Origin of the sequence: Robertmurraya kyonggiensis, from assembly GCF_005116465.1 — a bacterium.
Taxonomy (GTDB): Bacteria; Bacillota; Bacilli; order Bacillales; family Cytobacillaceae; genus Robertmurraya; species Robertmurraya kyonggiensis.
In genome coordinates this window covers 1-57,671 of record NZ_SWBM01000005.1, presented here as the reverse complement: position 1 = coordinate 57,671, position 57,671 = coordinate 1, and the positions used below count along the sequence as shown (strand labels likewise).

Annotated in this window: 56 protein-coding genes, 1 tRNA gene, 1 other RNA gene and 1 pseudogene (1 of these 59 running past the window's edge); 15 read left to right on the top strand and 44 right to left on the bottom strand. The window is 37.9% G+C overall.

From position 1 onward, the window contains the following. The 5 genes from FA727_RS17910 to FA727_RS17890 form a co-directional block, all read right to left on the bottom strand. Positions 1-195 carry the 5' portion of a CBO0543 family protein gene (locus FA727_RS17910; RefSeq protein ID WP_136832914.1) on the bottom strand. 267 nt of this gene lie to the left of the window's left edge, so 195 of the gene's 462 nt are visible here — the first part of the coding sequence; its start codon is at positions 193-195; the stop codon falls past the left edge of the window. 120 nt (positions 196-315) lie between these two features. Beyond that, entirely contained in the window at positions 316-1,707 is a 1,392-nt protein-coding gene (bcaP, locus tag FA727_RS17905; RefSeq protein WP_136832913.1) for a branched-chain amino acid transporter BcaP, read from the bottom strand. A gap of 187 nt (positions 1,708-1,894) precedes the next feature. Continuing rightward, the gene (locus FA727_RS17900) at positions 1,895-2,623 is read right to left on the bottom strand and encodes an amino acid ABC transporter ATP-binding protein (RefSeq protein ID WP_136832912.1); all 729 of its coding nucleotides are present in this window, start codon (positions 2,621-2,623) and stop codon (positions 1,895-1,897) included. Then, positions 2,620-3,264, bottom strand: coding sequence for an amino acid ABC transporter permease (locus tag FA727_RS17895; protein ID WP_136832911.1), 645 nt, complete (start codon positions 3,262-3,264; stop codon positions 2,620-2,622). Before FA727_RS17895 ends, FA727_RS17900 begins: the two co-directional genes overlap by 4 nt. A gap of 64 nt (positions 3,265-3,328) precedes the next feature. After that, positions 3,329-4,093 carry a transporter substrate-binding domain-containing protein gene (locus FA727_RS17890; protein ID WP_136832910.1) on the bottom strand — a complete coding sequence of 255 codons (765 nt, stop codon included), beginning with the start codon at positions 4,091-4,093 and terminating at the stop codon, positions 3,329-3,331. A 279-nt stretch (positions 4,094-4,372) separates the two neighbouring features. Between FA727_RS17890 and FA727_RS17885 the strand changes: the two genes are divergently transcribed. Then, on the top strand, positions 4,373-5,710 hold the full coding sequence (locus FA727_RS17885) for an APC family permease (protein WP_136832909.1): 1,338 nt from the start codon (positions 4,373-4,375) through the stop codon (positions 5,708-5,710). 427 nt (positions 5,711-6,137) lie between these two features. Here the strand turns inward: FA727_RS17885 and FA727_RS17880 are convergent, their stop codons facing one another. Then, positions 6,138-7,316 carry a NupC/NupG family nucleoside CNT transporter gene (locus tag FA727_RS17880; RefSeq protein WP_136832908.1) on the bottom strand — a complete coding sequence of 393 codons (1,179 nt, stop codon included), beginning with the start codon at positions 7,314-7,316 and terminating at the stop codon, positions 6,138-6,140. Between the two features lie 337 nt (positions 7,317-7,653). Between FA727_RS17880 and FA727_RS17875 the strand changes: the two genes are divergently transcribed. Beyond that, on the top strand, positions 7,654-8,094 hold the full coding sequence (locus FA727_RS17875; RefSeq protein ID WP_126405420.1) for a DUF4279 domain-containing protein: 441 nt from the start codon (positions 7,654-7,656) through the stop codon (positions 8,092-8,094). 62 nt (positions 8,095-8,156) lie between these two features. Here the strand turns inward: FA727_RS17875 and FA727_RS17870 are convergent, their stop codons facing one another. Together FA727_RS17870 and FA727_RS17865 are read right to left on the bottom strand one after the other, a co-directional pair. After that, on the bottom strand, positions 8,157-8,576 hold the full coding sequence (locus FA727_RS17870) for a universal stress protein (protein ID WP_136832907.1): 420 nt from the start codon (positions 8,574-8,576) through the stop codon (positions 8,157-8,159). A gap of 18 nt (positions 8,577-8,594) precedes the next feature. After that, positions 8,595-10,058, bottom strand: a complete 1,464-nt coding sequence (locus FA727_RS17865) for a SulP family inorganic anion transporter (protein WP_136832906.1) — start codon at positions 10,056-10,058, stop codon at positions 8,595-8,597. A gap of 181 nt (positions 10,059-10,239) precedes the next feature. Here FA727_RS17865 and FA727_RS17860 point away from each other — a divergent pair, with 181 nt between their 5' ends. Then, complete coding sequence (locus FA727_RS17860) at positions 10,240-10,782, top strand: recombinase family protein (RefSeq protein WP_136832905.1); 543 nt, start codon at positions 10,240-10,242, stop codon at positions 10,780-10,782. Positions 10,783-10,852: 70 nt separating this feature from the next. On the opposite strand, the gene FA727_RS17855 is transcribed toward FA727_RS17860, so the two are convergent. The 3 genes from FA727_RS17855 to FA727_RS17845 all read right to left on the bottom strand — a co-directional run bounded on the left by FA727_RS17855 (position 10,853) and on the right by FA727_RS17845 (position 16,942). Further along, positions 10,853-13,963 (bottom strand): alpha-mannosidase, encoded by a 3,111-nt coding sequence (locus FA727_RS17855; protein WP_136832904.1) that lies wholly within the window; start codon positions 13,961-13,963, stop codon positions 10,853-10,855. A 629-nt stretch (positions 13,964-14,592) separates the two neighbouring features. Further along, positions 14,593-15,621 carry a DUF3231 family protein gene (locus FA727_RS17850; RefSeq protein ID WP_158318909.1) on the bottom strand — a complete coding sequence of 343 codons (1,029 nt, stop codon included), beginning with the start codon at positions 15,619-15,621 and terminating at the stop codon, positions 14,593-14,595. 196 nt (positions 15,622-15,817) lie between these two features. Then, a complete protein-coding gene (locus FA727_RS17845) occupies positions 15,818-16,942 on the bottom strand; it encodes a D-alanyl-D-alanine carboxypeptidase family protein (protein WP_246041950.1) in 1,125 nt (374 codons plus the stop codon). 320 nt (positions 16,943-17,262) lie between these two features. On the opposite strand from FA727_RS17845, the gene FA727_RS17840 reads away from it, so the two are divergent. Next, complete coding sequence (locus FA727_RS17840; RefSeq protein WP_136832902.1) at positions 17,263-17,808, top strand: sigma-70 family RNA polymerase sigma factor; 546 nt, start codon at positions 17,263-17,265, stop codon at positions 17,806-17,808. Then, entirely contained in the window at positions 17,783-19,186 is a 1,404-nt protein-coding gene (locus FA727_RS17835) for a DUF4179 domain-containing protein (RefSeq protein ID WP_136832901.1), read from the top strand. Before FA727_RS17840 ends, FA727_RS17835 begins: the two co-directional genes overlap by 26 nt. Before the next feature lie 68 nt (positions 19,187-19,254). Here the strand turns inward: FA727_RS17835 and FA727_RS17830 are convergent. The 7 genes and pseudogenes from FA727_RS17830 to FA727_RS24140 all read right to left on the bottom strand — a co-directional run. Further along, positions 19,255-19,425 (bottom strand): annotated as a pseudogene (locus tag FA727_RS17830) (DapH/DapD/GlmU-related protein); the annotation flags it as partial. A 47-nt stretch (positions 19,426-19,472) separates the two neighbouring features. After that, positions 19,473-19,937, bottom strand: a complete 465-nt coding sequence (locus tag FA727_RS17825) for a DUF2231 domain-containing protein (RefSeq protein WP_136832900.1) — start codon at positions 19,935-19,937, stop codon at positions 19,473-19,475. A 594-nt stretch (positions 19,938-20,531) separates the two neighbouring features. Further along, on the bottom strand, positions 20,532-20,960 hold the full coding sequence (locus FA727_RS17820) for a GNAT family N-acetyltransferase (RefSeq protein ID WP_136832899.1): 429 nt from the start codon (positions 20,958-20,960) through the stop codon (positions 20,532-20,534). Then, positions 20,932-21,393: a GNAT family N-acetyltransferase gene (locus tag FA727_RS17815; RefSeq protein ID WP_438646634.1), complete on the bottom strand. Its 462-nt coding sequence runs from the start codon at positions 21,391-21,393 to the stop codon at positions 20,932-20,934. The genes FA727_RS17820 and FA727_RS17815 overlap by 29 nt, the downstream gene beginning before the upstream one ends. Before the next feature lie 125 nt (positions 21,394-21,518). Continuing rightward, on the bottom strand, positions 21,519-22,433 hold the full coding sequence (locus tag FA727_RS17810) for a VOC family protein (protein WP_136832898.1): 915 nt from the start codon (positions 22,431-22,433) through the stop codon (positions 21,519-21,521). 306 nt (positions 22,434-22,739) lie between these two features. Then, the gene (locus FA727_RS17805; protein ID WP_136832897.1) at positions 22,740-23,195 is read right to left on the bottom strand and encodes a GNAT family N-acetyltransferase; all 456 of its coding nucleotides are present in this window, start codon (positions 23,193-23,195) and stop codon (positions 22,740-22,742) included. Positions 23,196-23,386: 191 nt separating this feature from the next. Then, positions 23,387-23,530 (bottom strand): hypothetical protein, encoded by a 144-nt coding sequence (locus FA727_RS24140; RefSeq protein ID WP_158318908.1) that lies wholly within the window; start codon positions 23,528-23,530, stop codon positions 23,387-23,389. Positions 23,531-23,799: 269 nt separating this feature from the next. On the opposite strand from FA727_RS24140, the gene FA727_RS17800 reads away from it, so the two are divergent. After that, complete coding sequence (locus FA727_RS17800) at positions 23,800-24,072, top strand: hypothetical protein (RefSeq protein ID WP_136832896.1); 273 nt, start codon at positions 23,800-23,802, stop codon at positions 24,070-24,072. A 161-nt stretch (positions 24,073-24,233) separates the two neighbouring features. On the opposite strand, the gene ltrA is transcribed toward FA727_RS17800, so the two are convergent. The 4 genes from ltrA to FA727_RS17780 form a co-directional block, all read right to left on the bottom strand. Further along, a complete protein-coding gene (gene ltrA, locus FA727_RS17795; protein ID WP_136832895.1) occupies positions 24,234-25,508 on the bottom strand; it encodes a group II intron reverse transcriptase/maturase in 1,275 nt (424 codons plus the stop codon). Between the two features lie 554 nt (positions 25,509-26,062). Continuing rightward, on the bottom strand, positions 26,063-26,950 hold the full coding sequence (locus tag FA727_RS17790) for an alpha/beta fold hydrolase (protein WP_136832894.1): 888 nt from the start codon (positions 26,948-26,950) through the stop codon (positions 26,063-26,065). Positions 26,951-27,740: 790 nt separating this feature from the next. Next, a complete protein-coding gene (locus FA727_RS17785) occupies positions 27,741-28,808 on the bottom strand; it encodes a DUF4179 domain-containing protein (protein WP_136832893.1) in 1,068 nt (355 codons plus the stop codon). Next, positions 28,774-29,319, bottom strand: coding sequence for a sigma-70 family RNA polymerase sigma factor (locus tag FA727_RS17780; protein ID WP_136832892.1), 546 nt, complete (start codon positions 29,317-29,319; stop codon positions 28,774-28,776). Before FA727_RS17780 ends, FA727_RS17785 begins: the two co-directional genes overlap by 35 nt. Before the next feature lie 418 nt (positions 29,320-29,737). On the opposite strand from FA727_RS17780, the gene FA727_RS17775 reads away from it, so the two are divergent. Then, complete coding sequence (locus tag FA727_RS17775; RefSeq protein WP_136832891.1) at positions 29,738-30,526, top strand: TraX family protein; 789 nt, start codon at positions 29,738-29,740, stop codon at positions 30,524-30,526. A gap of 112 nt (positions 30,527-30,638) precedes the next feature. Here the strand turns inward: FA727_RS17775 and ssrA are convergent. From ssrA to FA727_RS17755, 4 genes are all read right to left on the bottom strand, one after another. Next, positions 30,639-30,998, bottom strand: a transfer-messenger RNA (tmRNA) gene (ssrA, locus tag FA727_RS17770). 162 nt (positions 30,999-31,160) lie between these two features. Further along, a complete protein-coding gene (smpB, locus tag FA727_RS17765) occupies positions 31,161-31,628 on the bottom strand; it encodes an SsrA-binding protein SmpB (protein ID WP_126405439.1) in 468 nt (155 codons plus the stop codon). Between the two features lie 220 nt (positions 31,629-31,848). Further along, positions 31,849-34,125 (bottom strand): ribonuclease R, encoded by a 2,277-nt coding sequence (gene rnr, locus FA727_RS17760; RefSeq protein WP_438646636.1) that lies wholly within the window; start codon positions 34,123-34,125, stop codon positions 31,849-31,851. A 72-nt stretch (positions 34,126-34,197) separates the two neighbouring features. Next, complete coding sequence (locus FA727_RS17755) at positions 34,198-34,944, bottom strand: alpha/beta hydrolase (RefSeq protein ID WP_136832889.1); 747 nt, start codon at positions 34,942-34,944, stop codon at positions 34,198-34,200. A 217-nt stretch (positions 34,945-35,161) separates the two neighbouring features. On the opposite strand from FA727_RS17755, the gene sigY reads away from it, so the two are divergent. Genes sigY through FA727_RS17725 form a run of 6 tightly spaced genes read left to right on the top strand, consistent with a single transcriptional unit; the run spans position 35,162 to position 38,080 of the window. Continuing rightward, positions 35,162-35,695: an RNA polymerase sigma factor SigY gene (gene sigY, locus FA727_RS17750; protein WP_136832888.1), complete on the top strand. Its 534-nt coding sequence runs from the start codon at positions 35,162-35,164 to the stop codon at positions 35,693-35,695. Next, on the top strand, positions 35,692-36,006 hold the full coding sequence (locus tag FA727_RS17745; protein ID WP_136832887.1) for a YxlC family protein: 315 nt from the start codon (positions 35,692-35,694) through the stop codon (positions 36,004-36,006). Before sigY ends, FA727_RS17745 begins: the two co-directional genes overlap by 4 nt. Then, entirely contained in the window at positions 36,003-36,215 is a 213-nt protein-coding gene (locus tag FA727_RS24810) for a transcriptional regulator (RefSeq protein WP_136832886.1), read from the top strand. The genes FA727_RS17745 and FA727_RS24810 overlap by 4 nt, the downstream gene beginning before the upstream one ends. Beyond that, on the top strand, positions 36,212-36,403 hold the full coding sequence (locus tag FA727_RS17735) for a PLD nuclease N-terminal domain-containing protein (protein ID WP_136832885.1): 192 nt from the start codon (positions 36,212-36,214) through the stop codon (positions 36,401-36,403). The genes FA727_RS24810 and FA727_RS17735 overlap by 4 nt, the downstream gene beginning before the upstream one ends. Before the next feature lie 16 nt (positions 36,404-36,419). Continuing rightward, positions 36,420-37,307: an ABC transporter ATP-binding protein gene (locus tag FA727_RS17730; RefSeq protein WP_136832884.1), complete on the top strand. Its 888-nt coding sequence runs from the start codon at positions 36,420-36,422 to the stop codon at positions 37,305-37,307. Next, complete coding sequence (locus tag FA727_RS17725) at positions 37,304-38,080, top strand: ABC transporter permease (protein WP_136832883.1); 777 nt, start codon at positions 37,304-37,306, stop codon at positions 38,078-38,080. Before FA727_RS17730 ends, FA727_RS17725 begins: the two co-directional genes overlap by 4 nt. 47 nt (positions 38,081-38,127) lie before the next feature. On the opposite strand, the gene secG is transcribed toward FA727_RS17725, so the two are convergent. Continuing rightward, on the bottom strand, positions 38,128-38,361 hold the full coding sequence (secG, locus tag FA727_RS17720; RefSeq protein WP_126405442.1) for a preprotein translocase subunit SecG: 234 nt from the start codon (positions 38,359-38,361) through the stop codon (positions 38,128-38,130). A 124-nt stretch (positions 38,362-38,485) separates the two neighbouring features. Here secG and FA727_RS17715 point away from each other — a divergent pair, with 124 nt between their 5' ends. Beyond that, positions 38,486-39,451 (top strand): nuclease-related domain-containing protein, encoded by a 966-nt coding sequence (locus tag FA727_RS17715; RefSeq protein WP_136832882.1) that lies wholly within the window; start codon positions 38,486-38,488, stop codon positions 39,449-39,451. A 778-nt stretch (positions 39,452-40,229) separates the two neighbouring features. Here the strand turns inward: FA727_RS17715 and eno are convergent. The 12 genes from eno to FA727_RS17655 all read right to left on the bottom strand — a co-directional run bounded on the left by eno (position 40,230) and on the right by FA727_RS17655 (position 52,077). Beyond that, positions 40,230-41,525 (bottom strand): phosphopyruvate hydratase, encoded by a 1,296-nt coding sequence (eno, locus tag FA727_RS17710; protein ID WP_136832881.1) that lies wholly within the window; start codon positions 41,523-41,525, stop codon positions 40,230-40,232. A 61-nt stretch (positions 41,526-41,586) separates the two neighbouring features. Further along, a complete protein-coding gene (gene gpmI, locus FA727_RS17705) occupies positions 41,587-43,119 on the bottom strand; it encodes a 2,3-bisphosphoglycerate-independent phosphoglycerate mutase (protein WP_136832880.1) in 1,533 nt (510 codons plus the stop codon). Then, complete coding sequence (gene tpiA, locus FA727_RS17700) at positions 43,112-43,873, bottom strand: triose-phosphate isomerase (protein WP_136832879.1); 762 nt, start codon at positions 43,871-43,873, stop codon at positions 43,112-43,114. The genes gpmI and tpiA overlap by 8 nt, the downstream gene beginning before the upstream one ends. Positions 43,874-43,911: 38 nt before the next feature. After that, positions 43,912-45,096: a phosphoglycerate kinase gene (locus FA727_RS17695; RefSeq protein ID WP_136832878.1), complete on the bottom strand. Its 1,185-nt coding sequence runs from the start codon at positions 45,094-45,096 to the stop codon at positions 43,912-43,914. 179 nt (positions 45,097-45,275) lie between these two features. Next, positions 45,276-46,283 carry a type I glyceraldehyde-3-phosphate dehydrogenase gene (gene gap / locus FA727_RS17690; protein ID WP_136832877.1) on the bottom strand — a complete coding sequence of 336 codons (1,008 nt, stop codon included), beginning with the start codon at positions 46,281-46,283 and terminating at the stop codon, positions 45,276-45,278. Positions 46,284-46,361: 78 nt separating this feature from the next. Beyond that, the gene (locus FA727_RS17685) at positions 46,362-47,384 is read right to left on the bottom strand and encodes a sugar-binding transcriptional regulator (protein WP_136832876.1); all 1,023 of its coding nucleotides are present in this window, start codon (positions 47,382-47,384) and stop codon (positions 46,362-46,364) included. Positions 47,385-47,571: 187 nt separating this feature from the next. Further along, a complete protein-coding gene (locus tag FA727_RS17680; protein ID WP_170209284.1) occupies positions 47,572-47,850 on the bottom strand; it encodes a glutaredoxin family protein in 279 nt (92 codons plus the stop codon). Beyond that, positions 47,843-49,159: an RNA polymerase factor sigma-54 gene (gene rpoN / locus FA727_RS17675; protein WP_136832874.1), complete on the bottom strand. Its 1,317-nt coding sequence runs from the start codon at positions 49,157-49,159 to the stop codon at positions 47,843-47,845. The genes FA727_RS17680 and rpoN overlap by 8 nt, the downstream gene beginning before the upstream one ends. A 209-nt stretch (positions 49,160-49,368) precedes the next feature. Then, positions 49,369-50,454 carry a SirB2 family protein gene (locus FA727_RS17670; RefSeq protein ID WP_136832873.1) on the bottom strand — a complete coding sequence of 362 codons (1,086 nt, stop codon included), beginning with the start codon at positions 50,452-50,454 and terminating at the stop codon, positions 49,369-49,371. A gap of 252 nt (positions 50,455-50,706) precedes the next feature. Continuing rightward, on the bottom strand, positions 50,707-51,357 hold the full coding sequence (locus tag FA727_RS17665; protein WP_136832872.1) for an HAD family hydrolase: 651 nt from the start codon (positions 51,355-51,357) through the stop codon (positions 50,707-50,709). 65 nt (positions 51,358-51,422) lie between these two features. Continuing rightward, on the bottom strand, positions 51,423-51,752 hold the full coding sequence (locus tag FA727_RS17660; protein WP_136832871.1) for a hypothetical protein: 330 nt from the start codon (positions 51,750-51,752) through the stop codon (positions 51,423-51,425). Positions 51,753-52,005: 253 nt separating this feature from the next. After that, positions 52,006-52,077: transfer RNA gene (locus FA727_RS17655), tRNA-Arg, on the bottom strand. Between the two features lie 288 nt (positions 52,078-52,365). Between FA727_RS17655 and clpP the strand changes: the two genes are divergently transcribed. Next, positions 52,366-52,971: an ATP-dependent Clp endopeptidase proteolytic subunit ClpP gene (clpP, locus tag FA727_RS17650; RefSeq protein WP_136832870.1), complete on the top strand. Its 606-nt coding sequence runs from the start codon at positions 52,366-52,368 to the stop codon at positions 52,969-52,971. 308 nt (positions 52,972-53,279) lie between these two features. Here the strand turns inward: clpP and FA727_RS17645 are convergent, their stop codons facing one another. From FA727_RS17645 to FA727_RS17625, 5 genes are all read right to left on the bottom strand, one after another. Continuing rightward, positions 53,280-53,534 (bottom strand): HPr family phosphocarrier protein, encoded by a 255-nt coding sequence (locus FA727_RS17645; protein WP_126405458.1) that lies wholly within the window; start codon positions 53,532-53,534, stop codon positions 53,280-53,282. A gap of 51 nt (positions 53,535-53,585) precedes the next feature. Then, entirely contained in the window at positions 53,586-54,530 is a 945-nt protein-coding gene (whiA, locus tag FA727_RS17640; protein WP_136832869.1) for a DNA-binding protein WhiA, read from the bottom strand. A gap of 30 nt (positions 54,531-54,560) precedes the next feature. Then, positions 54,561-55,541, bottom strand: a complete 981-nt coding sequence (locus FA727_RS17635) for a gluconeogenesis factor YvcK family protein (RefSeq protein WP_136832868.1) — start codon at positions 55,539-55,541, stop codon at positions 54,561-54,563. Beyond that, entirely contained in the window at positions 55,538-56,431 is an 894-nt protein-coding gene (rapZ, locus tag FA727_RS17630; protein ID WP_136832867.1) for an RNase adapter RapZ, read from the bottom strand. The genes FA727_RS17635 and rapZ overlap by 4 nt, the downstream gene beginning before the upstream one ends. A gap of 84 nt (positions 56,432-56,515) precedes the next feature. Continuing rightward, positions 56,516-56,974, bottom strand: a complete 459-nt coding sequence (locus FA727_RS17625) for an NUDIX hydrolase (RefSeq protein WP_136832866.1) — start codon at positions 56,972-56,974, stop codon at positions 56,516-56,518. Between the last annotated feature and the right edge of the window lie 697 nt (positions 56,975-57,671).

Genomic DNA, 57,671 nt, shown 5'->3' with positions numbered 1-57,671 from the left:
CAGTAACGTTTCCCAATTAACCCCTTTCGTAAAGTATCCATACAAGTGGTATTTTAAGTCTAAAAAGACATTAGTCAACGCCTCTAAATATAGAGCAAACAATGTGGTCGTTAATATCTCTATCCCAGAAATACGCTTCGGAACAAATATGGCAACTGAACAAAATACGATAACTGAAAGCACAAGAAATATCACAATAGATTTCCCCTTACTGCTTAAATGTTTTTCCCTTATCATCTCCCTCTTGAGCTTTAATATTAATAACATAAAAAAGCATTTGGAAATGAATTATTCCCAAATGCCTTATCTAGACTTCTATCTATTTTCTTTCTGACTTCCATTTAGTAGACTATTTCTAATTCCATAAACAAAGTAAATAATCAAACCAATGATTAACCAAACGAAGAAACCAATCCATGTAATAGACGATAATTGCAGCATTAAATATACACAGAAAATAACGGCCAGTGCAGGAATAACTGGGACCCACGGAGTTTTAAAGCCACGCTTTAATTCCGGTTGCGTTTTACGTAATACCGCCACCCCTAACGAAACGGTCGCAAATGCAAATAATGTCCCAATGCTTGTTAGCTCTGCTAATTTATCAAGTGGTACGAATCCCGCAAAAAGAGCAACTAACAATCCAGTTATCCACGTCCCTTTTAAAGGAACATGAGTCTTTGGATGAATCGAGGATAAAGCCTTTGGCAATAATCCATCTCGGCTCATCGCGTAAAATAAACGCGTTTGCCCAAACATCATCACAATCAGAACTGTCGTTATCCCCACAATTGCACCAAGCGAAATAAATCCTGCTGCCCAATCTTGTCCAATCAATTGTAACGCAAACGCCACTGGATCTTTTACATTTAACATATCAAACGGAACAATCCCAGTTAGTATCAATGATACGATTATATAAAGAACCGTACAGATGGCTAGTGCTGATATAATCCCAATTGGGAGATTGCGTTGAGGATCTTTCACTTCTTCAGCTGCCGTAGAAACTGCATCAAAACCAAAATAAGCAAAGACAACAACAGCTGCACCAGTAGCAACTCCTGAAAAACCAAATGGCATAAACGGTGTCCAATTCGTCGGCTCAACATACCAAACTCCAACTACAATGAAAAGAAGAACGACAGCAACCTTAATGACAACCATAATCGCATTAAATTTTGCTGACTCCTTTGCTCCTCTAGTCAATAACAAGGTAACAAGTATTACAATAATAACTGCTGGTAAATCAATATACGTACCTTCTGCAGGATTAAAAGCATTCGTTATGGCCGTAGGCAAATGTAGGCCAAACCCTGATAACAGACTTTGAAAATAGCCTGACCAACCACTTGCAACAGCTGAGGAAGCAAGACCATATTCAAGGACCAAATCCCATCCTAAAATCCAAGCAAATATTTCCCCAAAAGCCACATAGCTATACGTGTAGGCACTTCCCGATTGAGGAATCATCGAAGCAAATTCAGAATAACATAATGCCGCAAACGCACAGGCAAGACCCGCAATAATAAATGATAATATTAATGCAGGACCAGCATATTTAGCCGCAGCAACTCCTGTTAAAACAAACACTCCTGTGCCAATAATGGCCCCTACGCCTAACATCGTTAAATCAAATGCACCTAAAACTCTTTTGAGTGAATTATTTGAAAATTCACTCCCTACTTGTTTTTTACGAAACAAATCCATTTCTTCAACCTAAACCTTTCTCTGGTGAAACTTGTCTATTTTTGTCGAAACAAATTATATAATACTGAATTTTAATAGTAAAGCAATTTTCAAATAAATGGACTATCGAACTACTGATTTAATATTCTGTATATTAAACCAAACACCTCTCCTTATTTAAAATAAGGAGAGTCTCAATTAAAATTGTTTATAAAACTTTACTCAAAAAGGCTTTTGTTCTTTCATGCTGTGGATTGCTGAACAATTCATCAGGAAGATTCTCTTCGACAATAAAGCCGCCATCCATGAATATCACTCTGTCCCCTACTTCGCGAGCAAATCCCATTTCATGTGTTACAACAACCATTGTCATCCCTTCACGAGCTAAGTCTTTCATAACCTCTAAAACATCCCCGACCATTTCAGGATCAAGGGCTGAAGTCGGCTCATCAAAGAGCATGATTTTAGGATTCATCGCCAATGCCCTTGCGATGGCTACACGTTGCTTTTGTCCACCAGATAATTCTCCTGGATAACCATTTGCTTTTTCTTTTAGGCCAACTTTCGTAAGCAGCTCAAGTGCTGTTTTTTCGGCCTCTTCTTTTCCCATCCCAAGAACTTTGATTGGAGCAAGCGTAACATTTTCAAGGACCGTTTTATGTGGAAAAAGGTTGAATGATTGGAACACCATTCCTACTTCTTGTCTCACAGTATTGATATTAATTTTAGGGTCTGTAATGTCGTGATTGTTAACGATGACTTGTCCACCAGAAATCTCTTCAAGACGGTTCAAGCAACGTAAAAACGTACTTTTTCCTGAACCAGATGGCCCAATGACACAGACAACCTCTTTTTCTTTTATCTCAACGTTAATATCTTTTAAAACTTCTAATTGACCAAATGATTTTCGTAAATTTTTGACTTGAATTACGCTCATCGTAGTTGAAATCTCCTTTCAAGGAAATTAGCAAGTATGGTTAATAAATAGATGACAATAAAGTAAATGATCCCTACTATTAGCCAAATTTTAAATGATTCAAAAGTAGCTGACGCCTGAATCTCCCCTTGCTGCGTTAAGTCTGCAATTCCAATGATGGATAAAAGAGAAGTATCCTTTAAGCTGATAATGGACTGATTCGTAATCGTAGGAAGCATTCTTCTAAATGCTTGTGGTAGGACGATAAATCGCATATTTTGTGAGCCAGTTAGCCCTAATGAGCGTGCAGCTTCTGTTTGACCTCGATCAATCGATTGAATACCTGCTCGAATAATCTCAGCAAAATATGCTCCTGCATTGATCGCAACCGTAATAATCCCTGCAGTTGTGCTATTAAATGAAATCCACGAAAGGGAATTTAATCCGAAGTAAATAAAGAATAATTGTACAAGAAACGGGGTTCCACGAATGGCATCAATGTAAATTTTAGCAATCCAATTCAAAATTTTAATTGGCGCTAAACGGAATAATGCAATGACTGTACCGATAATAAAACCTAGGATAACAGCAATCACGAAGATATAAAGGGTAACCTGAAGACCCTTTAGTAAATATGGTAATGCAGCAACAATGGTTTCCATCTAGTTAACTCCTTTCATAAAGATAGCGCGCTGCGCGCGCGCTACTTTTTCTATCTAGAAAGTATTACTCTCCAAGATATGTTTTTAAAATCTCATCATATTTACCATTTTCTTTTAACTTTTCTAGACCAGCATTGATTTTTTCAAGCAAGTCTTGGTTTTCACCTTTTAAGACAGCAATTCCATATTGGTCTCCGTTTAAACGCTCACCAACCATTTTTAATCCAAGATCCTTTTGCGCAATCGCATAAGCGATTACTGGATAATCTTCAATTAGAACGTCTGCATTGCCGTTTGAAACTTCTTGGAACATCGCAGGACTGTCATTAAATTGAACAACCTTATAACCTACTTTGTCAGCATTCTCCTGTGCAAATGTAGCTCCTGTTGTTCCTTTTTTAACAGCAACTGTTTTTCCTTTTAAGTCATCTAATTTTTGAATATCGCTATTGCCCTCTTGAACAACTAATGTTAGACCAGCGTCAAAGTAAGGATTCGAGAAGTCTACTACTTTCTTTCTCTCGTCAGTAATACTCATACCAGCAATCGCCACATCTAATTCACCTGATTGCATCGCTGGAATAATTCCACCGAAATCCATTGGTGACAATTCGATTTCAAAACCTTGGTCTTCTGCAATCGCGTTGATTAGTTCAATATCGATACCTTTATATTCTCCTTTTTCTTCAAATTCAAACGGAGGATAAGTTGTATCTACACCTACTTTGTACACTTTGTTTTCTGCGTCTTTTCCGCCACCATTTGAACTACCACATGCAGCTAAAAAGATTGTTAATAACAGCACACTAAATAACATAACTTTTTTCATTTGGCACACTCCTATTTGTAAATTTTATTTGAACATTTTTTAAGGTTATTTTTTTAATATACCATGTTTGTTATAAAAGTGAATAATAAAATTTCTAAAAATCTTGTTGGAAATACATTGGTAATCAAGCGTTTCTTATATTTAATAGGATTTTCACCATTACAAACTTCTAAATTTCGTTATGCGAATGATAAAGATTTTTCTGAAAATTATTCAATAATAATTTACATGTTATACTTACAATAATAAAAACATTTGTACACAGGGGAGGGACAGAAATTGGAAAAAGAATTAAATTTAAAAAAGAATATTGGCTTTTTCGTTTCAACATCATTAGTAATTGGTACAGTCATCGGCTCGGGAATTTTCATGAAGCCCGGAGTTGTCCTATCCTCAACCGCCAATTCAACTATGGCTTTATTAGCATGGCTTATTGGTGGAATTATTACCCTTGCAAGTGGACTAACGATTGCGGAAGTTAGTGTAAAAATCCCAAAGACGGGTGGATTATATGCTTATATTGAAGAGGTCTACGGTAAGCTCTGGGGATTTTTGTGTGGATGGGTTCAAACAATCATTTATGGTCCTGCGGTAATCGGAGCGCTTGGTCTATATTTTGGTTCCATAACGGCAGATTTTTTAGGTTTTCCGGACAGTAGTAAAGTCTGGATTGGCATCTTAACTGTTCTACTTCTCGGCGGTCTCAATTTATTAGGAACACAATTTGGAGGATTCATTCAAACCGTTTCGACAGTTGGGAAACTTATCCCCATCATCCTGATTGCTGTTTTTGGGATCTTTAAGGGGGATGTTTCGATTTTTAATGTGGACAGCGGCAGTACGGCACAAACTCTCAGCATGGGAGCTGCGGTTTTGGCCACTCTTTGGGCATATGATGGCTGGATGAATGTAGGTTTCATGGCAGGAGAAATGAAAAATCCTGCAAAAACTCTTCCGAGAGCGATCATCTCTGGAATTGTCGTTGTCATCGTTTGTTATTTATCTGTCAACTTCGCCATGCTTCATTTACTTCCAGCCAACGAAATAGTGGACCTTGGACCTAATGCAGCTTCTGCGGCAGCCTCTTCCCTATTTGGCGCAATTGGTGGAAAAATAATTGCAATTGGTATACTCGTATCAATCTTTGGATGCTTAAATGGAAAAATTTTTACTTTCCCGAGAATTCCTTTTGCCATGGCTGAAAGAGGTTTTCTCCCAGCAGCAAAATTACTTTCTAGTATTCACCCGAAATTTAAAACACCAGTAGCTGCAACCGTTTTTCAAATCATTCTCTCTGTCGTTATGATGATTTTATGGAATCCTGATCGTCTAACGGATATGGCGATTTTCGCTGTATTTTTATTCTATGGAATGGCTTTTTTTGCAGTATTTATTTTACGAAAAAACAACAAGAGCGAAGCATCATTGTACAAGGTACCTTTATATCCAATAACACCCATCATTGCGATTATCGGTACCATTTATATTATTGTGAGTACACTTATGCATGAACCAATGGACGGGCTTTTCTCTATTGGAATCCTGATTATCGGTTTACCTGTGTATTGGATGCTTAAGAGTGCGAATACTAGGAAGACCGTTGGAAAAGCGAGATAGTAACAATTTCGATGTTGAATGACTATGTACGCTCCACCACGCAAAACATATGAAATAAGTTAGCAAAGAAAAAACTGCAGTTTTATATATAAATTGCAGTTTTTTTCGATATTTATGTTGATTTTTTATTATGATTGAAAAAACCGGAAAAATTCCTTTTAACTTGAAAAATATCCCTATTTCCCTTAAAATAGCGGGGATTTTTTCGCCTATAGCACCTAATTTTTTGGGTTTTGTCTTATTTTAGAGCAGATAGTCGGAATATCTCCACCTATATCCGCTTCTTAAGCTCCATCAATATATATTAGCCGGAAATTCTCCGTCTATGAATTCTCATACCTTTCAAGAAGCAAGTTTTTAACATGAGAACACCACTTTCAGGCAAGGAAAAAGAGCTGCCATAAAGGACAGCCCTCAATAATATTTTTTATAACACAACTCCAACAATAACCGCTGACAATACGCTAACCAAAGTAGCTCCATACAATAGTTTCAAGCCAAATCGAGCGACCATATTTCCTTTTTCCTCGTTCAAGCTTTTTACAGCTCCGGCAATGATTCCGATAGAAGAGAAATTCGCAAATGAAACAAGGAATACGGAAATAATTCCTATTGTACGTGAACTAAACTCTGATTGAATATTCGTTAGGTCAAGCATCGCGACAAACTCATTTGTGACAAGCTTTGTTGCCATGATTGCACCAGCATCCACAGTTTCAGCCCATGGAACACCCATAATAAATGCAATTGGTGCGAAAATATATCCAAGTATTTCTTGGAACGTAATACCAAAGATTAAGTCAAATACATTATTGATTCCAGCCATCAATGCCACAAAACCAATCAACATAGCGCCTACAATGATCGCTACCTTAAAACCATCCATAATGTATTCGCCAAGCATTTCAAAGAAACTTTGTTTTTCTTCTTGGATCTCTAGAATATCTTCTTTAGCATCCACAGTATATGGATTAATAATAGAAGCAACAATGAATCCACCGAATAAGTTAATTACAAGCGCAGTTACAACATACTTCGGTTCAATCATCGTCATATAGGCACCAACGATAGACATGGAAACCGTCGACATCGCTGAAGCACACATTGTATATAAACGCTGCTCACTCAATTGTCCAAGCTGTTTTTTAACCGTAATAAAGACTTCTGATTGTCCTACCATTGCTGAAGCCACGCCATTGTATGACTCCAATTTCCCCAAGCCATTCACTTTACTTAGTAGCAGTCCAATCCCTTTCATGATAAAAGGAAGGATTTTTAAATGCTGCAAAATACCAATTAAAACAGATATGAAAACAATGGGTAGAAGAACCGTTAGGAAAAACGGAGCTTCTCCTTCGTTTGCAAGACCGCCAAATACAAAAGAGATCCCACTAGCGGCGTATTCCAATAATTTTTCGAAGACTCCCGCAAACACTTTTGTGATAATTAAACCGAAGTTTGTATTCAAAAGGATTGCAGATAAGATTAACTGAATGATAACCATAAGAATGACTGGCTTTAATTTTATCTGTTTGCGATTATTACTTGCCAAATAAGCAAGTCCTAGAACAACTAGTAAACCAATGACAGCTATGACGTATTTCATCGTTGAGTTCCTCCACACTGTGTTGTGTTATTTTTATGTATTAATAGTAATTCCCCATTATTTCACTTTGGTCTATGTTTTTTAATCAACAAAACGACATAGCAAAAGGACAATCCGATGGTGCAAGATGTCCTCAGAATTTGAAATAATTTAGATTACTCACGAAAACCTTTAACAGTATAGCATGAATTTTTTAAAATCTTTATTGAAAAATATTTTTGAAGCTTGAGTTAATTACGGCAGTTTATACTGTTTGGAATTTTTTAAACTAAGGAAGGAAGTCACGGAGCTCATCTCGAAATATCCAGTTAAGACTTTTAATAATCGGAGGTAAGCTTTGGATTATAAGAACACATCAATTGAAGTGTATTTCTCGTTATGGAGTGAAACTGTTTTTTCAATGGCACATGTTACTGATAAGCTCGGTATTTTCCCAACATATACTCAAAAAAGAGGAGACTGGCATCGGCCCAAGCCACCCATACGACCGCGGCAATACAACTTTAGTGAGTGGAAGTATAGCACCGGTTTAGTCGAAACCCTAGACATGCCATCGTTAGTTGATAAAATCGTTCATACTTTTCAGGACAAGGTTCACATTATTAATGAACTGAAAGAGGAACTACAGCTCAAGCTAAGGTTTCAGATAGTGCCATATATAAAAGATGGCATATCCCCAGCTTTTTCATTCACACCAGAACAAATGCAATTTGCGATTGATATCGGTGTCGTATTCGATATTGATCAATACATCTTTGGATTTGTGGAAGAGGACTAAATATACACAGACTAAAACAACCCACGAATAATGACGTGGGTTGTTCAATGTAACATTTAAAATTACTTAACGACGAGAACTGGACAATTCGCTCTTTTGACAACCTTGTGACTGACACTTCCAAGAACCATTTCCTGCAATGCATTTAAGCCACGACTTCCGATAACAACTAAATCAAACTTTTCCTTATTCACATAATCAACGAGAGCTGGGCCAGGCTCTCCATGTAAGATTTGTACATCGTATATGATTTTGTTCGATTTCATAAGGTCTTCTACCGGTTGAAGTCGAATTCTTCTAGCATGCTCCAAATCTTCCCGTCCCTGAGCATGGAGAACCTCACTCTTTGCTTTAGAAAAATCAGCTACATACACCATTTCGATTTTACTCTCACTATCTAAAGCAGCTATCTTAATCGCTTCACTTGCCGCTCTTAATGAATGTTCGGATCCATCCATTGCTAACATAATCTTCTTGTACAAGGTCATCACTCCAATACATTAATGTGTTGAAAGCTTTCCTTCAGGATCATGAAATACTGCTAATTTATCTACAAGCTTCTTGCTTGCTGCATTTAGATTTTTAATGGTGACTCGATTATGATTTTCACGGTACTTCATGACTACCTTATCTATCGCACCAACAGCTGAGTCATCCCAAACATGAGCAGTAGAGAAATCAATATAGATATTCTGATTTTCGACCGTGTAATCAAAAGCATCTACAAAATTATCTACGGAAGCGAAGAATAATTGTCCTTCTACGTTAAAAGTGATTTGTACGGCTTCTTGATTTTTTGATATCTTTATCGTTGAAATTTTAGCAACAAAGAAAATTGCACTTAAAATGACTCCAGCGATAACCCCTTTAGATAAGTCATGTGTCGCCACGACAATTGCTACCGTTACTAACATAACCAAGGCATCCGATTTAGGAGCTTTTCGGATATAAGAGAAAGAACTCCAATCAAATGTACCAATGCATACCATAATCATGATTCCAACAAGAACGGGCATCGGAACTTGAACCACTAAGTCTCCCAAAACAATTATCAGGAACATGAGAAATCCGCCTGCAATCAGCGTAGATAGTCGCCCACGTCCACCAGATTTAACATTAATAACCGATTGGCCAATCATCGCACAGCCGGCCATTCCACCAAAGAAACCAGTGACAATATTAGCAATTCCTTGACCTCGCGCCTCTTGATTTTTGTTACTTTCCGTACTAGTCATATCATCAACAATCGATGCCGTTAACAAGCTTTCTAAAAGACCAACAATTGCTAAGGAAATAGAATAAGGAAAAATAATAGCCAATGTTTCTAATGAAAACGGTACATTAGGAATCAAAAAGGATGGCAGCGTTTGTGTAATGATCCCCAAATCTCCCACTGTTTTTAATTCCACTCCAGAAAAAATAGTTACTGCCGTTAAGACAATTATAGCGATTAATGGAGCCGGTATTGCCTTAAAAAATCTTGGCACGACATAAACAATTAATAAAGTAATAGCCACAAATATATATGTCATCTTCGAGATTCCAATAAAATGAGGAACTTGTGCCATAAAGATTAAAATGGCTAGTGCATTTACAAAACCAATCATGACAGCTCTCGGGATAAACTTCATCAGTCTTGCTATTTTAAATACTCCAAATAGAATCTGAATGATTCCCGTTAAGATAGTAGCAGCAAACAAATATTCCAATCCATAATCTTTTACCAATGGTACCATTACCAATGCCATAGCACCTGTTGCGGCCGAAATCATCCCAGGTCTTCCACCTGCAAATGCGATAATGACTGCCATTGTAAAAGAGGCATACAGCCCTACCATCGGGTCTACTCCAGCGATTATCGAAAAAGCAATCGCTTCAGGAATAAGAGCTAAGGCAACAACAATCCCAGACAGGATATCTCCTTTAATATTGGAAAACCAATCTTTCTTAATCTTTTCAACCACTTTTTAAAACCTCCAAATCTATAGTAAACTAAGGATATACACTATTAAAAGGTGATAACTACAAAAACTCACTTGAATAGTCTATCACCTTTCGTTCCAAAAATGAACCTTTTTGGGAAAGTTTCTTAACATCATTCATGTTATAATTGTGTAAACGTTTTATAAAATAGGAGATTTTGCTATGTTAATTGGATATATGAGACCGTCTGAAGATGATCCAAACTGTGAAGAACAGCGAAAAAATTTAATAGCTATCCCATGTGACAGCATTCTTTCAGAAGAACATTCCTCCCCTAAAAAAAGAATCCAACTTAAAACTCTATTAAGTAATCTTGATTGCGGAGATAAAGTCGTCATATCAAAATTATCTACTTTAGCCGATTCATCACGTCATCTAGTGGAATTGTTAGAAGTCATAAACTCCAAAGGTGCTTTTATCTTCTCTCTAAAAGAGGGGATTGATACGAGTAATGGAGCTGGCCATAGTTTTTATGAGATTGTCAGACATCTCGTGGAATTTCAAAGTGATTTAATTAGTGAGAAAACAAAACAAGGGTTAACTGAGGCCAAACAAAAAGGAGTAACAACAGGACGACCAAGGAAACCAGACAAAAATGTGCAACGGGCGATTGAGATGTACCAAAGTAAAAACTATACATTAGCCCAAATAAAAGAGGAAACAGGAATAAGTAAATCGACTTTATATCGATATTTAGAGAATTAGAATGAAGTACTTCAGCACAAAAAAATAGCTTGAATGAATTTAACATTCATTCGAGCTATTTTCCATCCGTTTAAGAAAAATACAATAGAAGTGTCTTAATTTCATAAGGGTTGAGCGTGAATTCAATATCCCCTGTTTTCTCTTCTCCTTCAACCTGCTCCATTAAATTCGTTTCCACCCATTTTTCAACAGGTATCGTGAAATCCAATTTCACTTTTTCTCGTCTGCCCTCAAATTCATGAAGACGAATAATGACGGCATTGTCATCTTCTTTTTTCTTAATCGCATCGACAATGACATGCTCGCCATCGATCTTCACAAACGACTTTTCTTCTGGAGCAAATCCACCTTTTATAGCCTTCACTGGATGATTCAAATACCATGCCTGCTTAACCGTTTGCCCTTCTCGCCAATCACCCAAATGCGGAAGCAAGGAATACGTGAATTCATGCTCTCCTTGGTCAGCAGTAGGATCTGGATATACAGCCGACTTCAATAGTGATAGACGCATGGTGTTTTCCTTAATGTCATAGCCATACTTACAATTATTTAATAGACTCACACCATAACCCGTTTCAGAAAGGTCAGCCCACTGATGACCAACTGTTTCAAAGCGTGCCATATCCCAGCTTGTATTCCAATGTGTTGGTCTCTTCACATTTCCGAACTGAATATCATACGTCGCTTCGGTCGTACGAATATCCACTGGGAACGCTACCTTCAAGAGCTTATTCTTCTGATGCCAATTCACTTTTGTTTGGAAATCGATACGTCGATTATGCGCATAGAAAATAGTCGCCTGTTCAATCTGTGAGTTTTGGTATGTCCAAATGGTTCGAACCACAGCCCGCAACGGTCCGTTCTCGATCAACTCACTTGAGACAAGTTCCGTAATTTCCTCCATTTTTTCCTGGTAAAATAAATCGATATCCCACGCATCCCAGTATAAAGGTTTATCTTCAAAAATTTGAAAGACATTCCCATTATGGCCAGTCTTAATGACTTCGCGCTCTGCTTCCTTATCATACAACGATTCTAATTGCTTCGAACGATTCCATTTTACTGAATAAAAAGGAGTTTCCAATACGTCTTCATTAAAGAAGAATGGACTATCTTCTAATACCTCTCCTTGATGAAATTCAATTTCGACACCACCAAAGGACGATGGTTTCTCCACTTTCACTAACCAGCCTTCTTCATTTCGTTGACCAATCAGTTTCTCACCCTGTTTTGACGCCCAATAACCATTTCCTTCATCAAATGGAACTTGAGCAATCTGCTCATCCGCCCATTGGGATGCATTCAGAACCGTATACGTCTTAGAGTCTGATTCAATTAGCCCTACCACCTGCTGCTGCATGATTTCATTTTGAATATCCTCAGCCTCTGCATACTCGACCTTCGAATCTTCATATACCTCTTTGATTGAAGACCCTGGAATAATATCATGGAATTGATTTCGCAAAATAATCTTCCATCCCGCTTCAAGCTGCTCTTTCGGATACTTTTCCCAAGTTGAAAGCAAGGCGTTCCATACAGACAACCATTCGATTTTTCGATAAGCCAACTCCAATTTTCGATTCATTCGTTTGTTGTAAGCCTGGCTCGTATACGTGCCCCGGTGATACTCAAGATACAACTCTCCATCCCATGTATGCACATACTCATTTGTATTCTCAATCTTCTCATGAAGCTTTTTGAAAAAATCTCCCGCTTTTGCAGTCTTCACCTTTGGGAGACCAGGCATATCTTCAAATCTACGACGAAGCTCTAGCATTTCTCGATTTACTCCGCCTCCCCCATCTCCATATCCATAGGAAATGAGCAAGTCCTGATTAACATCCTTGTTACGATAAGCCTTCCATGCTCCATTGACCGTTTTAGCTGTTAATAAACCGTTATACGTGTAAAACCAAGAATCTGGCGGATTCCATGGCTCAGGAGTCGTTACAAAATGAGTCAAGATTTCCGTTCCATCAATCCCCTTCCAATGAAACGTATCATGAGGCATACGATTGTACTGGTTCCAACTGATTTTCGTCGTCATGAACGTGTTAATTCCCGATTTTTTCAAAATTTGCGGAAGTGCCCAGCTATAGCCAAACACATCTGGAAGCCATAAATACTCACAGTTCACCCCAAACTCTCGATTAAAAAACGCTTTTCCATGTAAAATTTGTCTCACTAAGGATTCACCACTCGGGATATTACAATCCGCTTCTAGCCACATCGAACCTTCCGTTTCCCAACGTCCCTCTTTCACGCGCTCTTTAATTTTTTCATAGATTTCAGGATAATCACTTTTGATATAATCATATAATTGAGGCTGGGTTTGAAGGAAAAAGTATTCAGGAAACTGCTCCATCAAGCGCAGAACTGTTGAAAAAGAACGAGCCGCTTTTTCACGCGTATGCTTCAATCTCCATAGCCACGCTACATCAATATGGGTATGTCCGACACAATGGATTGTAACAGCATGATGCTTTTCAATTTCTCGTAAACTACTTTGCAGAGCTTCCCTTGCTAGCTCACAGCTTTTATAAAACGAATCGTCGCCTGGCTTACTCCAATCAAGCAATATAAAGGCACTGTTTAAGGCATTTACAATTTTGTGCTTTTCCGGACTTTCATCCCCTAGCTCCTGAATCGTTTGCCAACCAGCAAGTGAGGTATAGTATAGGTCATCCGTCGCTTCATCTAACCAGCATAATTTCGCCGTTTCAAGTGTGTAATTTTGTATTTTGGGCTCTCCGCCACCCTCAAGGCCCGACCATAATCGGAAGTGTAAATCAACCGTTTTTCCAATTTGTTCTGCTTGAAAAAAGACTTCTTGGTGATTCGAATCCACTCCTTGATAAGGCTTGTTGTTCACGAACAACAAGGACTCAAAACCAGAGTTATTTCCTCCACCAGTGCGCCCAAAATCAAATAAACCAACGACTTTTTTCCCTTTCCATTCAGCAGGAATCTCGATGGTGGTATGTAACCAAAGATAGCGATCTCGACCTTTCCACTGATCACCTTGTTTTAAATTAAATCCATCCATACTTGCCGGCGGATAAGTTCCTACTTCTCCCTCATCCTCCATCGCTTGAAACTCATGTAATTGAATGCCGTCACGATAACGATATGCTGCTAACTCCTTGATTCTTGCCTCTAGTTTTCTTTCTGTTAAAAACATAGCCACACCTCATTTATTATGTTTTTATCTACAGGTCCCTCTGTCTATGTAAACGTTTACATATATGTTGTAGTTTCTCGAAACTTTGTTAAACAAAGAGGGGAGGAACCCTAAAAAGATTTCTGACTATTAACATTATATCAAGCCCACACTTGCCAGCCAATCAATAATGTGAAATATTTCAGCAAAAGAAGAAGCCGGTATCAAAAGGTCGTTACAAAGTTCCTTCAGCAGATATGTGATATGTACCTGAGTTGCTCCAAAGAATATTTTTTAACTGGTCTTTGTATGTTTCAATCACTTCTATATCACTCAATTTGCTTTCCCCTTTATTAATTCCTGATTAATTATGTACATTTTCCTACTGAATAATATTCCATCGTTTTGAGGAATATCCTCCTTATGTTTAAAGGGAATTATGTTTCATTGTTAACCTCTTGAAACTAGGAACTCGTATTCTTAGGATAAAAAGCAAAAAACCAACGCCTAATTCAATAAGCATTGGTCTGGAGAGTCTCTTAGTATGTTTTTTAGGAATTCACGTCAACAGAACCATTAGGATTCTAGGTGAGGGCAGATCAATTATGGGCTTCAAAAGAAAAACTGATTCCAGTCATTCAAACTAAACCTCATCGCTGACCAGAAAGTTTTTCTCTATCATCCGCTAATGGCACTTGTTCAGCCCACTTATGTTTAATCATTAACTTATATCCATCTTTCAATATATCTGCGAGTTCCACCGAAAGTCTGGAAAAATGTAAACCTAAATCATATCGTTGGCAAGTAGCAAGCGCTGTTCCATACAAACCTAACTGAGATGAACTTATCATCATTTTATGATACATGATAAGACGATCAGAAAAAGGAGAAATCGTGGAATTCGTTATTTCGGCATCTTCCGCTCTTGGAGAAGGTAATCGGTCATTAGACAATAATGTTTCTAAAATTTCAACATGCTTTCCCATCATCTTAACCCAACGCCAAAAAAGATCCTTAACCTCTTGTGATTGGGCACCTTGAGCAAATGCCATACATAAAGCTTTGTCTAACTGCGCCTTTTTCAAATTCCAAAATATATCGCTGATTTCAATGCAGTTCAGTGGCCTTTCTCCCCCAAGAATACCTTGGATAAAGCTCTCGGTTTGAACAAATTCGTAGTGATTAGGCGGATTAATAAATGGTGGCCTAGATACAATTCCTTTCTCTAACATGAGATCGGTAGCTAGGTTAAAAAGTTTCATCGTTTCATTTTGATTTTGAACGAAATAATCACGAATATCACGACGTGTATTCGTGGATAAGGCTGCAGCATATCCTGCTAAGCCGTGAATACTTGCAATTTGCGTGTAGATCAAACAAAATTCATCGGAAAATAAGCGTGGAGCGGCTAAATTCACATCTTCCTCCGTAAAACCATGAGGAATAGGAAATTTTTCCTCCCTAAAATATTCCTTAATCTTGGCCACGTGTCCCTCTGCTAAGGTTAATGCATATTCTAAAATCGGACGAATCGATTTGTCTTCAACAATTTTCAGCATGTACATATAAACGCATATAGCCATCGTATCACTTTGAAACTGGGTCCAAAGATTTGCAATCTCTGGTGCTGTAAGTCTCACGTTATGAGGAATTTCTCCCTCTTGCCTAAAATCACTCACTAGTTTCAATCCTTTCAAAAAGTAACATTTATGCAAAATGCAATTACCAATATTTTTCCAATCATTTATAGAAATATGTACACAAGAAAAAAAGCACTTAAATGCTTTAACCAGTTTGCTTATGCAAATTATAAAAAAAACACCAAATGTACGCATCTGGTGTTTTGAAAAAATATTTAGGTACGTTTATCCGAAATCAAAACCTTCTTGCACGAATTCGACTCATTCGGAATCTCAGGAACAAAATAATTCCCAGTATCGTAATAGCAGAAACCAGCGTAAAACCGTTTAAATTAACTAAAGGATCCTTTTCTTCAACCGCGGCAGCTTTTACTTCTTTTTCCGTTTTTATTTCAGTTATTTCCAGTCCACTCGGTGGATATAAAAGAATCTCTTCCTCATTTTGATTCACTATTTTTAAGAGACCATCACTTGTGATTTTCTCTTTAAACTCTTCATTTTGTGCAATCGGAAATGCGAATATATCTTTCGTAACATAGCTTCGTTCTTTCGTTTTGTATTCATTTCCTTTTGGAATAGAGACCATATGGAAATTGGCGAATGCATAATCAAGAAGTGTTCTCGTGTCTTTGTAGATAACTTTTTGTGTTGGTCCTTTTAAGACAACAGCTATAACAGACAAGTCCCCTCTTTTAGCAGTCGTAATTAAAGTCTGTTGGGATTGTTGAACATATCCATTTTTCCCACCTGTAACACCTTCATATGGTTGCTCTTTCAACAACTTATGATGAGTGATGAGAGTAGTATCCCAGGTTTCCCCGTCCCATTTTAATTCTACAGTTCCAAAGATCTCACGAAAGATGTCGTTTTGCATCGCATACTGCGTAAGTAAAGCCAAATCTCTCGCTGTGGTCTTATGCTCAGGATCAAATAAACCGTGTGGATTAACAAAATTTGTGTTCTCCAGTCCGATTTCTTTTAAATAACCGTTTAAATGAGTCGCGAATGCTTCCACGGACCCATGTAAATGCTCCGCTATTGCAACTCCAGCATCGTTCCCAGAATTAATTAGTAATCCCTGGATTAACTTTTTTAGCGGAACCTGCTCACCAGCCTCCAAATAGACTCTAGTACCATCGACACTTCTAGCATTTTCGCTAACCGTAACAATATCATCTAAATTCCCATTCTCGATGGCATATATAGCGGTAGCTACCTTTGTTAAGCTAGCAGGATACATGATTTGATCCGGGTTCTTCTCATATAAAACCCTTCCACTACCTTCTTCTATTAAAATGGCTGATTCACTTGTAATTTCAGGAGCTACATCTAATTCAGTAGCAGCCGCTTTATTATTCAAAAATATATTTATAAACAATGTCATTATCAAAAACATGAAGGTAATCTTTTTAAAACCATCCATTTTCAAATTATTCATCAGTCCAATACCCCGAGTTCATAAATTTGTACTGAACTATTTTAACATAAAAATGTTAAGAACATATTACAAGCATCACACTTGTCTCTCCCATTTAAAGGAAAGTGTATGTAATAATATAATTAATGCAAATTATTTTATTACAGTATGGAACGGATCTAACCCTAACACTGTCTAATGAGTAGATAGTCGTCAAGGTCAAATATAGAGCGTCAATACAAATTGAAGGGGGTGAACATTATATGTCTATTCTTAAATTCTTTCAGAGAAGTTCAGATTTAGAAGAGCATTCATTTGAATCACTTATTAAGAACGAACAGGAAAAGCTCTATAAAATTGCCTATTCATACGTGAAAAATGAACAGGATGCATTGGACATTTTACAGGACACCATCATAAAAGGATTTAAATCCTTTGAAAAATTAAAGGATATGAATTATTTTTCAACATGGATAACACGTATTCTCATAAACACAGCTATTGATCATTTGAGAAAAGCGAAGGATGTCATTACGCTAGAACCTGATTGGTTCGACCCTAGACGAAATGAAGAAAACACGACCGTTATGACCATGGATCTAGACATCATTTTTGAAAAATTAAAACCGCAGCAAAAAACACTGTTACTTTTGAGGTTTTATTATGGTTATTCCATAAATGAAATGGCTGAAATACTTTGCATTCCAGAAGGAACAATTAAATCCCAATTGCATCGTACTCTTCAATTATTGAGGGCAAAACTTGAAAATGGAGGCGAAACTTATGGACAAACTTCAACGAGAGATTAAAAGTATGGTAGACCACGTATCCGTACCAACAAAAAAAGTTAATGATACCGTTCAGGCAGCGTTACTGTCTGCAAAAAAGAGTAAAAATCGTTCCTTCAATATTAAACATAACATCATTGTAGGAATTGCATCTGTTTTCGTTCTAGCCATTGGAGCATTATTATTTTCTTCTTACTCTCCAGGGTTTGGCATTGATGGTAACAGAACCTTAGTTACTCCTAGTCCTGAGAAATCTGCTTCAAAACCAAATCATGCAGCTATTCCCTACTCAGATAGTATCTTTTTTAACAAAGGGGATGAAGGTTTAAAAAGAATGGCACTTGAAGGAAATACTCAAAATATATCACTAGCGTCTGAAGACAAAGGTATTAAAGTCATTTTAGAAGAGGGATATATTGATAACCAGCGCATGGCTATTTCACTTCGGTTAGACCCGATTAGCTCAATAGAGACTGATAAAGAAACTAACATTACTATGGACCTGATTGTGAATGGGGAGTCCAAAGGCACCAGTGGTTTTGGTGGACTGAATACAGAAGAATTAGTCGCTGAAGGGAATATCATTCAATTCACAGATTTAGGAAATTTATCCACTGAACCTGAAATAGAAATCAAAATACAATTAATAAATGAGATTGAAGGAAATTGGTCTTTTTCCTTTGATATGCCAAAAGAAGAAGAGGATATTCAGCAATCTGACATAGCTGAAAAAACAGACAAGACAGGAAATAGACTCTCGATAAATGAAGCTCATTTGACTCCTTCACTTTTAAAACTAAATACGACAACCTCCATAAAGCTTGAAGAAAATATGCCTGAAAATAGTTTTCTTTTTAGCTCAATCGTGGCTTTTGGACCAGATGGAGTTGTGTACTTTAGCCGGGCATCGGGATCATACAGTAATGGTGCAAATGCCTATGATCCTATTATTTCTGAGAGAACTAAAAATGAAACTATTGAAATACCTAGAGGAAATGACGCCTATTCCTTTAAAATAGTCCCGTATATTGTTACATTTAATGGAGTTGAAGCGACAAGCGACGGAAACGGATTAAATTGGAATGAGTTTACCGCCCCTTTCCAAGAAGGAGCTATTCTGGACACAGATTCAAAAATTAGAGTAGAAAAGATTATTCATGATAATGATAAAACGGTTGTCTATTATGAAATGGATTTAGACCCATCATTACCTAGAGTTCCAACAATAATAAACCATGAAACTGTGGAATTATTTAAGGCAATTTCTTATAAAAAACAAGACAATCTTATTGAAGTAACCTATCCAAAAGTAGAAAACCCAGAATCCTTAGAGCTTTTTATGGACGATGCTAGTTATAAGGTGTTTTCAGATTTAGCAATTGAGTTTGATTTAAGATAGAAATAGAGAAACGGCATTAGCTCTATATTTTATAGGGCTAATGCCGTTTTTTCTTCATCGCTGTATGTTCAAATGTTTTCATTTATAGACTTTATAACTTTCGCTGGCACTCCTGCAACAACCATATTTTCTGGAACAGCCTTCGTGACAACTGCCCCGGCCGCCACAACAGAATTTTCCCCAATCGTCAGGTAAGGTAGGATTGTTGCGTTTGAACCAATCCACACATTTTTACCAATTAACCATTGAGTGTAACATCTGTCTATCTATTTACTCTAATTCACGCCTAATCATTTTCATATTCAAATTCAAAACCGTCATCAATTTGGAGTTCAGGAAGCTGCTGGTCATTGTACACAATTTGCCCACCTAGGTGCCCGGTGAAAGATATAAGTCCTGCACCAATAAGTGAAAGTAATATTACAAGTATGCGCATACTCTTTTTATCTCTAAAAATTAGCTTAATTATGACAATACTACTAAATACAATTAGTGTGGTTATCCCAAGAATCTCATGAATCTCTATTATGTCTTTAACGTCTTCACCAAAATAGTCTTCTGCATAATCCTCATCTAATTTCCCTGTTAAATATGTTGGAATCCCACCCACTATTCCTCCTAGAAAGAGATACGTTGCCATTTTCTCATAGAAAGTAGGTTTCCAAAATGCAATTATTTGTATGAATACTCCAAATAAAAATAATGCAATCGGAAAATGCACAAGTAGTGGATGAATAGGAAAGGTAATCAATATATTCTCCTCCTTCGTGACCGATTATTATTATCTAATCATATTTCCAAAAAGCAGGTAAATGCTTTATATATATTCATTCCTTTTTAACAGAAGACCTTCCATCACGTTGACTATTTCTTAGCTAATAATTGACTACACTCGTGGGTTACATTGAGCAAACATACTTGATGTATATTTCCCTTCTTTATCTAAACAACTCCTTCATTGAAGAGTATTAATACAGATGTAGGTTTATTAACTTATTTTAATTATTTTGAAATTTAGTTTATCTTTTCTACAAATAACGAAATTAGTGTTGCTAATGGACCCAATACATGAGAAAGCAAAAACTAGTTTAATCCCGCCCTATTCTTCCCTTGTGCAAGTGCAACATTTATCAGCGCAAGTGGACTACAACCTACACTATGAATTTAAAATCAACCTGAATTTGCTTTCTATATTTTCTACCTATTAAAATTCCGCGAATTAACAAATATCCTATAATTGCTAGATACACTATTAACCTACCATTTATGTAAATCAATTTTTAAGCCTCCCCCTCAATTTCCTTTTTATGTATAATTTCAACATACTATCTATAGAGGGAATTCATTAATAACTTAAATCTTTCTTCAAATAATAATGCGTAAATTCTCTACCCACATTATCGATACTTCCATATACTTGATACCCATTTTTCTCGTAAAATCCTAATGCTTGAAAACTCAAAGTATCAAATTTTATAAAATCGCAATTTCGTTCTCTTGCAATCGTTTCTATTTCATTTAATAATTTGGTACCATGACCATCTCTTCGAATATCTTCGTCGATCATAAATGTGTGAATCTCTAGCCAGTTCCAACAGATTTCAGCTAATAACCCACCACGAATCTCATCGTTTTCCCCTTTTATATAAAGGTTTACTTGCTCATATCGCCCTACTAAATCCTCTGGAAAATGTGCTAAATTGAACTTGTAAAGCTCGTTATGGATATGATTCTTGTATTCATTATTATTTTCTCTTGTTATATAAAAGCTCATAGTAACTTTCCCCTTTTTTGTTCCTAAAATAAATGATCTCAGGGTCGCCTTCGTCTAGATTGTCGACATACCCACTTTGGATAAAACCATTTTTCTTAAATACCTCATGCATCTGTCTATTTGATTGGTTCGTAGAAGAAAAAATTTTCGTGGTAGGTGCCACACTTATAAAATGCTGGATAAGTGAAGTGGCATATCCCTTTCTTCTTTCTGTTGGTTTAACAATGAGCAAAGAAATAAAACTACAATCGAAGAAGTGGGTATCAAAAATCAAGTATCCCATAAACTCATTCTCCTGTTTGATACCTATGCATCTAGCTTCATCAATAGCCTTTTTGATGTAATCACGCCTGCTATCGTTTCCTATCACTTCACTATCTATATTCACTACTTCTCCCAAATCATTTGATTGCAACATTACTAGTAATCTCAAAATCTTATCTCCTTGGATTTATTTATTGAACTAGTTCAACAAGAAAAAGCTATTCTCCTGCTTGAAGAAGAATAGCTTCAAATTGTTTTAAAAAGATTCGTTAATTAACTGACATAGTTTTTTCACTACCCATTGTATGCTTCATGTAACTTTGCAAGATCAAGTTTTTTCATTTTAAGAGTAGCCTGATTGACACGATTAATTTGCTCTGGTGTTCCGTTCCTCATCATTTCGTCCATTTGTTTCGGAACAATTTGCCATGACACACCAAATTGATCTTTTAGCCAACCGCATTGTTCGGCTTCAGGCACCGCCGACAACTTCTCCCAATAGGTATCAAGCTCTTCTTGGGAATCACAGTAGACCATAAACGAGATGGCCTCGTTGAAGTTAAAGTGATGTTCATGTGCACTATCCATTGCAGTAAACCACTGATTCTCAAGCATGAATTCAGAAAACATAATGGTTCCTTCTTTATCAGGCTCCATTCCTTGAGGATAGCGGGCGATATGACCCAGCTTTGCATTTTTAAAAACAGATGTATAAAAATGAATGGCCTCTTCTGTTTTACCACAATTATCTCCAACAAACAGCAGTGATGGTATGATTGCTGGCCTCTCTTCCCCTTCTGGATTCGTAAGGAATAACTGCCACGACAAACCATATTTGTCTTCAATCCAACCAAATTTTTCACTGAATGGATATTTATCAAGAGGCATTAATGCAGTGCCTCCTATCGACAATTTGTTCCAAACTTCACTTAATTTTTCACTCGCATCTTTATCTCGAGATGGATCAAAATTAACCATGAAAGACACCGAAGGATTAATTTTGAAGTATGGTCCTGCACTAATTGCCATAAATTCCTGTCCCCACACTTCAAACATAACTAAATCTGCGTCACCTGAGGGTGTGTCTTTAAGAGTTGTTATATTCGTAACTGATGATTCCGGGAATACGGAAGCATAAAACTCTGCTGCTTCAATTGCTTCTTTGTCATACCACAAATTTGGAACGATTCTTTGGATAAGATTTGTCATTGTTATTCTCCCTTACAAATGATATATTTGGTTGCCATTTAATTTGTGGATACTTAACTTAAAGTTCTCTACTTTAGATTACACTATTCGACTATCTAAAAAGAGAGCTATTCTTATTTAACCCAACCTTTCTATTATTACAACTATTTTATTCAGTTAAACTAGCCCAGATTTAAGATTAATTGAAACTTAGCCTGCAACTTACTTAGAACCTCAGGATTCGATTTTAGCATCACAAGCGAGAAGATCCCTTTGATTTTCTTCATACAGGGCTATTCCTAAAGCTACAATCTAATTTAAAACACTTTAGCTTTTCAACTCCATATAGTGACTTGAATTCGGATAAAAATCGGTCTTTATAAATCCTATAGAAGTATAAAATTTATCAGCCTGTTCACTATCTGTATGAAGCACCAATATTTTATAATACCTTTTTGCTTCGTCAATTATCTTTGTTACTAAAAGACTTCCTATACCCGTTCTCCTGTACTCTTTAATGACATAAAACCTTCTCAACCTACCAATATATTGTTCTTTTGAGAATGGGTCATTATTTAATCCACCAATGGCAACAAGTACTCCTTCTTCATTAAACACGCCAAATAACCCTTCTCCAAAATGGTTGAAAGTATTGCTGCCATCCTTATAATCATTTACTAATCTTTCTACAAAACGAAAGCCCTCTTCTTTGCTTTTTTCTAAAAATCTATTCAAGTTAAAATCTAACAAATTTTTTATTTGCTTTACCTCATATCTCCCCATATCATCCCCCATGACACTCCTAACCTTTTAATACCAATTACTTCAAAATGAAATTGTTTTCGCAATCGTTTATTGGTAATCCGGCACATTATTGAAAAAAAGCTAATGACTATTCATAGACTAAACTGCTCTATAGTACAATGAGCTACTGAACTTATCGCATTAAAGCACCCTTTTTCTTGAAACTTTGTTCACGATTTCCCCTCTAAATCATCAATTCTCTTTTCAAGTTCTTTTACTTTATTACTACTAGTCATTGCTGTTGTAAAAGCAATAAGTCCGAAAGTAAATCCCATAGCTCCGAATGAGAACCCCATAATTCCAAAAACCTCCACATGATCACCCCTAACTTAAAACTTTAAGATACAACTCTAAATTTACTTAATTCTTCAACTCTTCTGCTTCGTTAATAGAATAACTTCAACAAAAATAAACGATAATCCTTCTTGAATTATAGACCTGTTGGTTATACAAGAAAATATGGCTACCGATAAGACAAACATATCTTGAAGCAATATATATTGAGTAAAACTACTTCAGCTGGGTAGTATATGTTTAGGATGGTTTGATCATATTCCCCATTATTAAACAAGGAAGTGAGTAAATGAATCAGAGTAACGAACGCAATAACTTTGGAGGAAATGTAGAAGAAAGCGACAACAATCAAGCTAGCAGTAATGCTAATCATGTTGAGAATGACTTTGGTGAAGCAGCAGTAACAGGAACTTTAAATGGAGCCGTTGCTGGTGCTATGATAGGCGCACAATATGGACTAATTGGTACTGTCATAGGCGGTGTTTCAGGTAGTGCTATTGGTGACCAGATTGTAGAGGGGGCTGAAATCGATGACAAAACAGCTTCCAAAAATGATGATTAGAGCAATAATAACTCTATAAATAAGTAGCAGAGTCTGTACAAAAAAGTATTTGTGTTAATCTCACCAAAAAAGGACCGTCAATCGAGTAGAGGGAAAATAAATTGATTATTTTCGCCCCTCTCACACCACCGTACGTACGGCTCCGTATACGGCGGTTCAATTCATATTACAGTGTGTACTTTTAGATAATGTTCTAAAGCAGAGGGAAGCCCCCTCTGCTTCAGTCTTTTGTTTGAGATTGCTCTTTGAACAACTTTGGATAGTCCGATGTACCGGTAACCTTTTCGACAGAAAGTTAATCCTTTCGCCTCTTCCCTTGGAATCCCTAGCTGAACAAGCGATTTAACTTGTTTCTTCGGTACCTTCCATTGTTTCCAGATGATAACTCTAATTCGGGAGCGAAGCTTCGCGTCTATCTCACTCATCGCTTTTTTCATATTCGAGATTCTAAAGTAATTAACCCACCCAAGTATGACTTGTTTTAGTTTTAGAATTCGGAAGTCTAGTGGAACACTCCAGTTTCGCTTTGTTAATTTCCGAAGCTTCCTTTGAAACTTTTGTATTGACATGGGATGGGGTTTTGCTTGATACCTCTTGTTTTTAATGTCGTAATAATACCCGAATCCTAAGAATTTTAATTCTTTTGGGCGAGAAATTTTACTCTTCTCCACATTGACTATTAATCCTAGTTTTCCTTCTATAAATCGCACGATTGATTTCATCACTCTCTCCGCAGCTTTTCCGCTCTTCACAAAGATAAGAGCGTCATCAGCGTATCTCACGAATCGTAGTCCTCTTCCTTCTAGTTCCTTATCAAGTTCGTTCAACATAATATTGCTTAATAATGGACTGAGGTTGCCTCCTTGCGGAGTCCCGACTGGTGTTTCTTCATATTTTCCATTTACCATAACCCCGCTAACGAGATATTTTCTTATTAGGGAGATGACGTCTCCATCATCTATTGTGTTGGCAATAATTCGCATGAGTTTATCGTGATGAACTGTATCGAAGAATCTTTCAAGGTCAATGTCTACTACCCAATCGTGTCTGTCATTCAGAAATTCCAAGCTTTTTATAATAGCCATCTCGCAACTTCTTTTTGGTCTAAATCCGTAACTGAATTCGCTGAATTGCCTTTCGAATATCGGACTGAGAACTTGATGAATGGCTTGTTGAACTACTCTATCCACTACTGTTGGTATTCCCAACTTGCGCATCTTGCCATTTTCCTTTGGGATTTCCACTCTTAAGGCAGCTTGTGGTTGGTATTTTCTTGTTCTGATGCGCTGTCGTAGCTCATCTTTATTCTCTCTCAGATATTGCTTTAATTCATCGACTGTTACTCCATCGACCCCACTTGCACCTTTATTTCTATAGACACGTAAGTAGGCCTCGTTCATATTTTGATTACTTAGAATCTGTTCTAAAAGTTCCACACTGGTTTCTCCTATCCTTTCACGTAGTAAGTGATATCTCCTTTTTGGTTATCCTTTGAGATACTCTCATACTTTTGCCATTAATACATTCGGAGTAGGTCACTTACGCATTCGTGGCGTTGAAACACTATAAATTGTTCAGCCCTTCATGAATTTCTTCATTACTATGGCTTCTGCTGACTTCTTGCGGTAAACCTTTTTCGACTGTACCTATGTACATCCGCAAGACCTCCCAGGGTAAGACAGCTATCTTTCCTCTTTTACTCGCCTGATTTACCCTACAAAGTTACGCACATCTTTTGGACTTTGACTTGTCTTGGAGCCTTATCCCTTCCTAGAGCCTTAGTATCAGATTTCTGTTCGTCGAGCCAAGATTTTATTCCACGCTTCCTCCAGCCCTTACCTCACGATAAGTACCTTGCGCTTCCTTAGTGGTTGGTCGATGTGTACCCCCACAGTGGACTTTCACCACCTAGATAGTTGCCATGCCTGGCACACAAAAGACAGTCTTTTTACTAAAGCCTCCGTTACTTTAAGTATATTACTTCACAAACTTACTGTTGAATATGCAAGTTACCTTTTAAGTTTATTGCTTCAGTTCTCTCAATCATAAAAGTTTTAATTTCTTTATCAAAAAGGTCTTTCTCCTCCAAGAAAGGATAATGATTGCTCTTATTAAATATAATTAGTTTAGAATTTGGAATTAACTCTTTCATTTCTATTGAGTATGTTACAGGGCATTGAACGTCATACTTTCCACAAATGATTAATGTTGGTGTTGTAATTAATTTCAGCTTTTTAGTAACATCAAATATTTGAACTTCTCGGCTAAAATAATTCAATCTAATTGCACATATTTTTTTCTGTATATTTAATGAAAAAACTTCATCAAACCTTTCAGGCTCATATAGAGATAATTTTGTCCTCTCTTTATTAAGTTCCTTTCTTGAGTCGATTGGTAAATCAGGACGTTTTAGGACTTCAATTAGGTTCTGCATTCTTCTATAATTCGGATGTTCTTTATTGTATATACAGTCTGGAGAAAATGTCATATACTCTCTTGCAGCTGCCCCTACAATAACATTGAATTTCAAACTGTTGGAAAAGTAGATACCATAAATAACCCCTAACATACCACCTGTGGAATGCCCTGCAAACCCCCATTTATCAAGACCTAATGCTTTACGAATAGCTTCTAAGTCAATTATGGATTCTTGAAAAGATAGTTCGTATGGTTTGGAGGCCTTTGCAGAATTTCCTGCCTCCCTTAGATTTACTAAAAACACTTTATGTGTATTTACAAATGATTCCGCAAAGTAATCACCTGTCTCATTAAACTCAGAATACAAATGAGTAACACAAATGGGTTCACCTTCACCTTTAACAAAAAGTTCAAAAGTACCACGAGATGTATTCACATAAATTTTTTCCCATTTATCCATAAATTCGCCTCAAATTTTTTATTTACTTAGTACATTCTTTACTTATAAACAAAATCCTTCAATAAATTTCCTTCTTTCACTAAACTGCTTTGTTAGTGTAAGTACATTTCTTCACAATCTTAATAACATTATAATAATTATTCAATTAAAAAATCATCTCCCTTCAAAATATTAGAGGGGAGACGATTCTAATAAACTTTATCGTTAATTTGCAATCTCTTTTTAAATAATATAAATTCATTAAATTGAGGAATCTTTTTTCAAAGATACGTTTTTTCACACAGACTTGTATTGGTATTTTTTGATTTTCATAACAAAATGGCATAATGATGATGAGCATTAAAACATAAATTGTAATTACTGAAAAGGTAATACTTTTAACTATGATATATAAAAATAGTAAAAACTCTCGTTACATTTTAAAGCATAAGTTTGTCACCTATCCTTTTAAAGCATAAGCATGTCACAGTTACATTTTTATGCCTTAAGTAACAAAAATGTTACTTAAACCAAAACTTTGACATAAGTTAAAGCATATTATTGACAGGTTCAAGAAAGTCATTAATATCAACGACTTTCATTATTTTTTCATTATTTGACCTTAAATATTTATAGGTATAGGGCACTAAAGATAGCTAAACTCAAGATGCAAATCTATCTCTTTTATAACTCTTGACATTGTTATGGTTTAATTTATTGACTCATGACATCTTTATGACTTATAGTTCTTAAAAATGGAACAATACAAGAAGAATATAAGGGATAGTATATCCTTCTTGTTTTACTCTAGCTAATGTAGTGGAATCTCAATTGGTTCAAGCTTGAATGGAGACTTTGCAAGCTCCACTTCAACTCCATTTTCATCCTGACTCTGTTCACTTTTTTCTTTATAGACAGTTACAATTGGTGTAATGATGATAGACGTAGCTTCCTCGTCAATCTCTGTTGTCATCGCTCTCCCGCTCTTTTCAATATCACTTCCAAAGGAACCATTTGTCACCATAGTATATACGTTACCTAAATTATCCGACATTTCATAATCAAAAAAAACAGCAGACAATTTTTCTTCTTTCCACACTTTTCTATCTACTTTTTGATTAAAATAGAAACTTGTAGAAATTGGGGTTGTAGTCATATTTTTTAGATCTACTTCCATCCCCTCTCCTTTGGTTGCACTATTCTCAAACTGACGTATATTGCTTTCAACTTTATCCAAAGTAAAATTAAATGACCAACTACCTTTTGTTTGATTTTTCCTATCCTCAAGTGAAAAAATTGAAGTTCCTTCCCAAGTGAATTCTATGCTATCAGGACGGTTTCCATTTAGTATATTAAGCATGAATATCCCAGCATACTTATGCTCATCTAGTTTCTTTGTTAATTGAGTTCCGCTTAGTTCACCATAAAGATCATCAAAATGATTCGGATCCCATTCTATAATTGGTTCATCCCCTAAATCATGTTCACTGTCTATCATGTATGCTATGGTTATATTCTCACCATCATACACTGCTTCGGTTAAGGTGATACGGACCCCATTACTTTCTTTTGTTAAATCTAATTTAGTGGAGTAACTATCGTATTCTTCAAAAATATATTTTCTATCGTTATCTTCAAACATCTTAAAAATGTTTCCGATAATCGGTAATTTTTCTGCAAATGAAGGAAAAGAAAAACCCAAAGTGATCACTGTTGTGACCAATAGGACCGCGGCAACGGGTAAGACTCTTAATAAATGATTTTTCTTCTTTCCTTTTATTTCAGCTCTTTGTATTCCTTGACGAATGGAATGCCGGACATCCTCTTTTGGAACTTCTATCTGTTCAAAAATTTCCTGTAAGTACTTCTCTTTCATCATACTCTCCCCCCTTTAAGTTTGTTTTTAATTGTTCCTTCCCCCTATGGAGATAAGTTTTTACCGTATTTTCAGGGATGTTCATGATATTAGCTATTTCTTTTATCTGAAGATCATGAAAATAGAATAGAATGATAGCATCACGATGTGTTTCTTTTAGATTTTCAATAGCCCTAAATAAGTCAATTTGCTCAACGTTATAAATTTCTTTAGTCGATATAAACTGCTCCATATTTTCATATGGCATATCTCTCTTTTTCTTTTTCAAAAAATCATATGCAGAATTGATAAGTATTTTTGTTAACCACGTAGAAAAGTATTTATTCTTCTTTAATGTCTTTATAGCAATGAATGCTTTATAGCTCGTTTCTTGTACAATATCCAAAGCATCCTCACGGTTACCCACATATAAAAATGCTGTTCGATATAATTGGTCACTATACAACATCAGAAGCTCCTCAAACGCATCAGCATCACCAGATTTTGCTTTCTTGATTAATTTAATATGCTTCATCTTCCCCCTCCTTTCTCTAGCCATTAGATAGTCAATTAACGGGAAAAGTTTCAAAAAAATAAAATAATAAAAAACGCGCTAAACTCCTTAGTTAACACGTTTTAAATTCTGACTATTTTTTAATTTCTTTTGTTATAACTTCAACAAAATAGACCTTAATCCTTCTTGGATTAAGGTCTCCTATATTTTCATAAAACATCAATTAACTTTGAATATCTACTAAGTAGTAAAATAATGTAAAAAGGAGAAAAAATGAAAAAAATTTCCAAAAAATAGTTTATTTTTGTGTTTTGCTAGTGTTAATGTTTAATAGTAATGCGCTAGTCATAGAGTTTGATCCTGTGATAGTTTTTTATTATAGAGATAAGTATTTTAAGACCAACTTTTTAAAATATGTTTTTACAAGGTGATCTTTATTATGAGTATGACATTGTTAAAAATAATTGCAGTTATTGCTATGTTTGTAGATCATATTGGTCAATTTATTCCTAATTCACCTGAATGGTTCCATTTTATTGGACGTATAGCTGTTCCAATTTTTATTTTTGGGGTTGTAGTTGGATATGAACATACCACTAATCGAAAAAAATATCTTTTACGATTATATGTCGCTAATTTAGGTATGGCTTTCATTGTATTTTTATTAAATATGATATTTAAAGAAGATTATTATTTAACTAATAATTTCTTTACTACTCTTTTTCTAATTGTATTTATTATAAATCTATTAAGAAAAAAACAGTTTAAATACATCATTTTATTTTTAATGTGGCAAATACTAACTCTCTTTGGATTGGTTTTTTTAGTAGAAATTTTAAACTTCCCTAATTTTCAGATGGAAGCTGCTACTTATTTTTGGGGTTCTATATTTGGAAATATTCTTTTTACTGAAGGAGGACCCTTATTTATATTGTTAGGTGTATCGCTTTATTTTGTTCATAAAAGAAAGATAAATGTGTTCGTTTTATATAGTTTATTTTCATTTTGTATTTACTACTTAACTCATAGATTGACATTTTTATACTTTAATCCTGATAACGATATTTTATTTCCATTTGCAGATTATCAATGGATGATGATTATAGCCGTGCCTTTACTATTACTTTATAACAGTAAAAAGGGTATAGGATTAAAATATTTCTTTTATATTTTCTATCCAGGTCATATTGTGATTCTATTTTTACTTGGTATTTATCTTCAACCTTAACAGCCGAATCTTTCATATAACCCTATATTGGAATAAAAAAAGCATAAGTCCTCCAAACGAAAACTTATGCTTTACAACACACACAAAAATAAAAAACCACCAAATATGTATTTGGTGGAGACGGAGGGAGTCGAACCCTCGTCCAAAGATATCGGCACTTAAGCTTCTACGAGTGTAGTCGACATATTCGTGTTTCGCTGAGCCATCTGCCTATCGACAGGCGCCCGGTCAGCTAGTCTGGTTGTTCTCTTCCTTCATCCTCAGACGGTGGAATCCGGCGTAGCCCACTATCGTTGAGTCCCTTACCCTACCACATGGGCAATGGAGGGAGGAACCGCTATGCGCTAATTAAGCAGCAAAAGCGAAGTTGTTTTGTTGTTTGCCAGTTATTGGCTTTGACGTTGGTACGCGGTCGATCCCCGCGACTCGCAACCTAAGCTCGAACTACCCCTGTCGAATCCGTAGCGTCCCCATTATAAAATGTCTGCTTATGGTATTTCACACAAACAAGACTAAGGTTTGAAACGGAATGCTCGAAATAGATGAGCTATCAGTTAGTGTCACAACCTCGTGACAGTTATTATTATATCACAAACAAGCTCCAAATCAATTGTAAGGTTCTGTAAGAATTACCTTAACTTTTCTGTCGTTCGCGGAAAGCCCGTTCAATATCACGTTTTGCTTCTTTCTTTTTCAAGTCCTCACGCTTATCGAACTTTTTCTTACCTTTCGCAAGGCCAATTTGCACCTTCGCAAAACCATTTTTCAAATATAGCTTTACAGGAACAATCGAATAACCAGCTTCTTTTGTTTCGCCAATTAGCTTGTTGATTTCTTTTTTATGAAGAAGAAGCTTTCGCGTACGAAGTGGGTCATGATTATAACGGTTACCTTGCTCATAAGGACTAACGTGCATCCCCAATAAAAACATCTCACCATTTTTAATCTGAGCGTAAGAATCCTTTAAATTCACTCTCCCAGCACGAATCGCCTTAATTTCTGTACCTTGTAAAACAATCCCTGCTTCAAACGTTTCCTCGATAAAAAAATCATGGAACGCTTTTTTATTTTGGGCAATAACCTTACCAGCGCCTTTAGGCATATGATTTCCCCCTTACTAACTGCCCTTTATTTTAGCAAAAAAATGGCATCGTCACAAATACGAATACGTTTGAAAAATGGCATTCGCCGATATATTTGTGTTTTCGCTGATAAATTCTAATTTTCGCCGATTTGATTCATTTTTCGCCGATAAAATCAAATAGACGCCAATATCCACTCACATGTACGCCGAAAGGAGCCAAAAGTTTGGCTCCCTCACTTTATCTTTTCTTTTTTCGCTTGGCCTTAGGGGCATTTTCATAATGCTTTTTCTTCTTTCGTGGAGCTCCAGGTTTTTTATCACCTTTATCAGGTCGACTCAAAGACTCTTTTTTACGAGGCTTCTTCTCAGAGCTACCCGTTTTGAAAACTTTTCGTTCTTCTAGCTTTCTTGGACGTGCACCCTTCATTCCAACAATCTCGAAATCAATTGCGCGTTCATCCTTGTCAACCTTCACAACACGAACAGTAATTTCGTCCCCAATGCGGAACACTTTCCCCGTTCTCTCACCGATCATCGCATAATGGCGCTCATCATAACGGTAGTAATCATCGGTCATATAGCTAACATGAACCAAACCTTCAATCGTATTTGGCAGTTCAACAAACATCCCGAAATTCGTAACAGAGCTGATAATACCATCGTATTCCTCGCCGATTTTATCTGCCATATACTCTGCTTTTTTCAGCTCGTCCGTTTCACGCTCCGCATCAACCGCACGGCGCTCCATTTTCGAACTGTGATCGGCAATCTCCGGAAGCTGGGCATTCCATTTATCTCTCGTTGCTTGATCCATTTTTCCTTCGATTAAATACGTACGAATTAAGCGATGGACAATCGTATCTGGATAACGACGAATTGGCGAAGTGAAATGCGTGTAAAACTCCGTTGATAACCCGTAGTGTCCCAGACTCTCCGGATCATATTTCGCTTTCTGCATCGATCTCAGCATGACTGTGGAAACAACCATTTCCTCTGGCTTGCCTTGGACCTCTTCAATGATTTCCTGCAATGCACGCGGATGGACTTCATTCGCTGTTCCTTTGACGATATAGCCAAAATTCGTGATGAATTCGAAGAATCGTCTTAGCTTGTCTTCCTTCGGATCCTCATGGATACGATAAATGAACGGAACATCTAACCAATGGAAGTGTTCTGCCACCGTTTCGTTTGCTGCAAGCATGAATTCTTCAATCAAGCGCTCTGCCACAGAACGTTCGCGTGTAACCACATCAGTTGGTTTGCCTTCTTCATCAACAAGCACTTTTGCTTCCTTGAAGTCGAAGTCAATTGCTCCTCGCTGCATTCTTTTATTACGTAAGATTTGTGCAAGCTCCTCCATCAACTCAAACATTGGAACTAATGGTTCATAACGTTGGATAAGCTCTTCATCTTTTTCCGTTAAAATCTTATTAACGTCACTGTACGTCATTCTTTCCGTCGTCTTAATGACACTTTGGAAGATTTCATGGTTCACGACGTTACCATCTGGAGCAATTTCCATTTCACAAGAAAGTGTCAAACGATCAACCTTCGGATTCAGTGAACAGATTCCATTCGATAAACGATGTGGAATCATCGGGATTACACGGTCCACTAAATAGACGCTTGTTCCACGGTCCGCCGCTTCTACGTCAATCGCTGTACCTTCTTCCACATAATAACTCACATCGGCAATATGAACGCCTAGCTTATAGTTTCCGTTGGTAAGCTTTGTCACGGTAACCGCATCATCCAAGTCCTTCGCGTCAGCACCATCGATGGTAACAATGACTCGATCGCGTAGGTCACGACGATTTTTAATCTCGTCCTCCGAAATGGTTTCTGGCGTTTCATTTGCTTGTTGCAAAACATTCTCTGGAAATGGTCCAGGAAGTCCATGCTTATGAATCACGGATAAAATGTCGACACTGGGATCATTTTTATGACCAAGAACCTCGACAACTTCACCTTCCGCACTCTTTCTTCCTTCAGGGTAAGTTGTTAATTTCACAACGACCTTATGCCCTTCGACAGCTCCCTTAGAAGCAGACTTTGGAATGAACACATCACTTCCAAATTTGCTATCATCCGGGATCACAAACCCAAAATGTTTGCTTTCAGTGTATGTACCAACAATTTGCTGAATGCCACGCTCAAGAATGCGGACAATCGTCCCTTCTCTTCGCTGACCAGAACTTTCTGAAGAAACACGGGCTAACACTGTATCGCCATGCATGGCGTTATTCGTTTCATTCGGCGGTATAAAAATATCATCTAATCCTGGCTCGTCCGGTATCACAAACGCGAATCCCTTCGCATGCCCTGTGAGTTTCCCGCGAACAAGGTTCATCTTCCCTGGCAAACCGTAGCGATTGCTACGCGTACGCACAACGAGACCCTTTTCCTCCATTTTAACGAGCGCTTTGACAAAATCCTTGAAGTCCGTCGAGTCTTCAATGCCAAATGCAGCTTCCAGCTCTTGGACCGTTAGTGGCTTGTACGCCTCATCCTCCATATAAGTAAGGAGTCTGTCTATATGTTGTTTAATATTTTCGTCCAAAGGTTTCCCTCCTTCTCTCTTTTCTAATTATTCTTCCCAATCTAGTGATTCTAGAAACCTGTACACATCCTCGTGAAGTTGTTCCTTTTCTTTGTCAAACGTAATGACATGGCCAGATTCCTCATACCATTTAATTTCTTTGACAGGTGATTCAATCTCGTTATAGATAATATTCGCACTGTCCGTATTAATCATTTTATCGTGACGCGCTTGAACGACAAAGGTCGGCGCATAGATCATATCCACATTTTCTCTCACTTCGGCAATTAATCCTTGCAATGCTTTTAACGTGTTCATCGGAGTCTTCTGGAATTCGGCCATTTCCTGTTCGATTACTTCTGGCGACTTTCCTTCGCGTCGCTTGTATTCATGGGCATATTCAAGGACACCTTGATACATGATTTCTTCGCTCTTCAGGTACATTGGCGCACACATCGTGACAATCCCTTTGATTTTCTCCGTGTACCCTAATTTTAAGGAGAAGACGCCTCCAAGAGACAATCCGACCACCGCGATTTCGTTATAGCCTTTATCTTTTAAAAAGTTATAGCCTTCCATCACGTCTTGCCACCAATCTTCTGGACCAGTATGGACAAGTTCTTCCGGTGGTACCCCATGCCCTTTATACTGAATTCCATGGCAAGTGTAGCCCTGTTTTTCAAGATGACGTGCAACCATGCGACAATCTGAGCTATTCCCCGTAAAACCGTGCAAGAATAGGACCGCTCTCTTTCCCCTCTCAAAGGTAAAAGGTTTTGGTAGTGAAATTTTCATATGTAAGTACTCCTTTTTAGCAAACATTCCTATCTTAGTTTAAACAATGGTGATGTGTTCAATCCACTCAAAGGACTCCTGCTTCTTTGTTACAATCTATTAAAAATGATTTGCTTGAATTAAAATTGTGCCATGATGAAAAACTTTTTTTAAAAAATGAACGCTAGAAAAGATTCCATCGTCTTATAGATGTGCAGACAAGAAAGGAGGCACCCACGTGGAGCAAGATGATGATATATCGTTAATAAACCAATCTAGGCTAGGCAATGATGAAGCATTCGCTCTTCTATTTCACCGGCATTATTCATTTTTATTTAAATACTTATTAAAGCTTACACTTAACGAAGAAACGAGTAAAGAATTAGCCCAAGAAACCATGATCAAATGTTATACCAACCTTTCATCTTTTAAGGGCGAAGGGAAATTTTCGACATGGCTGATTTCAATTGCTTCTCGACTCTATATCGATTCGATTCGAAAAAAAGAACGGGAACAGAAAAAACTGAACCGTATACACCATACTCTTTCACGTCAATTAAGCTGGGTAGCCCAAAGTGAAGGGATAGAGTGGAGTGACACTTTTACAGACTTCAACCAACTTGAAGCAGACGTTAGAACTCCTATCCTCCTTCGGCATTACTATGGTTATACATACGAGGAAATCGGTAAAATGCTAGGTATTCGTACAGGAACGGTCAAGTCAAGAGTTCATACAAGTATCAATCGATTAAGGAAGGAGTGGAATTCATGAATGAAAAAGAATTTTTCACACAGCTAAAAAAAGACTGGGATCAACTTGACAAACTAAGTGAACATTCAGCACCTTCTATCAATGCTCTTAAAGAAGAAATAATCATCGCCAAAGTAGAAAAAGGAAGAGCTTTTCGTAAAGAACTATGTCTCTTCATTTTAACGGCACTAATTGTTTTGAGCGCTTTTACAGTGGCCGTGTATAAAGTTCCCGTAATTTTTTTGGTGATCCAAATTGTCGCGCTCGTCGGTGCCCCTATCCTGTTCTTCTTCTTAAGAAAAAGAAACTCGGAAGGAAGAATTTTATCATGACAACGCAGGATTTATGGATACTTTTGATAATTTTACCTTTCACCTTTACACAAAGCATTTTCCTTTTTATCGATGCAAAAAAGAAAGGCAGCTACCCATGGTTTTGGGGAATCTGGGGACTTATACAAATTCCGTTGCCAACCTTGTTCTATCTTTTATTTGTCGTATTACCGTATAGAAGAAAACAAAAAGGAGGAAACAACAAATGACTGAAATCAACTGGGCAATTATTACACCTTTAATTATCTTACAAGCAATTCTTATTATCATGGCATTAGTGAACTGCATAAAGCAGGAGAAAACCAACGGTCCGAAATGGATGTGGTTCTTAATTATTATCTGCATTAGTATCTTTGGTCCAATTCTTTATTTCATTTTGGGACAAAAAAAAGAATAGAATAGGAGCAAAAATCGTGCTAGTTAACATTAATCAATTAACCAAATCATATAAACAACATCAAGCAGTAAAGAACATTTCTTTTCAAATCCAAAAAGGGGAATGCGTAGCTTTATTAGGACCAAATGGTGCAGGAAAAACAACAACTCTACAAATGCTGGCAGGATTATTAACGCCGACTTCTGGTATTATCCAGCTAACCGATGAAGCTCCGAAGGATTTCAGGAAACGAATCGGATTTCTTCCACAGCATCCTACTTTTTTCTCTTGGATGACTGCGAAGGAATTTTTACAGTTCGCAGGCAAGCTGTCACATATTCCTAAGTCAAAGCTTGCGAACAAGATAACTGAAACGCTAGAGTTTGTTAGTCTAACACATGTTCAAAACAAAAGAATCGGTGGTTTTTCTGGTGGTATGAAGCAGAGGCTAGGGCTAGCCCAAGCTTTATTACACGAGCCTGACCTTTTGATTTTAGACGAACCAGTCTCCGCTCTTGATCCAAATGGAAGACGGGACGTACTAGAAATTTTAGACATGCTGAAAGAAAAAATGACGATTCTTTTTTCAACCCATGTCTTACATGATGCTGAGCAAGTTTGTGATTCGGTCATTATCCTTAAGGACGGGGAGATTAAATGGAACGGAAGCTTAGAATCTTTGAAAAGTAGCCACACCACTTCCGCTATTCAAATTAAAACCTTGGAAAGTTTAGAAAATGTTTTCGATGATCTAGCAGAAGTCGATTACAAAGATGCTAACACGGTAACCGTTTCGGTAAATACGACGGCTTTTGACACAAATCTACTACTACAAAGGCTCATTGAGAAAAACCGGACACTCGTTCACTTTGAACGACTGCAAGATTCTCTAGAAGATGCTTATATGAAGGTGATGAACCAATGAAAAATTATCTAACCCTACTTCAAAAAGAACTAACAGAAAGTTTTCGTAATGGGAAATGGATTTGGCTTCCCATTGCATTTATGATTATCGGTATAACTCAACCTATTACGACCTATTACATGCCACAAATACTTGAAAACGCTGGGAATATTCCAGAAGGAACTGTTATTGAAATCCCCACCCCTTCAGGTGTTGAAGTTTTAGCGTCTACCTTAAGTCAATACGGAATGATCGGTTCCCTACTTTTCGTGCTTTCAGCCATGGGAGTCATTGACAATGAACGTCAAAATGGCGCTTTGACACTTGTAATGGTCCGCCCAGTTACGGCCATTCAATATATAGCTAGCAAATGGACTGGCCAAGTACTCATTGCCCTAACGTCTTTTTTACTAAGCTACGGGCTTACTTTCTATTACACAAACCTATTATTTGAACAAGTTAAATGGGAACTCGTTATTACTAGCTTTCTCATCTATAGTCTTTGGATCATTTTTATCTTTTCTGTCACGATTCTGGCTGGAACCTTCATTAAATCAGCAAGCGGAATCTCAGCAGTAAGTATTTCGTTTGTAGGGGGACTATCCGTTATCTCTAACCTCTTCACCAAATTTACTACTTGGAGTCCAACTAATCTCAGAACACACGCATCGGCTATTCTTATGGAGGGGAAGCTGATGGAGAACAGTATAACGGTCATCATGACCACGATAGGGTTATCTCTTCTACTACTTCTGATAGCAACCTTCCAATTTCGACGACTTGAACAGTATTAGGTACGAAAAAACCTGGCCCTTAGTTGGGGGCCAGGTTTCGATTATTCTTATGCTCCTAAATAGGCAACCACGAATGTTAGTACGAAAAATAGTACTGCTAAAACGATGGTAATGCGGTGGAGAATTAAATCAAGTCCACGTGCTTTTTGTTTTCCAAAAAGCTGCTCCGCTCCACCAGAGATGGCACCAGATAGGCCTGCGCTTTTACCTGACTGCAGAAGTACGACAATAACTAATCCAATTGATACGATTACAAGCAATGTAATGAACAAAGTATGCATGAAGTCCACCTCCTGAAACGAACATTTCACAGTATCTCATATTTTATCATACTTTAAATTTTTGAACAATAGAGGAGATTCTTGCAATAGGTAGAAATAGTATATAGAGAAAGGAGCGCTGCTTTTGAAAGTAAAAGAACTATCTATCCCCATTATTATCCCTAAACTTCAAACTTTACTCCCTCGCATTGATGCGACCCACCCTAAAATACCCTTTATGCAAGCAGATTTGGCAAAATTGTTAAAAGGTTATCGTGGCGAGAAAGCCGTCAACTACTACCTCGATTTCCTCCCTGAAAAAGAAAACTTCATTATTCATTCTCTCCGTCTCCCTAGCGGCAACTATTTTTTCCAAATTGATTTTCTTATTCTCACAAACCGCTATGCCCTCATCCTCGAATGTAAAAATTTCTTTGGTACTCTCTATTTTGATGAGGACTTCAATCAGATGATTCGTACCGCTAACGATAAAGAAGAAGGATTTCAAGATCCCATCTCACAAGCTAAATGGCACCAACAACAGCTTCGAAGCTTTTTAAAACTCCACAATATTACACTCCCTATTGAATTCTTCGTTGTGATTAGTGACCCCTCTACTATCGTTAAAACGAATCCAAGAAATAGAGAAGCAATGAAAAAGGTTGTCCACGGACACAGTTTATTGGAGAAGATTTCTGAGGTAGATAGCCGGTATCAGAATGAAATGCTTGACTCTAAAGAGGTCCGGAAACTATCAAAGTTATTACTAAAAAGTCATACACCTGAGGATATTGATGTGCTCGCGAAATATGGGTTGGGTGTAGTTGACATTTTGACCGGGGTTCGATGTCCTGGGTGTGGCAGGATTCCGATGATTCGGCAGAAAAGAACTTGGAACTGTTGTGGATGTGAGGTGAAAGAAAAAAATGCACATGTTTCAGCAGTTATGGAGTACTTTCATTTGTTTGGAGCGTCAATTACAAATAAGCAATTTCGGGAATTTGTGCATTTGGAGTCAGATACGATCGCAAAAAAGATGCTGCAGGCAATGAATTTACCATTTTCGGGGTCAAATAAAGGTAGGATCTACTATGATCCCATGAAACGGTAACCTCTAGTTGGCGGATATCGGTCTTAAAATTAATATATCGGTCTTTATTTCATTTTATCGGTCTTCGTTGCAATATATCGGTCGTTAATCTGTTATATCGGTCCACAAACGAATATATCGGTCTAACGCCAAAACCAGCCAGAACAGGGTGGTCCCCAAAGGGCCGCCCTCAACTAATTTTAGCTCTTCTACTCTATTGCCTAAGACAATTACCTTTTTTCAGAGGCTAAGCCACTGAATGGCGCAATAGATTATGCAAATATATCCCTCAAAAAGAGCAATATTTCGCTCTAAAGCCAAAATCACCAAAATAGGGCGGTCCCCAAAGGGCCGCCCTCAACTAATTTTAGCTCTTCTACTCTATTGCCTAAGACAATTACCTTTTTTCAGAGGCTAAGCCACTGAATGGCGCAATAGATTATGCAAATATATCCCTCAATACGAGCAATATTTCGCTCTAAAGCCAAAACCACCAGAACAGGGCGGCCCCAAAGGGCAGCCCTCAACTAATTTAAGCTCTTCTATGCTTATATTTAAAGAAAATTACCTTTTTCAGAGGCTAAATCCTATGTTTAGCGCAATAAATTTTACGGATATCGGTCTTTATTTTATTTTATCGGTCTTCGTTGCGATATATCGGTCTTCAATTCATTATATCGGTCGTTAATTGAATATATCGGTCCAAACAGCCAATATATCGGTCTAACGCTATAAACAGCACAAACCCACCAAAAAAGGCGGTCCCTCCAAAAAGGGACCGCCCAACAAATTTCAATAATTACTTCTTAAGGTTGTAGAAGCTCTTTAAACCATCATAGATAGCTAAATCGCCAAGCTCGTCTTCGATGCGTAGTAATTGGTTGTACTTCGCAATACGATCTGTACGAGACATAGAACCAGTCTTGATTTGACCAGCGTTTGTAGCAACAGCGATGTCAGCGATTGTTGCATCTTCAGTTTCACCAGAACGGTGAGAAACGACTGCAGTGTAACCAGCGCGCTTCGCCATTTCGATAGCATCGAAAGTTTCAGTTAATGTACCGATTTGGTTAACTTTGATAAGGATTGAGTTACCAACGCCTTGTTCGATACCTTGAGCAAGCTTCTTAGTGTTAGTTACGAATAAATCGTCTCCAACTAATTGAACTTTACCACCAATGCGCTCAGTTAAAAGCTTGTGGCCATCCCAGTCGTTCTCGTCTAATCCATCTTCAATTGAAAGGATTGGGAACTCATTAACTAGCTCTTCGTAGAAATTAACCATTTCTTCAGAAGTTAAACCTGTGCGGCCTTCACCAGCTAAATCATACTTCTTAGTTTCTTTGTTGAAGAACTCAGAAGAAGCAACGTCCATACCTAGGAAGATGTCTTTTCCAGCTTCGTAACCAGCAGCTGAGATAGCTTCGATGATTACTTCAAGTGCTTCACGGTTAGAACCAAGGTTTGGAGCGAATCCACCTTCGTCACCTACTGCAGTGTTTAAACCTTTGTCAGATAAAACTTTTTTCAATGCATGGAATACTTCAGCACCCATACGGATTGCTTCTTTGAAAGTTGGAGCTCCAACAGGTAAAATCATGAACTCTTGGAAGTCAACGTTGTTATCAGCATGAGAACCACCGTTGATGATGTTCATCATTGGAGTTGGTAATTGCTTAGCGTTGAATCCGCCAAGGTAACGGTATAATGGAAGACCTACAGAATCAGCAGCAGCATGTGCAACAGCCATAGATACACCAAGAATAGCGTTAGCTCCTAATTTTCCTTTGTTTTCAGTACCGTCAAGCTCGATCATTAAACGGTCGATTCCAACTTGATCAGTTACATCTAATCCAATAACTTCTTCAGCGATGATGTTGTTAACATTATCAACTGCTTTTTGAACTCCTTTACCAAGGTAACGAGACTTGTCTCCGTCACGTAGTTCAACTGCTTCGTATTCACCTGTTGATGCACCAGATGGTACAAGAGCGCGTCCGAAGAAACCAGACTCAGTTAATACTTCTACTTCTACAGTTGGGTTACCGCGGCTATCTAAAACTTCACGAGCATATACTTGTTGGATATAAGGCATTGTTCATCTCTCCTAAAATTTATTAGTATTTGGGGGACACCAGAAACAGTGTCCGAAATCATTACTTAATTAAGCTAGTACCAGTCATTTCAGCTGGCTTTGCTACTTTCAATAGGTCAAGCATTGTTGGTGCTAAATCACCAAGAATACCACCGTCACGAAGCTCCAAACCTTCCTTCGTTACGATAACAGGAACAGGGTTCGTTGTGTGAGCTGTCATCGGGCTGCCTTCTAAGGTTACAACCTCATCGGCATTTCCGTGGTCAGCCGTAATAATTGCTGCGCCACCTTTTTGTAAAATTAAATCAATGATACGGCCAAGACATTCGTCAACCGTTTCGATTGCTTTAATTGTTGGCTCAAGCATTCCAGAATGGCCAACCATATCAGGGTTTGCGAAGTTTAAAATAATCGCATCCACACTGTCCGCTTCGATTTCAGCAAGTAAAGCATCTGTTACTTCATACGCGCTCATTTCTGGCTGTAAATCATATGTAGCAACCTTCGGTGAATTGATTAGAATTCGCTTCTCACCAGGGAACTCAGCTTCACGTCCTCCACTCATAAAGAAGGTAACGTGTGGATATTTTTCGGTTTCAGCAATACGAAGTTGCTTTAAGCCGTTTTGTGATAAAACCTCACCAAGAGTATTATCTAGGTTTGTTGGTTTGAACGCAACATATCCGTCCACTGTTTCGCTAAAGTGAGTCATACAAACAAAATACAGGTTCTCAGGGTGTTTCGGTCCTCGATCAAAAGAACGGAAATCCTTGTTTGTGAACGTGTTAGAAATCTGAATGGCCCGGTCAGGACGGAAGTTATAGAAAATAACAGCATCATTGTCCTGAATCGTTGCAACTGGCTCGCCGTTTTCCTTTGTCATAACTGAAGGAAGAACGAACTCGTCATAGATTCCATTTTTATAAGAATCCTCGATTAACTCTAATGGGTCAGAGTAAGTTGGACCTTCTCCATAAACCATCGCGCGATAGGACTTTTCTACACGCTCCCAACGCTTGTCACGGTCCATAGAGTAGTAACGACCAGAGATGGTAGCAAACTCGCCAACGCCATACTCCTTCATTTTCTCCAATGCTTCTTTCACATATGTAGGTGCTGTTTGTGGACCAACATCACGACCATCTAAGAAGCCATGTACGTAGACTTTTTCCACACCTTTTTCAGCAGCCATTTTTAATAGAGCATACATATGGTGAATATGACTGTGTACGCCACCATCAGACAATAATCCGAACAGGTGAAGGTTTGTACCATTCTTTTTCGCATGATCCATTGCACCATTGATTGTTTCGTTTTCAACAAACTCACCATCACGGATGGCAACATTCACACGAGTTAAGCTTTGGTAAACAACGCGGCCAGCACCGATGTTTAAGTGACCAACCTCAGAGTTTCCCATTTGGCCTTCTGGAAGACCTACAGCCTCACCAGAAGCCGTTAGATGAGAATGAGGGAACTGGTTCCATAAGCGATCAAAGTTTGGCTTTTTCGCCTGTGCAACAGCATTTCCTTTCACTTCATCACGGCATGCAAAGCCATCAAGAATAATTAAAGCAACAGGTGATTTACTCATACTGACCTGCCTCCAATAATTGAAGGAAAGAACGAGCCTCTAAGCTAGCTCCACCAACTAGAGCGCCATCGATATCAGGCTGTGCCATGTATTCTTTGATGTTCTCAGGCTTCACGCTACCGCCGTATTGAATGCGGATTGCATCTGCCACGTCTTGTGAAAATTGTTCAGCTACTACAGAACGAATATGTGCACATACTTCGTTTGCATCTGCTGATGTTGAAGATTTACCAGTACCGATTGCCCAAATTGGCTCATAAGCAATAACAGTTTGCTTCGCTTGCTCAGCTGTTAAACCAACTAATGCTTTTTTCACTTGGTCTCCAACTAATGCGTTCGTTTTGCCGCTTTCACGCTCTTCAAGAGTTTCCCCACAGCAAACGATTGGAGTTAAATTATGTTTGAACGCAGCAAGAGTTTTCTTGTTTACTGCTTCATCTGTTTCGTTGAACATTTCACGACGCTCTGAATGTCCTAAAATCACGTATTTTACGCCGATATCAGCAAGAGAAACTGGGCTAGTTTCGCCAGTGAACGCACCGCTTTCTTCGAAGTGCATGTTTTGTGCACCGATTTCTACATCATAGTCATTAGAAAGTTCTACTAAGCTGTCTAGAAATAACGCAGGTGCACAAACAACTGAATCTACTTTCTCATTTGAAGGAACTAAACCTTTTACTTCCTCCAAAAAGCTTTTCGCTTCAGAGATTGTTTTGTGCATTTTCCAGTTACCTGCAATAATTGGTTTACGCAAAGAAATTCATCCTTTCTCCGGTACCAGGTACCTATAGATTACTTGTCGTTTAAAGCAACGACACCTGGAAGAACTTTGCCTTCCATGAATTCAAGTGATGCACCACCACCTGTTGAGATATGGCTCATGCGGTCAGCAAGATGGAATTTTTCAACAGCTGCAGCTGAATCTCCACCACCGATTACAGAATATGTATCGTTTGCTTCAGCTAATGCTTCTGCTACTGCTTTTGTACCGTTTGCGAATTTGTTTAATTCAAACACGCCCATTGGTCCATTCCAGATTACAAGCTTAGAATCTTGGATTACGTTTGCATATAGCTCACGCGTTTTTGGTCCAATATCAAGTGCTTCCCAATCAGCAGGAATTTCTTCAATTGAAACAGCCTTTGTATTTGCATCTTCAGAGAAATCGTCAGAAACAATTACATCAAGAGGCATATAGAATTTAACGCCTTTTTCTTCAGCTAATTTCATGTATTTATTTGCTAAATCAATCTTATCTTCTTCTAAAAGAGATTTTCCGATTTCATGACCTTGAGCTTTTACGAAAGTATAAGCAAGTCCTCCACCGATGATTAGGTTGTCTACTTTATCTAATAGATTTTCGATAACCCCAATCTTATCCTTAACCTTTGCTCCACCAACGATTGCAGTGAACGGTCTTTCAGGATTAGAAAGAGCCTTACCAAGAACATCCAATTCTTTTTCCATTAAAAGTCCAGAAACAGCTGGAAGGTGATGCGCGATTCCTTCAGTTGAAGCATGAGCACGGTGTGCAGCTCCGAAAGCATCGTTCACATACACGTCTGCAAGTTCTGCGAATGCTTTTGCTAATTCTGCATCGTTCTTTTCTTCACCTGGGTAAAAACGAACGTTTTCAAGGACAAGAACGTCGCCTTCGTTTAGTTTTGCAACTTCAGCTTTAACAGCTTCACCGTAAGCCTCGTCAACTTTTTTCACGTCTTTTCTAAGTAGCTCGCCTAAACGCTTTGCCACTGGAGTTAAGCGTAATTCTTCAACAACTGCACCTTTTGGACGACCTAAATGGCTTGCTAAAAGAACCTTAGCACCATTTTCGATTAGGTATTTGATTGTTGGAATTGCTGCTTTAATACGTGTTTCATCAGTGATTTGTCCGTCCTTCATTGGTACGTTGAAATCCACACGACAAAATACCGTTTTGCCTTTTAAATCGATATCCTTAACACTCTTCTTATTCATCACATGACCTCCTAAAATAAGAAAAGGAGAGGGGGAATCTTCCCCGCTCCCCTTTTTCAAGTAATTCGATGATTAACACCTTTAGCAATACGCAGTTAGTGGTAAAATTATACACTTTTTGCATTACCTAGATGTTACGCATCCTAATATCCAAATCCAATTCGGATTAAAACCTTATCTTAGAGACCTTTTTTAGCGATATAGTCAACTAAGTCTACTACACGGTTAGAGTAACCAGTTTCGTTATCGTACCAAGAAATTACTTTTACCATGTTGCCTTCCATAACCATAGTAGAAAGAGCATCGATAGTTGAAGAAGCAGTGTTACCATTGTAGTCACCAGATACTAATGGTAATTCGCTGTAACCAAGGATTCCTTTAAGATCGCCTTCAGCAGCTTCTTTTAAAGCAGCGTTGATTTCATCAACAGTTACTTCTTTACCAAGCTCAGCTACTAAGTCAACTAAAGAAACGTTTGGTGTTGGTACGCGGATAGCGCCACCGTTTAATTTACCTTTTAATTCAGGTAATACTAGAGCAACAGCTTTAGCAGCACCAGTTGAAGTTGGGATCATGTTCTCTGCAGCTGCACGAGCACGACGGTAATCTTTATGTGGTAAATCTAAGATTTGTTGGTCATTTGTGTATGAGTGAACTGTTGTCATCATTCCACGGTTGATTCCGAACTTGTCGTTTAATACTTTAGCAAATGGAGCTAAGCAGTTTGTAGTACAAGATGCGTTAGAGATAACATCATGGTTAGCTGCATCGTACTTGTCTTCGTTAACACCCATAACGATTGTGATATCTTCATTAGATGCTGGAGCAGAGATGATAACTTTCTTTGCACCTGCTTCTAAGTGTTTCGCAGCATCTTTACGATCTGTGAAACGTCCAGTTGATTCAACAACTACTTCTACTCCAAGATTTCCCCAACCTAATTGAGCTGGATCGCGTTCAGCGATAACCTTGATCTTTTTGCCACCTACTACTAAAGAATCGCCATCAACTGACACTTCTTCGTTTAAGATTCCGTGTACAGAATCATATTTTAAAAGGTGAGCAAGCATGTTAGCATCAGTTAAATCGTTAACTGCTACTACCTCTACGTTTGGATTTCTTAAAGCTGCGCGTAAAACGTTACGGCCGATACGACCAAAACCATTAATACCAATTTTTACTGCCATGTTTATTTCCTCCTCTAATATATATTAGGCTAAAATATAGCCTGTTTAGGCAAATTCCACAAAAACTTAATATGAAATTTACTTAATCAACAATTCTTTTGCGGCACCTTCATCTGTTATTAAGATGGTGTTTTGCCGGTCTTGCTTCATATAAGAGCGAATGGCTTTTGCCTTTGATGCTCCCCCAGCTACGGCGATGACATGTTCAACGTCTGCAATATCCTTCAGCTGTAATCCAATCGTATGGACCTTATGGACGATTTCCCCATCTTCGTTAAAATAATAGCCAAATGCTTCACTGACGGCTTTCTTTTCACGAATTTTTTCAAGGTCACTAGCGGATGTCTTGCGACGTTTCGCCATTGTGATAGCATCTCCAATTCCATGCAAAACAATGTTTGCGGATTTGATCAATGTTAACACTTCATGAATCAGCGGTTCTTTCACAATCGTTTGATACATTTCATTGCTTACTTGGTCTGGAACATAAAGAACGCGATGCTTGGCTTGGGCTTTTTCTGCCATCTTCGCACAAATGGTATTGGCTTGATTTTTTACGTCTTCACCAATTCCACCTCTTGCAGGAACAAAGAGAATGTCTTTGCCTAATTCCGGGGTTAACATTTCAGCTACAGCAGCCATCGTGGTGCCCCCAGTCACAGCAATTATATTTTCTCCCTCAAGCATTCCTTTCATACAAGTTGCGCTTGCTCTTCCCAATTCACTCTTGACCCAAGGAGACTCATCACTATCTCCAGATACAATGATGACTTTTTCCACGCCGAGACGTTTTTTTACTTGTTCTTCTAATGAGTTTAAGCCAGATAGCTCTCTCATCATGGTTTGAAGTCCTTCAAGAACTTCATGACCCTCAGGCGTCAAGCTCATCCCGATACTGGCGATATGTATAAGATTTTGCTCTTTGAGCAAGGAAACCTCACCTCGAAGAATTCTTTCAGTTAGCCCTAGGCTCACAGAGAGGCTTCTTCTTCCGACTGGTTCCATCAAGCTTATGTATTGGAGAATATCGTATCTCCTTTGCATAACAGGAAGTAAATCAGGTAATAATCTTTTTTGTATCTCTACCAATGAGTAACTCATGATTTGCTCCTTTAATCCTTAGTGGTCCTTTTTTGTCCCCTATGGACGTATTATGTCCCACTCGAACCAAAAAAAATCACCCCAGCCACATTTTCATTTTAACAGGGGTGTTTTTATATTTCAAGCTATAAGTGTTGTTTTTTGCAATATGGGCTCGATATATCGGAGGGTTCCCTTTTACCAGCCATCAGGATAGCAACTTCGCCGTTTTCGAAAGTGCTTCCTCAATTGTCCATTCGTCGATTTGCCCGAATTGAACCTCTTCCCCATCCACTTCAATGACCGGAATCATGATTCCGTACTTTTCCGTTAATTCATCACTTTCGTCGATATCTGCTTCAACATAATGGAAATCCCATTTTTCCTTCAATTTTAAAAGAATCGACTTGCCATTTTCGCAAAGATGGCAGCCTTTTCGTGTATATAGCTTCACAATTGTTTTCACTGCTTGAACCTCTCTATTCATAGCGTTTTCGCTTAGATGAAGACGGAATCCCGAGCTGGTCCCGGTATTTCGCAATCGTTCTACGCGAGACGACAATTCCATTTTCTTCATTGAGTGCGTTTACAATTACTTGGTCAGACAAAGGCTTCTGCTTATTTTCCTGCTCTACGAGTGTTTTCATTAGGTCTCTCACTTGCTGAGACGATGCACTTTCACTTGAAGTCGTTTGAATCGTACTCGAGAAAAAGAATTTCAAATCATATAACCCAAACGGAGTTTGCGCATATTTCTCTCGCACCGCTCGACTCACGGTTGACTCGTGAATTTCCAATTCCTCTGAAATATCCTTCATCGTCATCGGTTTCAAGTAGGCAGGCCCTTTTGTAAAAAAGTCCTGCTGTTTCTCCACGATTTTCACAGCCACTTTTGTTAACGTTTCTTTCCGTTGTTCGAGTGCTCTGACAATCCAGAAATAATCCTGCTGCTTTTCTTGAAGGAAACGGCCAACCTGTTTATCTTGATGTGATGCAAATTGCTTATAGTACTGGTCATTGAAGCTGATCTTCGGCAAAGCTTCATCAAAGACGCTAATGCTGAACGCTTCTCCATCCCATTTTATGACCACATCCGGAATAATATAAACCGCTGGATCTCTTTGAAATATGGATGCTGGTCTCGGATTTAAGACTTGAATGGCATCATACACTTGCTGAATCTCAGCTGGTGTCACTCTTAGCAACTTCGCAAGTTCCTTCCACTTCTTTTCGGCAAAAAGAGTGAAGTAATCTTGAATGATTCTTTCTGCGAGCTCATGTCTTCGTTCTTGTCGTGTAAGCTGCAAGAGGAGACATTCCTTTAGGTCTCTTGCTCCTATTCCTGCCGGTTCCAGTTCTTGAATAATAGTGAGCCCTTCTTCGACCTTGTGTGTTGACGTGTTTAATTTGGCAGCGATTTCTTCTAAGCTTGCACAAAGATAGCCGTTTTCATCAATATGATATATGAGTTCATCGATGACGATACGCTCTTCCTCTGAAAGACGTCTCATATTTATTTGCGATTGCAAGTACACATCTAATGTTTTATTTTCTGAACCGATTTGTTCAATCCAGCTTTGTTTGTCTTTTTGAATTTTTCCTTTGGAGCGCCCCCGCTTAGAATCGATCGATTGCCCAGGTTCGATCTTCAGAAGGGGATTCTCGATCGCTTTTTCTTCTAAAAAAGAGGACAGCTCTTGAGTGGAATATTGCAATAACGCAATCGCCTGAGACAATTCTTGCGTCATCTGAAGTTTTAGAGTTTGCTGTTGCCATAAACCAGGCTTCAAATTCATCTCACATTCCCCCTTCCTTCATTTTACATGAAGCACGAGGATTGGTGAATGGTAATGTTATGGGAGTTGACACGGTAATTTAGGTGCATTTGCTCTAAATAAAAAAGTCCCCCGCCTTTTTTAAAGACAGGAGACTCAATATCTTCATCGACATAACCTTAAATTTTCACAAACTTTTTGACTCAGATATAAGTTATCCGAGTGAAAAATTACTTTTCAATATTTACAGACCATTTTCCATCAGCTGTAATAACGAAACAATAGTAGCCATCAGTTTCTAATTGTGTTCGTGTAGAACCTTGGTAAGTTCCTATTTCGTTAACCAACAAATCAGAACCGTTTAATAAAACAGCAAAGTTACTTGATCCTGAATGGTTGAAAGTAAACTTGTGATTACCACTTGTTGTATTGAAGAAAACAACATCGTCTCCAGTCCCCTCTAAAGTAGTTGGAGCATCTATGACATCAACTGGTGGTGTTTGATAAATACTAAAGTTCCATTTACCTCCAGCAGTTACATTCAGATAATAATTCCCATCAGCAGGAATTTCAGCAAAAGTTTTTCCTTTATAGCTTCCGATTGTGTTTACTAATAACTCCATGTCATTTCCATTTTCATCCTGAAGGATAACTGCAAAATTTGAACCACCTGTATGAGAGCCATCAAATATCGCGAATCCTGCATTTAATTTTATTGCATCTGTAGCTGTATCTCCAGAACCACTTACAGGTATTTTTGATTCTTCAAATTCCTTTTTTGCAAGTTCTTTTGCTTCTGCCTCTGCTTTAGCTACTGCATCACTTTCATATTTATCTAATTCTTCCATAGTCTTAAACTCAATCACTTCAAGAATTTTCTCACCATCTGTATTTGCAACCAAAATTCCATCTGTTGCCTGTAAAACATACCCTACATTGCCATTACCGATAGAAATACTTTTTGGATGTTCAACATTCAGACTGTCTTTCGCTGTTTTAAACTCTTCATCAGACATACCTTTTGTAATAGCAGCCTTAACTTCTGCGATTGTTGCTGGCTGTTTCTTTTCTTCCTTTTTAGGTTCTTCCTTTTCTTCCTTCTTGGATTCATCAGTTGCCACATCAGCAACATCCTCAGTAGTTTTTTCCTCTGAGCTAGGCGCATTAATCGCACCAATCAAAAATAGCACGAACAGACCTAGAGCAATACCAAATCTTTTTTTCGCTTTCTTGTTTCTTTTAAAAAGAGCAATAATACCCAGAACTATAAATACAACAAAACCAATTAAACCTATAATTGCCAAGAAATTAAACAACAAATATCTCCCCTTTTTCTAAATAAATCTATCAACCAACTAACTCTATCATATTTACCAGTCTTTTGGTAATATCAATATCCATAAAAAGGGAAAGGTTTTAATTAACTGTTGAAATTTTGTTGAAAATCAAATGAATCAAACCCATCATTTAGCTACATTCTATCTTTATTTATATGCATAGCTCATTATTAACAAATTCGAACATTCTCCATTATTTGTAAGTTTCGGAGAAATATCTTCACTATTACCTTAAATTAATAGCTCTATAATGTCATCCAATGTGTGCGCAATATAGGTTGCATTTTCTTTTCTCAATTCATTGGTCGAGCCGTAACCATACGTGACGCCAATGGAGTCAATTTGGAGAGTATTTGCTCCGATAATATCATGTTTCCGATCTCCAATCATTACGAAGTCTTCTAAGGGATGGTCATTGTATTTGTTTATGATGTACTGAATTACGTCGGTTTTCGATGTTCTTGTTCCATCTAGATTGCTCCCGACTATAAGGCTGAAATATTGTTCAATATTAAAATACTTTATGATTTGCTCCGCAAAAATGGTCGGCTTCGAGGTTGCTACTATTAGAGTTAGATGTTGTTCTTGGAGTGATTTTAATAGTTGAGGGATTTCGGGATACAGCTCATTTTCATACATGCCTTTTTGTTTGAATCTTTCTCTGTAAAAGTATATGGCTTGTTGTGTCTGTTTTTCATTAAAGTTGTAGTATTCAGCAAATGATTGTTGAAGTGGCGGTCCAATGAAAGGTTCCAGCTTATCTAAGTTAGGTTCGTTTATGCCCAACCTCTGTAATGCGTATTGAACTGATTTTGTGATTCCTTCTTTCGGGTCTGAAAGCGTACCATCCAGATCTAAGAGGATAAGTTTATACTTCGCCATACTAAATCTCCTTTTACTATGATTAAAAGGACCTTTCTTAAAAAGAATAGGTCCCCCGTACATGCTTAATAATTGTTTTCCGCGAATGTAATATGATTCCCCTCAACTTCACACATTTGTAAAGCTGTTTTAAATCTTCGTTCTACCCCTTCTTTGAATTTCTGATATGTATCAAGGGAGAGAGAAGATTGCCATTCAAATTGAAAATGCATAATATCCTCAGCATCTTTTTCTAACGCGTTCATTGCCATACTTTGTGCTGTAACCTGAACATTTGCTTGCGCACATAGGTTTAAAAGTAATACGGCTAAAATTTTCTTTTCACGACCACTTAGGTCTAATTCATAATTTGATACTTTGATATCTACAGTTGCAATAGTAATACAAATCCCCACCTTTTAGAATTATCGATTACATTCCTCTGGTTTTTTCAATTTTCTCATATTCATTATGAACTCTCCCCTCCACATTATTCTCCATGAGCGAATTGAAACCCTCTTAAAATTTTGCAGTTCAAAAAAACCAGGTAGAAAGTAGTATGGGTGATATTCATTCCTACAAATATCGCAAATAGTTTTTTCAGGATATTCGAAAACAAAAAGACTCCTATGCAAAATGCATAGAAGCCCTATATTACAATATTTATGACGCCCTCGGAGGGAATCGAACCCCCATTTTAAGAACCGGAATCTTACGTGCTATCCGTTGCACCACGAGGGCAAAATAAAAAGCGCTGACGCTAGCTACACGAACAATACGCTTTCCTATTATATGTCAACTCACCTATGTTTGCAAGGCGAAATTTTCCACAAAAGCCTGTCTATTCTATGGTGAGATTGGTTAAGATGGAGAGGTGCGATTCATGCGAAAAAAGTCGAAGAAATCCTGATGAAGATTCAGTCGAATTGTTTGACCTTTTTTGACTATCAGTGTATCATAACTTACATAACGTAGTATTTGGATTTACAGGTTTAAGCCTATATTTTTACATAATAAGGAGGAACAAAAATGAATTTGATCCCTACAGTTATTGAACAAACAAATCGCGGTGAACGTGCATATGACATCTATTCTCGTCTTTTAAAAGATCGTATTATCATGCTTGGCAGCGCTATTGACGATAATGTAGCAAACTCCATTGTTGCACAGCTTTTATTCTTAGAAGCTGAAAATCCTGAAAAAGATATCACTCTTTATATCAATAGCCCAGGTGGAAGCATTACAGCGGGTATGGCGATTTATGATACAATGCAATACTTAAAGCCAAATGTACAAACAATTTGTATCGGTATGGCAGCATCTATGGGTGCATTCCTTTTAGCAGCTGGTGAAAAAGGGAAGCGTTACGCTCTTCCAAACGCTGAAGTAATGATTCACCAACCACTTGGTGGTGCTCAAGGTCAAGCAACGGAAATCGAAATCGCTGCTAAGCGCATCCTTTTCCTACGCGAAAAACTAAACACAATCCTAGCTGAGCGTACTGGGCAGCCACTTGAAGTAATCGCGAAAGATACTGACCGCGACAATTTCATGACTGCTGAAAAAGCAAAAGAGTATGGCTTAGTTGACCACATCATCACACGCAATCTTTTAGATGAGAAAAAAGATAAATAATTTTAGATGAGAGACCGTTCCTGAGCAAGGTTATTGAAGTGACCTTTTTCGGGTACGGTCTTTTTGTTTTGCTGGAATATCTACTGAAGTTCATGTGGATAACTCTCACTGTTTCCACCCATTTCTTCCCTTTATGAACAACTCCATGTGGACTTCTTTCAAAGTTATCCACTTTTTCATGTCCACATTGGCGATTCACATGCTGACACCTATCTCAGTTTTCCACATGTTCACACTTTCCAAACAAAAAACACCCAAACAAAAAAAGAAGCTACCCCCAAAAAAGGTAACTTCCCCTTATCCAAATCTTAATCTTGTTGAACGTACTCTGCTAGTGCTTCGAGTGCTTCGTTTTCGTCGCTGCCCTCGGTAATGAGGGTGATCTGAGCTCCCGAGTTAATTGCTAGGCTCATAAGCCCCATAATACTCTTCGCATTGACCTTTTTGCCATCTTTTTCGATGTACACATCAGCTGAAAATCGAGTCGCCTCTTGCACAAACAATGCAGCCGGACGTGCTTGTAGACCAGTCTTTAACTTAACCTCAACCTGCTTTTCTACCATTTCTCTTCCTCCCCAACATCGACTCTCTATTTCTATAAAAAGCAAAAATGCTTATTTAACCGGTTCTCCAGCTCTTAGCTTATCGGCGATTTCATCGATTTTACGTAAGCGATGATTAATGCCCGATTTACTAATTTGCCCACTTGAAACCATTTCACCAAGCTCTTTTAACGTAACGTCTTGATAGGCTACCCGAAGTTCGGCAATTTCCCGAAGCTTGTCAGGTAAAATCTCTAAACCTACTGTATCTCGGATAAAGCGGATATTCTCCACTTGTCGCAAAGAGGCACCAATCGTTTTATTCAAATTCGCCGTCTCACAATTAACGAGGCGGTTCACGGAATTTCGCATATCACGGACTATTCGTACATCCTCAAATTTCAATAATGCAGTATGGGCACCAATAATGTTTAAGTACTCCGTAATTTTCTCTGCTTCCTTTAGGTAAGTAATATAGCCTTTTTTACGTTCTAACGTCTTGCTATTGAGATCAAATGTATTCATTAATGCACATAAGGCATCATTATGTTCTTTATACAGGGAGGATATTTCTAGATGATAAGATGACGTTTCTGGATTATTGACGGAACCGCCAGCGAGAAAAGAACCGCGCAAATAGGAACGTTTGCAACACTTCTTTTTCACCAACTCCTCAGAAATGTCATGCGTGAACACAAAGCCTTCTTGTAAAATTTTCAAATCCTCAAGAATTTCTTTGGCTTGCTGAGAAAGTCTTACGATGTAGACGTTGTTCTTTTTCAGGCGCATCTTCTTACGCACTAACAGTTCAACCTGAGCATCGTATTTTTTCTTAATTAATGTGTAAATTCTTCTAGCAATGGCAGCGTTTTCCGTTTGGATATCAACAACTAACTTACGATTGGAAAAGGATAAGGACCCATTCATTCGAATCAGAGCGGATAATTCAGCTTTGCTGCAGCAATCTTTTGATTCTATATTCGTTAATTCTTTCTTAGTTTCTGAAGCGAATGACAACCCTACACCCCCTTAAACCCCAATAACTATTTACGCTTTATATCTCTTATTGGTTTCATTTATTAATAAATTGTATAAAATGCTAGCCACTTCTTTCGTGTCATGGCGAATCACACCGTTTTCCAAGGACATGATTTCACCCTGTACCACTTCTAACCCAAGTTCATATAAATGGTTAAAATCAAAGTGGACCGGCTTCGCGAATTCTTCACTGTATCGATTTAGAATCGACTCTGGTATGTTTTCGCTATTAACCAAAATCGTATCCAAAAATGAGCACTTCATATGGTTATATAACGCTTTTACATGATCACTTGCGGTAAAATCAAGTGTTTCACCCGCCTGCGTCATGAGGTTACAAATATAGACTTTTTTCGCCTTCGCGCGAGCAACCTCCTGTCCAAGCTTCGGTACAAGGAGATTTGGCAAAATACTTGTAAAAAGACTTCCAGGTCCGAGGATGATCAAATCAGCCTGGCGGATTGCATGAATCGTTTCTGGAAGCGGCTGGGCAATTTCAGGCGTTAAGAACACACGCTTGATCTTTTTCCCAGAGTAAGGAATTTTCGATTCTCCTGAAACGATCGTTCCATCTTCCATTTCAGCATGGAGCACGACACTTTCAGTTGCGGCTGGTAATACTCTGCCGTTCACATTTAGCACCTTGCTCATTTCTTGAATGGCATGAACAAAATTCCCGGTTATTGATGTCATCGCAGCAAGGATCAAGTTCCCAAGCGAATGGCCGGATAACTCATTCGAGGTGAATCGATGCTGGAACATTTCTTCTATTAAAGGCTCTACATCGGATAAGGCGGCTAATACATTACGGATGTCTCCCGGAGGAGGAATATCCATTTCGTCCCTTAAACGTCCAGAGCTTCCACCGTCATCCGCAACAGTCACGACTGCTGTGATATCAAGAGGATACTTTTTCAAGCCTCTTAATAAAACAGGCAAGCCGGTTCCACCGCCGATGATGACTATTTTTGGCTGTCCGTTTTTGGTCATGGTGTTTGTTCCTTTCTCCTTTCGATGTCTCGGTGCGTAATTCGTGTATGGTAGTCATTTGAAAAATAGTTCGCAATATATTCCGTTAATGCTACGGATCGGTGCTGTCCACCTGTACAACCTATCGCAATCACGAGCTGAGATTTTCCCTCTCTTTTATAGTGAGGGAGCATAAAGCTTAACAACCCTGTAACCTTTTCGAGAAACTTATTCGTTTCATTCCATTTTAAAACATAATTGTAGACTTCCTCATCCAATCCTGTCTTCGGTCTCATATGATCGATATAGTGAGGATTCGGTAAGAAGCGCACATCAAATACTAAATCAGCGTCAATTGGCAGGCCGTGCTTAAAGCCAAACGACATCACATTGACTGTAAACGTCGATTTGTTGTTCGCAGAAAACTCGGAAATGATTCGTTCTCTCAATTCCTTCGGCTTTATTTTTGACGTATTGTAAATGATTTGTGCTCTACCCTTAAGTTCTTCTAAAAGATCTCTTTCCATTTGGATCCCTTCTAGAGGAAGACCCGATGGTGCAAGCGGATGAGAACGCCTTGTTTCTTTATATCTTCTCACAAGTGTCGAATCATCTGCATCTAAAAATAAAATTTGCGGCGTCACCCATGAGGTTTCTGTTAAATCGTCAAGGGCTTTAAATAAATGGTCAAAAAATTCTCGGCCTCGTAAATCCATAACCAAGGCGACCTTGTTCATTTTGTTCCCTGCATCCTCCATGAGCTCAAGAAATTTAGGTAACAGAGTAGGAGGTAAATTATCTACACAAAAAAATCCTAAATCCTCAAAACTTTGAATAGCAACTGTTTTACCAGCGCCTGACATCCCTGTTATAATCACCATTTGTGTATCATTAACCGCTCCGGTACTCATATTCATTCCCCCTGTTATTTCATTCCGAGAGTGCCGATATTGTTTTTTATAGATTATGCTTTTTAAGGCTAAAAGGATATACGTTTAACTTGGGTCAAGTCTGTACTGAATCAGCTTAAAGTCCTCTGTATATGTGAAGGTACCATAGATGATTCCTTTTCCTTGTACCATGTAGTCTAAAATATGATAGTCGCCTTCTGCCATCGGTAAATTTTTCATTTCATCAATAGTATGCCAAGAAAGCTTCCCTTCCTCAGACTCTTCCACGTGAATACCGTCAGCATCTGTTGCGAAAAAGGTGAACATCATCCACTCGGATAGCACTTGGTCTCCGTCCTTCATAATAAAGGTGAAAATCCCTTTAAGGCTCGGATTTTTCAAATAGATTCCGGTCTCTTCACGAAATTCACGAATACAGGAATCTCGTACAGATTCTCCTGGCTCCATTTTTCCACCAGGTGCAACCCACCAACCTCTTCTCGGCTTCTGTAATAAAAGAACCTTGTCATCCTTCATTAACACGCAATTTGTTACCCGTTGCATATTTTTCACCTCAGTCTCAACACACAATATAAAAACGACCAATCTCCATCTATCTTAATTATACTATTTTTAAGAAGTCGTCACAATGAATTGGACAGCGAAGTATTTTGCGACAAAAAAAATAGCACAAGTTTCCTTGTGCTGTCCAAAGTATATATATTTTAAAAGGGGGTCAATTTCTATTCTTATAATAACTGATTATTATTTCACTACTGTTACAGTAGGGTTAAAAGGGAATGACGTTTTGTAAATTTTGGTCCCTTTGGAAACTTTCTCCGCGATTTTTGTAGGGCTAATGGACTGTTTTGAGTGTTTTGTGTGGTGGAGTGCGGCCAAAAAGCAAGTCCAGCTATTTTTAACTTTTCTGTGGTTCATGAAGACACTATTTGCTGGAAAGCTCTCCATAATGTCCGCATGAACCTTTCATAAAGACACTATCTGCCGGATCCCTATTACCAATGTCTTCATGAGCTCTTCATGAAGACACTATTCACCAGATCACTCTCAACAACGTCCTCATGGACCTTTCATAAAGACACTATACGCCGGATTCCTATTAACAATGTCTTCATAGGCCCTTCGAGACCACTGAAAAAGTGGGGTATTTTTTTAGATACTTTGATCGGAAATCGAAAATGAGAGATTATATAGCTGCTTTAGAGGATAGTATGCCTGCTATCCTCTTTAAATTTACCGC

Excerpts from the sequence above, each read along its gene's own strand:
- bcaP (WP_136832913.1), bottom strand. The coding sequence starts at position 1,707 with ATGGATTTGTTTCGTAAAAAACAAGTAGGGAGTGAATTTTCAAATAAT.
- FA727_RS17900 (WP_136832912.1), bottom strand. The coding sequence starts at position 2,623 with ATGAGCGTAATTCAAGTCAAAAATTTACGAAAATCATTTGGTCAATTA.
- FA727_RS17895 (WP_136832911.1), bottom strand. The coding sequence starts at position 3,264 with ATGGAAACCATTGTTGCTGCATTACCATATTTACTAAAGGGTCTTCAG.
- FA727_RS17890 (WP_136832910.1), bottom strand. The coding sequence starts at position 4,093 with ATGAAAAAAGTTATGTTATTTAGTGTGCTGTTATTAACAATCTTTTTA.
- FA727_RS17880 (WP_136832908.1), bottom strand. The coding sequence starts at position 7,316 with ATGAAATACGTCATAGCTGTCATTGGTTTACTAGTTGTTCTAGGACTT.
- FA727_RS17860 (WP_136832905.1), top strand. The coding sequence starts at position 10,240 with ATGTTAATTGGATATATGAGACCGTCTGAAGATGATCCAAACTGTGAA.
- FA727_RS17855 (WP_136832904.1), bottom strand. The coding sequence starts at position 13,963 with ATGTTTTTAACAGAAAGAAAACTAGAGGCAAGAATCAAGGAGTTAGCA.
- FA727_RS17840 (WP_136832902.1), top strand. The coding sequence starts at position 17,263 with ATGTCTATTCTTAAATTCTTTCAGAGAAGTTCAGATTTAGAAGAGCAT.
- FA727_RS17835 (WP_136832901.1), top strand. The coding sequence starts at position 17,783 with ATGGACAAACTTCAACGAGAGATTAAAAGTATGGTAGACCACGTATCC.
- FA727_RS17820 (WP_136832899.1), bottom strand. The coding sequence starts at position 20,960 with ATGAGCTTTTATATAACAAGAGAAAATAATAATGAATACAAGAATCAT.
- FA727_RS17810 (WP_136832898.1), bottom strand. The coding sequence starts at position 22,433 with ATGACAAATCTTATCCAAAGAATCGTTCCAAATTTGTGGTATGACAAA.
- FA727_RS17805 (WP_136832897.1), bottom strand. The coding sequence starts at position 23,195 with ATGGGGAGATATGAGGTAAAGCAAATAAAAAATTTGTTAGATTTTAAC.
- FA727_RS17800 (WP_136832896.1), top strand. The coding sequence starts at position 23,800 with ATGAATCAGAGTAACGAACGCAATAACTTTGGAGGAAATGTAGAAGAA.
- FA727_RS17790 (WP_136832894.1), bottom strand. The coding sequence starts at position 26,950 with ATGGATAAATGGGAAAAAATTTATGTGAATACATCTCGTGGTACTTTT.
- FA727_RS17785 (WP_136832893.1), bottom strand. The coding sequence starts at position 28,808 with ATGATGAAAGAGAAGTACTTACAGGAAATTTTTGAACAGATAGAAGTT.
- FA727_RS17780 (WP_136832892.1), bottom strand. The coding sequence starts at position 29,319 with ATGAAGCATATTAAATTAATCAAGAAAGCAAAATCTGGTGATGCTGAT.
- FA727_RS17775 (WP_136832891.1), top strand. The coding sequence starts at position 29,738 with ATGAGTATGACATTGTTAAAAATAATTGCAGTTATTGCTATGTTTGTA.
- smpB (WP_126405439.1), bottom strand. The coding sequence starts at position 31,628 with ATGCCTAAAGGCGCTGGTAAGGTTATTGCCCAAAATAAAAAAGCGTTC.
- rnr (WP_438646636.1), bottom strand. The coding sequence starts at position 34,125 with ATGGAGGATGAGGCGTACAAGCCACTAACGGTCCAAGAGCTGGAAGCT.
- FA727_RS17755 (WP_136832889.1), bottom strand. The coding sequence starts at position 34,944 with ATGAAAATTTCACTACCAAAACCTTTTACCTTTGAGAGGGGAAAGAGA.
- FA727_RS17745 (WP_136832887.1), top strand. The coding sequence starts at position 35,692 with ATGAATGAAAAAGAATTTTTCACACAGCTAAAAAAAGACTGGGATCAA.
- FA727_RS24810 (WP_136832886.1), top strand. The coding sequence starts at position 36,003 with ATGACAACGCAGGATTTATGGATACTTTTGATAATTTTACCTTTCACC.
- FA727_RS17735 (WP_136832885.1), top strand. The coding sequence starts at position 36,212 with ATGACTGAAATCAACTGGGCAATTATTACACCTTTAATTATCTTACAA.
- FA727_RS17725 (WP_136832883.1), top strand. The coding sequence starts at position 37,304 with ATGAAAAATTATCTAACCCTACTTCAAAAAGAACTAACAGAAAGTTTT.
- secG (WP_126405442.1), bottom strand. The coding sequence starts at position 38,361 with ATGCATACTTTGTTCATTACATTGCTTGTAATCGTATCAATTGGATTA.
- eno (WP_136832881.1), bottom strand. The coding sequence starts at position 41,525 with ATGCCTTATATCCAACAAGTATATGCTCGTGAAGTTTTAGATAGCCGC.
- gpmI (WP_136832880.1), bottom strand. The coding sequence starts at position 43,119 with ATGAGTAAATCACCTGTTGCTTTAATTATTCTTGATGGCTTTGCATGC.
- FA727_RS17695 (WP_136832878.1), bottom strand. The coding sequence starts at position 45,096 with ATGAATAAGAAGAGTGTTAAGGATATCGATTTAAAAGGCAAAACGGTA.
- gap (WP_136832877.1), bottom strand. The coding sequence starts at position 46,283 with ATGGCAGTAAAAATTGGTATTAATGGTTTTGGTCGTATCGGCCGTAAC.
- FA727_RS17685 (WP_136832876.1), bottom strand. The coding sequence starts at position 47,384 with ATGAGTTACTCATTGGTAGAGATACAAAAAAGATTATTACCTGATTTA.
- FA727_RS17680 (WP_170209284.1), bottom strand. The coding sequence starts at position 47,850 with ATGAATAGAGAGGTTCAAGCAGTGAAAACAATTGTGAAGCTATATACA.
- rpoN (WP_136832874.1), bottom strand. The coding sequence starts at position 49,159 with ATGAATTTGAAGCCTGGTTTATGGCAACAGCAAACTCTAAAACTTCAG.
- FA727_RS17665 (WP_136832872.1), bottom strand. The coding sequence starts at position 51,357 with ATGGCGAAGTATAAACTTATCCTCTTAGATCTGGATGGTACGCTTTCA.
- clpP (WP_136832870.1), top strand. The coding sequence starts at position 52,366 with ATGAATTTGATCCCTACAGTTATTGAACAAACAAATCGCGGTGAACGT.
- FA727_RS17645 (WP_126405458.1), bottom strand. The coding sequence starts at position 53,534 with ATGGTAGAAAAGCAGGTTGAGGTTAAGTTAAAGACTGGTCTACAAGCA.
- FA727_RS17635 (WP_136832868.1), bottom strand. The coding sequence starts at position 55,541 with ATGACCAAAAACGGACAGCCAAAAATAGTCATCATCGGCGGTGGAACC.
- rapZ (WP_136832867.1), bottom strand. The coding sequence starts at position 56,431 with ATGAGTACCGGAGCGGTTAATGATACACAAATGGTGATTATAACAGGG.
- FA727_RS17625 (WP_136832866.1), bottom strand. The coding sequence starts at position 56,974 with ATGCAACGGGTAACAAATTGCGTGTTAATGAAGGATGACAAGGTTCTT.